Raw genomic sequence first — 57,671 nt, 5'->3', positions numbered from 1 at the left:
CTTGCCGGCCAGGTGCTGCACCGCCTCGGACTGCGCCGCGGCGACCTGGTCGAGCAAGTTCGCGTAGACCAGTTCCTCGTTGCGGCGCACCCCCGAGCTCACCATCAAGCGCTGCTTGAGCGCCACGGTCAGCAGCCGCAGCTCTGCCCCGATGCGGGCACAGATCTCGGCCACGTCGTCGAGCAGCTTCCAGGTGGCATCGTCGTCACGAAAGGCGAGTGTCACCCGGGTGACCTTTGAGCCGTCCGCGGGCTGGTAGCCGCGCGGGGCGATCGCCACCGGCACCTGCGAGCTGTGCAGCAGCCGGTCGGTCTTCGACGTGACGGTGAGCCGTCCCTCGGGGCCGTCGATGCCCGAGCCGACCACGATCAGGCTCGCCTCAAGGGTGGCCGCCTGGTCGAGAATCGCCGCCGGCACCGACCGTCCGGTCACCCAGACCGCGCTCGAGGTGACGTCGGGGTACGCGGCCAGCCGCCCTGCGGCTTCGGCAGCGCTTGCTTCACCCTCTTCGGCGGCCCACTGCTCGAAGTCGCCGTCGGTGGCGCTGCCGGCAACCGTCTCCCAACCGCGCGGCACCACGGTCACCGCGAGCACCGCCGCCGACTCCGATCGCGCGAACTGGCAGGCCAGGGCCAGTGCGCAGGAGTCCTCCTTGTGCGGGCTGTAACCGACCAGGTAGGTCATGCCTCGTCATCCTTGCGCTTGCGACCGCCCGGTTCGGCGATCTCTTCTTCTGAGGTGTAGTTGTTGAGGGTTGCGTGCTTACGGCCGTAGGCGAAATAGAAAGCCACCACCACGGCGATCCAGGCCAAGAAGATGACCCAAGTCACCAGCGCCAGCCCCCACATGATGTAGATGCACACCGCCACGGTCAGGATCGGCACCACCGGATAGCCCGGCACCTTGAACGGACGTTCCAGGTTTGGGTGGGTTCGGCGCAGCACGATGATCCCGATGGCCACCACCGAGAAGGCCATCAGAGTGCCGATCGACACCGTGTCCCACAGGTAGACGTCGGGCACGAAACCACCGATCAACGCCACGATGATCGACACCGTCACGGTGTTGAACACCGGCGTCATGGTCTTGGCGTCGACCTCGAGAAACCGCTTGGGGATCAGACCGTCGCGGCCGACGGCGAACAGAATGCGGGTCTGCCCGTACAGCGTGACCAGCGTGACCGAAAAGATCGAGATCACCGCGCCGGCGGCCAGCACGGTGCTCCAGACCTGATTGCCGGTGATGTCTTTGAGAATCAGCGCCAGGCCGGCCTCGCCCGCGGTCTCTTTGAAGAACTCGACCGGCTTGGCGGCCAGGCCGGCAGCCGCGACAGCGATGTAGATGCCCGACACGATGGTCAGCGCGCCGATGATGGCGCGCGGCAGGGCCTTCTGCGGGTTCTTCACCTCTTCACCGGCCGTCGCCACCGCGTCGAGCCCGATGAACGAGAAGAAGATCGTGCCGGCCGCCGCGCTGATGCCGCTCAGGCCGTACCCGAAGAAATCGGCGAAGTGATCGGCGTTGAACGCGCTGAAGCCGATAACGGTGAACAACACCAGCACGCCGAGCTTGATCATCACCATGATGGCGTTGATCGTCGCCGATTCGGACGCGCCGCGAATCAGCAGCAGCATGCAGAGCAGCACCAGGACCACCGCAGGCAGGTTGATCATGCCGCCGGTGGCCGGGTAGGTGATCTGGCCGAGCGCATCTTCGACCGGCACCGGAATGGGTGAGACCGACAGCGCCTCGGGCAACTGCCACCCGATGGTCTCTTGCAGCAGTTCGTTGAAGTAGCTGCTCCACCCGACCGCGACCGCACCGGTCGAGACGCCGTACTCCAGCAGCACACAACCGGCGATCACCACGGCCACGAACTCGCCCAGCGCGTGATAGGCGTAGGAGTACGTCGACCCGCTCACCGGAATCGCCGAAGCCAACTCGGCATAGCACAGGGCCGAAAGGCCGGCCGCGAAGCCTGCGATCAGAAACGAGACCAGCACCGCCGGGCCGGCTTTGGGTACCGCCTGACCCAGCACGAAGAAGATGCCGGTGCCGACGGTGGCGCCGACCCCGAACATCGTGAGCTGAAAGGTCGACAGGTTGCGGGCGAGTTCCTCGCCCTGGTGGTGCTGCTGCTGAAACACGATCGGCTTACGGCGCAGCAACTGCTCACGAAGCGACAGGGCCATCTGCGTTCTCCCAAGTGAAGACTGAAATCGGCTGGCCATAAGCTACGCCCGTAGCCCCGGTGTGGGAACCCCCGAGCCGCGGCAGTTGCACGGCTGAAACATTCGGGTCGGAATCGCGAACGAACAGCTCGACAGGCGGGGTCTCAGTCGTCCCTGCTGTAGATCAACAGGCTGTACGGGGCGATCGCGATGTCGGCGTGGGCCGCCATGCCGTCGTAGCCGCCCTGGTGGGCGGTCAGGTCGAACGAGTCGTAATCGCCGAAGACGGCGGAATAGATCGTCGCGTCACTGTTGAACCGCAGCTTCCACAGCCCCTCCTGCGGCATGCCGATGCGGTAATCGTGCTTGGCGCCCGCATCGAGGTTCGCGATCACCACCACGTCGTCGCCGGGGCCGTGGTGGTACCAACGCTGGAACGCCAGCAGGTTCGCGTCGTCGTTGCCGTGAATGATGTGCAGCCCCGACCCCTTCAGCCCCCGGGTGGTCGAGTGGTAGTCGCGGCGCAACTCGATCAGGTCGCGGTACAGCCGCACGATGCCCTGGAACTCGTCGTTGCGGTTCCAGTCCAGCGGAACGGTGTCGCGAAACCAGCCGCCCTCGAGAAACTCCTGGCCCTGAAAGATCATCGGAATGCCCGGCGCGGTGAACACCAGCCCGGCACCCAGGGTGGAACGCTTCTGCGCCCAGTAGCCGTCGGGGTCGCCCGGGTCGACCTCTTGCGGCACCCGCGCCTTGCCGTTGGCCACCTCATCGTGGCTCTCGGTGTAGATCACCCGCGCGAAGCTGTCGCCGTAGTTGTTCGACACCGCATCGGCTACTGCCGGCACCGACCGGTAGGCGTCGCTGGCCACGATGATCGCCTCCCGCACCGGATGCACGAATTTGGCCTCCCACTGGGCGTGATAGGCGGCGCCGTCCGGCCCGGTGCTGGTCACCGCCGGGTTGCCGTGCAGATCTTCGGCGATCGTGATGGCGTCGGAGAACTCCTGGCGAATGCTGCGGTTCAGCCAGCTCTGCAGACTCCACCCGTCTGGCAGGTCGACATCGGCGTCGGCGTCGACCGACCGCATGTACGGGGTCATGTCGAACCGCAGCCCGTCCACGTGGTAGTCGCGCAGCCACATGAACGCGTTGTCGCGAATGAACTGCCGCACCTCGCCGCGCCCGTAGTCGGGCCGGGTGTCGCCCCAGGGCGTGGCGGAGCGCCAGTCGTTGTAGAAGTAGATGCCGCCCTTGCCGTTCTCACTCCAGCCGTCGAACTGCCACAGGTCGAGGTCGGACGGCCCGAAGTGGTTGTACACCACGTCCATGATCACCGCGATGCCCGCCTTGTGCACCTCGCGAACCAGGGTCTTCAGGGCGTCCGGGCCACCGTAGGAGCTTTCGACGGCGAAGATGTGCGCCGGGTTGTAGCCCCACGAGAAGTCGCCGGCGAATTCGGCCGACGGCATCAACTGAATGGCGCTGACGCCCAGGTGCTGAAAGTGCTCGATGGCGGCCTGCACGGTGTCGAAGGTGCCCGCCACACCCTGGCGCTGCGGCGCGAACGAGCCGACGTGCAGCTCGTAGATCACCAGTTCGTTGTGCGGCGGGCAGGCGAACCCGTCGCCCTGCCAGTCGAACGCCGCGTGGTCGTAGACGATGCCGTTGCCCACCGAGTTGGTGACCTGAAAGGCGTAGGGGTCGATGCGATCGAGGCCTTGCTCGCCGTTGGTCAGCCGGAACTGGTACTCGTCGCCGGTCTTGGCCCCGGCTGCGAAGCCGTACCAGTAGCCGTTGCCTTCCCAGGCCAGCGGGTCGGCCTGCGCCGACCAGGCGTTGAAGCTGCCCCGCACGCTGACCGCTTGGGCGTTCGGCGCCCACACCCTGAACCCGACGCCGTCGCTGTGCACGATGGCGCCCATGCCGTCGAGCACCGGCGCACCGGACGCCGTGACGTCCGGATTCGTCGTGGACGAGTGCTCCGCGGGGGTCATGCGCCACAAGCTACTCGGGCAATGTTGGGAACACACCACCGCGGGCGCGTCGCTGCCGACAAAGCAGCAAGACTACGTACCTGTGGGTAGCCGTGAGCTATCTGGGCGGCCCGATCACCGGGGGGCGCGATGGGCTCGCCTATCGTTGGTGCATGGTCACGTCGATGCGCCCGCTGAGCGCACTGGGCGTCGTGCTGCTGCTCAGTGCCTGCGGCACCACGCCCCCTGCAACCACTTCGCCCACCGCGAGCACGGCCACCTCGCCGGCCAGCGAATCGCCGACCGCGGCCAGCGGGACGCCCCCGGTGAGTGCATCCGCCGCTGCGACGACCGGCGCGACGACCGCTGCGACGGCCACCACCTTGGCTACCCCGGCGGTCGACACCATCGTGCTGCAGCCCAAGGGCATCGACTCGCTCAGATTCGGCGCGACGGAGACCGAGGTGAGGGCCCGGCTGAGCGCCAAGGCGGGGAAGCCCGACGAGTCGTACCAGGGCAAGGTGTGTGAGTTCGACGACGCCACCCCCTACGGACGGCAACTGCTCTACGGCGGCGCGGCGTTCCTGTTTCAGAGCAAGGCCAAGGGCGACAAGAACTCCCCGCGCACCTTCACCAGTTGGGTGGTGAACCTCGACCAGCCGCTGGGCAAGTCCATGAAGCTGGCAGACGGCTACCCGGCCGAGACCACCTTCGCCAAGCTCAAGAAGGCCTTTCCCAAGGGCAAGCTGACCACGATCGCGTTGGGCGAGAGCGCGGTGTGGGTGTTCACCACCCCCTCGGGAATCTGGTACCGCGGTGACGACACCAAGAACCCCACTGATGTCGGTGCCGGAGCCATGGGCACCTGTGAATGACCGACCAACTGCTGGCGGGGCGGTACCGCCTCGAAGATGAGATCGGCGCCGGCGGCATGGGCCGGGTGTGGCGGGCGAGCGACGTGCGCCTCGACCGTGAGGTGGCGGTGAAAACCGTCGACCTGTCGGGGGTCAGCGACCCCTCGCTGGCCGGACGGTTTCAGCGCGAGATCGTGCTCACCGCCCGGCTGACCAGCCCCTACACGGTCACCGTCTTCGACGGCGGCCTGGACGGCCGCACCGCCTACCTGGTGATGGAGTTGCTCAAGGGCGAGTCGCTGGCCGAGGCGATCGCCCGGGGGGGCCCACTCGGCGTCGGCCGGGCCGTAGAGGTTGCGCGCGAGGTGACCCTGGGTCTGGCCGCCGCGCACGCCGTGGGGCTGGTGCACCGCGACATCAAGCCCGCCAACGTGATGCTCACCGTGGGCGGCCGGGTGAAGCTGCTCGATTTCGGCATCGCGCAATTGACCGGCCAGGCCGACCCGCACCTGACCCAGACGTCGATGACCATCGGCACCGCCGCCTACATGTCGCCCGAGCAGGCCGCCGGGCTGCGGGTGGACGCGGCCACCGACCTGTACGCCCTCGGCTGCCTGATCATGACGATGCTCACCGGACGCCCCCCGTTCGACGGCGACCAGCCCGTGGTGGTGGCCTCGCACCAGATCAACTCGGCGCCGCCGCGGCTGGCGCAGAGGCGTCCGGACGTTCCGCCGGCCCTCGACGCTCTGGTGGCCCGGTTGCTGGCCAAGAACCCGCTGGAACGGCCCGATACTGCCGCTACCCTGCGCGCCCTCGAGTACCTGCAGGCCGACCCCGCGGCGCCCACCGCGCCCGTGCCGACACCGTCGGTGCCCGCGCCAGCCCCACCCCCGGGAGCCCAGGCCACCCGGCCCTACACCCAGCCGCTGCAGCCGGAGGCGCAGCGTGCCCTGGCCGGCCTTCCGGCCCAACCCGGGTCGTGGTGGATCGCGGGGGTGCTGGTCAGCCTGATGGCCGCCATCGTGGTGGCCGGGGTGTCGGCGAACCTGACCGGGGTGGCGCTGACCAACCTGGGAAAGGCGTTCCCGGCATCCACCGCCTCGGCCAAGTCGAGCACCGCGAAGCCGAGCACGTCCAAACCCACCCGGACGCCCAGCAAGACCAAGACCACGACACCCGACCCGGGCACCACGGTTGCTCTGGCGGCGGCCTTACAGGGCGTCCGGCTGGCGCTGAGCTCGCTGCCCGACAGCACGGCCAAGACCGACCTGCTCGAGCGGTGGGACGCCACCAGCGCCTCGATCACGGCCGGGTCGAACCGCAAGCAGGCGTTGGCCGCCTTCGAATCGGCGGTGAAGGCCTCGAAGCTGGCCGGGTGGGAGCAGCAGGCGGTGCTGGCCGCCACCGGCCTGGTCAAGTCACAACTGTGACGCCTCGGCCAGCTTCGCCAGCAGCAATGCCTCGGCCAGGCAGGCCTTCTTGAAGTCGTCCAGGTGCAGCGACTCGTCGATGCCGTGCGGCCGCGAGTCCGGGTCGCTCACCGCGGTGACCAGCACGTCCGCGGCACCGAAGGCCTGCTGAAAGTCGGCCACCATCGGAATTGACCCGCCCTGGCCGATGAACGCCGGCTCCACCCCCCACGCCTCGACGAAGGCCGCCCGCGCCGCCCTGCCCACCGGGCCGTCGAACGCGATCGCAGTGCCCGACCCCGTGGAGCCGTCGGTCACCGTCACCTGCGCACCCCAGGGCGCGTGGCGGCGCAGGTGCTCGGTGAGGGCGGCGAGGGCCGCGGTGGGGTCGGCGTCCGGCGCGATGCGCACGCTCACCTTCGCCCGGGCGGTCGGCGCCAGTGTGTTGGACGCGTCCGCCACCGAGGTCGCGTCGATGCCCAGCACGGTGGCGGTCGGCTTGGCCCACAGGCGTCCGGCGATGGTTCCGGTACCGAGCAGCCGGACGCCGGGCAGCACCGCGGCCTCGGCGCGCAACTGGTCTTCGGGGTAGTCCAGCGCCGGGTCGGGCATGCCGCCGAGGCCCTCGATGGCCACATTGCCCGCGTCGTCGTGCAGTGTGGCCAGCAGCCGGCACAAGGTGGTGAGGGCGTCGGGAACGGGCCCGCCGAATTGGCCCGAGTGCAGCGCGTGGTCGAGCGTGGACACCTCGACCGTGCAGTCGACCAGGCCGCGCAGGGTGGTGGTGAAGGCCGGCTGGCCGACCCCCCAGTTGACCGAGTCGGCGATCACGTAGAGGTCGGCGGCCAGGTCGTCGTGGTGCCGGGCGATCAGGTCGGCCAGCGACGGCGAGCCGATCTCTTCCTCGCCCTCGACGAACACCACCACGCCCACCGGCGGACGGCCCCCGAACGCGCGTAGTGCCGCCAGGTGCACCAACACCCCGGCCTTGTCGTCGGCCACTCCGCGGGCGAACAGTCGTCCGTCGGCCTCACGAACCACGAACGGGTCTGAGCTCCACTCGGCGAGGGCACCGGTGGGCTGCACGTCATGATGGGCGTACAGGCAGACGGTGGGGGCGCCGGCGGGGGCGGGGAAGTGTCCGATCACCGCTGGCATGCCGCCCTCGGCGACGATGCGCACCTCGGGGCAGCCCAGCCCGGCCAGTTGGTCGCGCACCCATTCGGCCGACCGGGTGACGTCGGCGGCATGCTGCGGCAGGGCACTGACCGAGGGAATCGCGACCAGGGCCGCCAGGTCGTCCAGCACCGTGGGAAAGACCGCGTGGACGGCATCGGGGACGTTCATGACCGCAGCGTAGCGAGGCCCTGAACCGCCCCCAACCCGGCCTCGAACGACCGGCGTAGGTTGAACGGCCAGGCTGGACCGCAGGCGTGGTCACCCGCACGCCCCCGACCGAGGAGCAGACCGACGGCACCGACGACGAGCAGCCGCCCGCAGCCTGAGGCCCACGATCACTCGGCAGGCACGTGGCCATGGTGGTTTGATTGCGGCATGGAGATCTCTGAGGTTGCGGTCACCGCTCTGGCCGACCACGCCGTGCTGCTCGACGTACGACAGCCCGACGAATTTCATGGCCGGCCACGCCGTCGGGGCGGTCAACATTCCGCTCGATGTGCTGCCGGCGCTGCTCGAAGACCTGCCCACCACCGACGGCCCACTGCCGGTGATCTGCAAATCGGGCGGACGTTCCGCGCGTGCCGTGGCCTATCTGCAGGAGCGCGGCCACCTGGTGGTCAACGTGACCGGCGGTACCCAGGCCTGGGCGGCGGCGGGCAAACCGATGGACGCAGACTCGGGCAAGCCGGTCGTGTTGTAGCGCTTCTGGGGGGAAACGCTGGTCGACGCGACCCGCGCTGGTTGAGCCTGTCGAAACCCCTGGTGAGGGCACTGTATTCGAGGTCTCGACACGCTCGACCAGCGAGAAATCAGCGCTTCTCTCCAGGGTCGGTCGATCGAGTCTCGACCCGAACGATCCGCCCAGATTGCGATCGGCGAACAACCGTGCAACAGCCGATCGAATGCCGCCGAGACGCTGTGATGATGAATTAATGAACATCCGACAGACCTCGGTGCACGCCTTTCGTGACGACGCTGTGCTGCTCGATGTGCGGGAGCCGGTGGAATGGGCGGCAGGGCATGCGCCGAACGCGGTGCACCTCCCGCTGGGTCAGTTGCCACACCGGCTGACCGACCTTCCCGCGGTCGGCGGGGCGCTGCCCGTGGTGTGCCGCTCGGGCGTCCGGTCGGCCCAGGCGGTGGCCTACCTGCAGACCCGCGGCGTCGACGCCATCAACGTGGCCGGCGGCATGCAGGCCTGGGAAGAGGCCGGCAAGGCCCTGGTCTGCGACTCCGGACGCGGCCTGGTGCTGTAACAGCCCGACCGCGGTTTGGGCCGGCCGGCGCGGCTGGGCAAGATGGCGGCATGACGCTTGACGCCGACCACCCGTTCGCCAGCTCGTCCCCCTTGCCCTACCAGCTCACCCCGTGGGCGCAGGTGCGCGCGGAGCACTACCTGCCGGCGGTGCGCGCCGGCATCGCCGAACGGCTCGACGAGTTGCAGGCCATCGCCGAGGTCACCGAGCCGCCCACGGTCGAGAACGTGATCGAGGCATGGGAGTCGTCCGGGCAGTTGCTCAGCCGGGCGCTGGGTGCCTTCTGGACCGTGCAGCCGGCCGACACCACGCCCGAGCTGGACGCCGTCGACGAGACGATCGCGCCCGAACTGGCCCGGCTCAGCGATGCGATCTACCAGAACCGTGGGCTCTACGACCGGGTCAGGGCGCTGCAGGACCGCGTCGAGGCGGGCGAGCTCGACGTCGACGCGGCCGCTGGGTACTGGCTGGAGCAGCGCTTGCGCGACTTCGAACGGGCCGGCGTCGGTTTGCCCGAGGCCGACCAGGCCCGGCTGCGCGAGCTGAACGCGACCCTGGCCGAACTGCAGTCGGCGTTCGGCAGGCGGGCGTTGGCCGGTAGCAACGCCGCAGCGGTGCTGGTCACCGACGAGGCCGAGCTGGCCGGGCTGTCGGATGCCTCGAAGGCCGCCGCCCGGGTGGCCGCCGAGGGCCGAGGGTGGCACGGCTGGCTGCTCGAGCTCGACTCGTGCACCCCGCAGGCGGTGCTCGCCGAGCTGACCGACCGTGGGCTGCGGCAGCGGGTGCACGCCGCCTCGGTCGGCCGGGGCTGGTCGGGTGATTTCGACACCCGCCAACTGGTCGTCGACATCGCCCGCGCCCGGGCCGAGCGAGCGGTGCTGCTCGGGTACCCGCACCACTCCGCCTACGTGGCCGCCGATGCCTGCGCCAAGACCTCCGCTGCGGTGCACGCCATGCTCAACCGGCTGGCCCCCGCCGCGGTGCGCAACGCGCGGGCCGAGGCCGCCGACCTGCAACCGCTGCAGAGTGAGCCGCTGCAGCCCTGGGACTGGGAGTTTCGTGCCGAACAGTTGAAGGGCGCTCGCTACCACTTCGACGCCGCCTTGCTGCGCCCCTACCTCGAACTCGAACGGGTGCTGCACGAGGGAGTGTTCGCCGCGGCCACCGGCCTGTTCGGTATCACCTTCGCCGAGCGTGACGACCTGGCCGGCTACAACGACGAGGTGCGGATCTTCGAGGTGTTCGACGCCGACGGCACCGGCATCGGCCTGTTTCTGGCCGACTTCTACACCCGCGCCGGCAAGCAGGGCGGCGCCTGGATGAACAACATCGTCGACCAGAACCACCTGCTGCGACAGCAGCCCGTGGTGGTGAACAACCTCAACATCGCCCACCCACCCGCCGGGCAGCCGACGCTGCTCACCTGGGACGAGGTGAACACCCTGTTCCACGAGTTCGGGCATGCGCTGCACGGCCTGCTCTCCGACGTCCGCTACCCCTCCCAGTCGGGCACCGAGACGCCGCGCGACTTCGTGGAGTTTCCCTCGCAGGTGAATGAGATGTGGGCGCTCGACCCGGCGCTGCTGCGTCGTTACGCGGTGCACCACGAGACCGGGGAGCCGATTCCGCAGCAGTGGGTGAGCGACCTGCAGGCCGCCGAGCTGTTCAACCAGGGCTGGGCGACCACCGAGCTGCTGGCCGCCTCGATTCTCGACCAGGCCTGGCACTCGGCACCGATCGACGAACTGCCGTCGCAGGAGTCCGGGGTGGAGGGGTTCGAGACCGCGGCACTGGCGGCGGCGGGCCTCGACTATGCGCTGGTGCCCACCCGGTACCGCTCCACCTACTTCAAGCACATCTTCGAGGGCGGGTACTCGGCGGCCTACTACAGCTACATCTGGTCTGAGGTGCTGGACGCCGACACGGGTGCCTGGTTTCTGGCCAACGGTGGCCTGACCAGGGCGAACGGCCAGCGTTACCGCGAGAAGCTGCTGGCCGCCGGCGGGTCGGTCGACGTCATGACGACCTATCGCGCCTTTCGCGGCCAGGACCCCGACATCAGCCACCTGCTGAAGCGCCGGGGCCTGGACGCCTGACCGAGGCTGGGGCCACCGCCTACCGTTGCAGCGTGCTGCGTGACATCTGGCTGCGGGCGACCACCGTCCAGCCCCCATTGCCGTTCAACTCGGTGTTGCTGGTCGCGGCGGTGGCCCTGTTGGTGATCGGGTCGCCGGTGGGGTACCGACTGGTGCGGCACCTGATCACGCTGGTGCACGAGGCGGGCCATGCGCTGGTGGCGAAGCTGTGCGGACGCACGCTGCGCGGCATTCGGCTGCACTCCGACACCTCGGGGGTGACGCTGAGCAAGGGCCGTCCGACCGGGCCGGGCATGGTGGCCACGCTGGCCGCCGGTTACCCCGCACCCTCGGCGCTGGGGCTGGTCGGCGCGCTGGTGCTGGGGCACGGTTACGCGTCCGCGCTGTTGTGGACGCTGGTGGTCGCCTGTGCTGGGGTGCTGCTGCTGATGCGCAACCTGTACGGGCTGTGGGTGGTGCTGGCCGTCGGCGTCAGCGTGACCGCACTGTCGTGGCTGGCTCCCGCCGCGGTGCTGGTCTGGGTGGCGACGGCGCTGGTCTGGGCGCTGCTGCTGGCCGCGCCCCGCTCGGTGATCGAGTTGCAGCTTCAGCGCCGCCGGGGCCGGGGCGGGGGCTCCGACGTCGATCAACTCGCCCGGCTCACCCGGGTGCCGGCCCCGGTCTGGGTGGGGGTGTTCCTGGTGGTCGGGCTGGGTGCGCTGACCGGCGGCGGCTGGCTGCTGCTCGGGCTGTGACGCTGCTGGGCGAATGCGTCGAGCGCCTGGATCTCGACAAGCTCGATCAACGACCCGGCTCGATCAACGACCCGGCTCGATCAACGACCCGGGTTGGTCAACGACCAAGTTCGGCCAACCGCTCGTCGATGATGCCCTTGAGCAGTGCGGCATCGGCGGGAATGTCGGTGACGAACCGGGGTAGCCTCTCGATGCCCTCGAAGGCGGCCGGACGCTCCGGCTCGCGTCCCAGCGCCTCGACGATGGTGGCCGAGAACTTCACCGGCAGGGCCGTCTCGGTGACGATGATCGGCCCGTCGATCGAGCTGCGCAGGTCACCGGCCACTGTGACGGCGTCGGCGGTGTGCGGGTCGATCACCACGCCATCGGACGCCGCGACGGCGCGGATGGTGGCCAGCCGGTCGGCGTGGGTGGAACTGCCCGAGACGAAGCCGTAGCGCTTGCGCAGGGCGCCGAACTCAGGCGTGGCGTGCAGGTCGATCGCGCCGGTCTCGCGTAGCCCGGGGCCGAAAAGTGCTGCCACCCGGGCGCCGTCCCGGCCCAGCAGGTCGAACACGAAGCGCTCGAAATTGCTGGCCTTGCTGATGTCCATCGAGGGGCTGGAGGTTTCTGCCGCCCCGGCCCGCACCCGGTAGATGCCGGTGCGAAAGAACTCGTCGAGCACATTGTTCTCGTTGGTGGCCACAATCAATGCGTCGATCGGCAGGCCCATCTCGCGGGCCACGTGGGCGGCGCAGATGTTGCCGAAGTTGCCGGTCGGCACGGCGAACGAGACCCGCCGGGCCCCGGTCGAGGCCCGCACCCGAAGGTAGCTCACCACGTAGTACACGACCTGGGCCACCACCCGGCCCCAGTTGATCGAGTTGACCGCGCCGATGCTGTGCGCGGCCTTGAACCCGGCGTCGTTCATCACGGCCTTAACCAGGTCTTGGCAGTCGTCGAAGACGCCCTCGACGGCGAGGTTGACGATGCGCGGGTCGTCCAGGCTGAACATCTGGGCCTGCTGAAAGGGGCTCATCCGGCCCTGGGGCGACAACATGAACACCGTGATTCCGTGGCGCCCCCGCATGGCGTACTCGGCGGCCGAGCCGGTGTCGCCCGAGGTGGCCCCCAGAATCGTCAGGGTCTGGTTGCGCCGGGCCAGCTCGTACTCGAACAGGTGGCCGAGCAGTTGCATCGCCATGTCTTTGAAGGCGGCGGTCGGTCCTTGCGAAAGGTGGGCCAGCCACAGGTCGTTCGACAGCGCGGTGACCGGCACCACCGGGTCGCCGAACACCTCGGGTGCGTAGGCGCGCTCGCAGATCGCGCGCAGATCAGCGGCGGGAATGTCGTCGGCGAACAGGCTGAGCACCTCGAACGCCACCGCCGGGTAGCCCTGGGAGGCCAGTAGCGCGCCCCACTCGGTGAGGGTCTGCTCGGTGAGCTGCGGGTAGTGCTCGGGCAGATAGAGCCCGCCGTCGGGCGCCAGGCCCTCGAGCAGGATGTCGCAGAATGGCAGGCCGTGGCCCGGCTCGCTGCGGGTCGACAGGTAACGCACCCGCCGAGCCTATCGACTCAGCACGCAATTGCTGACCGAGCGAACCGCTGATCAACGCCAGCCCGGCTGGTTGCGCTCGAAACCCCTTGCCAAAGTCGGGTATCTGAGGTCTCGACAGGCTCCATCGGCGAAAATCAGCGCTTTCTCAGCGACGCACCAGCCCGGTCTCGTAGGCCAGCAGCACCAGACCCACCCGGTCGCGGCACTGCAGTTTGGCCAGCAGCCGGCCGATGTGGGTTTTCACCGTGCCCTCGGCCATGTACAGCGTGGTCGCGATCTCGGAGTTGGTCGCGCCGGCCGCGATCTCGACCAGCACTTCGCGTTCGCGCTCGGTGAGCACGTCGAGCCGCTGGTCCATGCCGGGGGACGCCGGCAGTGTCGGCACCACGTGGTCGAGCAGGCGCCGGGTTGCCGAGGGTGCCATCACCGCCTCACCGGCGGCCACGGTGCGAATCGCGCTCAGCAGGTCGGCGGGCCGGGCGTCCTTGAGCAGAAAGCCGGACGCCCCCGCCTTGAGTGCCGCGAACACGTACTCGTCGAGGTCGAAGGTGGTGAGCACCAGCACCCGGGTGCCGATGCCCGATTGCACGATGGTGCGGGTGGCCTCGACGCCGTCCATCACCGGCATGCGAATGTCCATCAGCACCACGTCGGCGGGCTGCGTGGCGAGCGCCCGGACGGCTGCCGCGCCGTCGGATGCCTCGCCCACCACCACCAGATCGTCCTCGGATTCGATCAGCATCCGGAAGCCGCTGCGCACCAGCGATTGGTCGTCGGCCAGAAAGACCCGAATCGGCGAGCTCATCGCTGCACTCCTCTGTCGATGGTGTTGATGGCGCGGTGGTGAACGGGCAGCACGGCGCGCACCACGAAGCCGCCGAGCGCCAGCGGATGGGCTTCGAGTCGTCCGCCCATCGAGGTGACCCGCTCGGCCATGCCGCGCAGCCCATGCCCCGGGGTGGTGGTCACCTGGCCGGGGCCGGGGCCGTTGTCGACGATCTCGACCATGATCTCGGTGGGTGAATAGGCCAGCGTGACCACGGCCGTCGCGGTGGGGCCGGCGTGCTTGAGAAAATTCGTCAGCGCTTCTTGCACCACCCGGTAGATGGTCAGTTCCAGGGCGGGGGACACCCGAGGCGGCTCGCCGTGCACCACCAGCGTGGCCCGGTCGGACGCCCGGTGCACCAGCTCACCGATGTCGGCCAGCGCCGGCGCTGGCTCCCACTCGGCACCCCGGCGCTCGGGTTCGCTGCGCAGTACGCCGACGATGCGGCGCATCTCGTTGAGCGCCTCGCGCCCGGTGTCGGCGATCGTATCGAGGGCGTTCACCGCGGCTTCGGGACGTTTCGCGGCAACCGCCCGCCCGCCCTCGGCCTGCACGATCATCACCGACAGCGAATGGGCCACGATGTCGTGCAATTCGCGGGCGATCGTGGCGCGGGCGCGCGACTCGGCCAGCCGGGCCTGCTGCTCGCGTTCGGCCAGCAGCAACTGGTAGCGCTCCTCGGCAGCCGCGATGCGGTCGGCGTGGGCGACCGACGACTCGCGCACCCGGCGTCCGATCGCGTACGGGGTGACGATCAGGCCCAGGCAGACGAACCCCGACAGCACGAACAGCACGATGCCGCGGGCGCTGATGCTGAACCCCTCGGTGGCGGTGGCCCAGCGCAGCGGCCCGATCACCGAGGCGAACCCGCCGATCACCACCACTGAGCGGGCCAGCACTCCCGGCACCCAGCGCGCCACCGAGTAGGCCACGATCGGCAACACCACCAGGGTCGCGGTGAAGGTGTTCACCACGATCACCTGCAGGATGCCTGCGAAGGTGCAGCCGGCCAGCATCAGCAGCGGCGAGTGCCGGCGCAGCACCAGCGGCGCAACCATCAGCGACAAGGTGACCAACAACAGCATGCGGGGGGTCGAATTCCATGCGGAGTAGCTCGCGTACGGCAGCACCGTGACCACGAACATGGCCAGTGCGAGCATGCCGTCGAGCACCCAGTCGTGCCGGGTGGCACCGGGCGGAAACAGCAACTCACGGTTGTTCATGTCGGGCCCAGCGTAGGCGTCCGCGGCGGGCGGTTGCGCGGGGACCCTAGCCTGGGGGCATGCGGAGCAGGAGCGATCGGTTGGTGGCGGTCGCAACCCTGGGTGCGTTCGTGGTGGTTGCCGGTGTGCTGGGCATGGTCTCGTTGTACCTGGGCGCGGTCACGCAGGCCATGTCGGGGGTGCAGCGCATCGGTTCGCTGCCCGACTACGAAGGACGCCCGCAGGCTCAGCAGACCGGCGTCCCCACCGCCATGCGCTACCTGGTGCTGGTCACCGACGACGCGGGCGGTCTGGCCAGTGCCTATCTGGCCCAATTGTCGTCGAACCGGGACGCCCTGTACCTGGTCGGCTTGCCCGCCAATTTGCTGGTCGCCGACGATCGGGGCCTCGACGCCACCTTGGCGGACCGGTTCGCCGCCGACCCGATGAACGCGGTGCGCGCCGTCGAGACCCTGCTCGGGGTGCGCGTCGACCATCTGGTGAAGGCCGATCTCGACGGCCTCACCTCGATCGTCGACGTGCTGGGCGGGGTGCGGGTCGTCAACCGGGTCGAGACGGCGGTCGAGGGCTGGCACTTTCCGGCCGGCGACCTGCGGCTGACCGGTGCCGAGGCGCAGGTCTACCTGGCGTCGTCCAAACATGCCATGACGCGGCTCGAGCGCACCGAGGCCGTGGTGGTCGAGATCGTCCGGGGCATGATCGGCGGCGATGCGTTGACCAACCCGGCCAAGGTCGAGAGCATCGGTCAGTTGCTGCACTCGGGTGTCACGGTCGACGCCGAACTGACCGCCGGCGAGATCCGCCGCATGGCCCTCGATCTGCATCTGTCGCCGGACTCGGTCACCGCCCGGCCGCTGCCACTGGCCGGCCGCAGCGAACTGGACCATGCCGAGGTGATCGTGCCCGATACCGATCAGGTCCGCGCGTTGTCCCAGGCCATGCGGTCGGACCAGTTGACCGGCTGGACGACCCCGCAGGCTGACCCCTGGGCGCCGCTGGCCGCGTTGCCGCCGCGGTGATCAATCGGTGGAACGTGGACCCAGCATCGGTCACCGCAGCGGTGAGCGGCACGCCCTGGGGAGACGTTGACTGTCGTTGGTCGAGCGTGTCGAGACCTGAACGTGCGCTCGCTGGTAAGGGGTTTCGAGGCAGCTCAACCGGCGGTAGGCGCGTTGCGCAGCGCTTCCCTAGACTCGGCGATGTGAAGCCCCTGATCGTTGCGCTGCTGCTGGCGGCGGCACTGCTGGTCACGACCGAGCCCGGGCGGCGTCGCCGCGCCCGGGTGGCGAGCGTCTGGGCCGCAGAGACCGACCAGTTGTGACCACGCCGCCGCCCACCGCGACCGAGCCCACCTTCGACGTGCTGGTGGCCGGCATGGTCTTCGTCGACGTGGTGTTCACCGACCTGCCGACTCCGCCGGCTCCCGGCACCGAGGTCTGGGCGGCGGGCATGGGTTCGTCGCCGGGTGGCATCGCCAATCTCGCTGTCGCACTGGCCCGTCTCGGCCTGCGCACCGGGCTGATCGCCGGCTTCGGCGACGACGGCTACGGCGAATGGTGCCGCCAGGTGCTCACCGGTCAGGAGGGCATCGACACCTCGATGTCGCCCAGCTTCGACAACTGGCACACACCGGTGACGGTCTCGATGGCGTACGCCGGCGACCGGGCGATGGTCACCCACGGTCACGACGCGCCGCTGTGCACCTCGCGGTTGCTGCGTGCCGACGCCACCGCCCGCGCCGTGATCGCCGAACTCGACGGCGACCCCTGGTGGCAGCCGCTGCGCGCGGCCGGTGCCCTGGTCTTCGCCGACGTCGGCTGGGACGGTACCGGGGCCTGGGATCCGTGCATTCTCGACCGGCTCGCGGGCTGCCACTGCTTCATGCCCAACCATCGTGAGGCCATGGCCTACACCCGCACCAGGACGCCGGAGGAGGCGTTGGAGCGGCTGGCCGATCGCGTGCCGTGCGCGGTGGTGACGCTGGGTGCCGAGGGTGCGATCGCCGTGGACGGCACCACCGGCGAGTGGGCCCGGGTGCCCGCCTTGCCGGTGCGGGCCATCGACCCGACCGGTGCCGGCGACTGTTTCGGAGCCGCGCTGGTGGCCGGCACCCTGGCCGGCTGGCCGCTGGACGTCCGGCTGAAGTTCGCCGCGCTCACCGCCGGGCTGGCCGTGCAGCAGTTCGGCGGCGCACTGGCGGCACCCGGCTGGGGCGATGTGGCCGACTGGTGGGCGCTACAGCGCCGGTTGGCCGCCGAGGGCGACCCCGAGGCCCGGCAGCATCTCGACGACTACGGGTTTCTGCCCCAGGTGTTGCCGGCCGGCGAGCCCGCCCGAGTGCGCCGGGCCGACGCGACGATCGCGAAATTCGCCCATCTGCCCGGGCCGCGCTGACCGTCTGGAGTTCCGCGCCGCCCCTGTATCGGGCGTGCGCCTGGCTGCTACTGGCCCGACACCGCGGTTGTGATTCCCGTGCCACCGACGCGTCGAAGCGAGGTCGTCATGGGATCCGGATCTGCTCGGGCGCCCTGGCCCGGCGACGATACGACTCGCCGAACCGGAATCTTCCGACCTCAGCGGTTCTGGGGAAACGCGGATCTTTCGCTGGTCGAGCGTGTCGAGACCCCAGAAGGAACGCTCTGGCTAGGGGTTTCGACAAGCTCAACCAGCGAGGGTTGCGTTGATCAGCGCTTTCTCTAGGGAAGCCGATTCTTCGCTGGTCGAGCGTGTCGAGACCTCGCTTGTAGTTCTCTGACTAGGGGTTTCGACAAGCTCAACCAGCGGTAGGCGCATTGATCAGCAATTCCCCAGTGCCGCCGAAATGGTGGACGCCGCCGGACTCAAACCGAACCGCTGGCAGCGTCTACAACGACTTGATTCTACGTGGTGTCAGGCCAGACGCGCTACTGAAAGCCACGCGACCGTGGCCGAGTCGCTAGAGCCGGGCGTGGTCAGAACCCCAAGCAGACGCACTAGAACCGCCCTGACGGCGAGTGAACTGGACTCGATCAGAACCGCCCGGCTGGACGGTGAAAGCGTTGTCTCGATCACCAAGCGGTTCGGCGTCCACCGGATGACGGTGTGGACGCACACGAAAGACCTAATCGTCTGAGCGCTCACGCGGCGCTCGCCTGGCGATACGCGCCCGGTGTCACGCCGACGTGTTCGCGGAACAGCTTCGTCGCGTGGCTCCGAGAGCGCCAGCCCACGCGCTGTATCGCCGATGTGACAGTCATGTCGCTGTCTCGCAGGTACTTCGCCATCTGTTCGGCGCGGATCATGGTCAGGAACGCCAGTGGGGTCTTGCCGTATGCCTCGACAAACACGCTACTCAACCGCGAGGGTGACAGGTGAACCTCAGCAGCAAGGTCGCCGAGCGACCACCGCTGCTCTGGCCGCTCGCGCAGCAACTGCGCGACGTGTAGAACCTCAGCCCGTAGCGGTGCGAAGTGTCGATCACGCGGGAGTGTGGGCCGGATGTGCGCGCGCTGCGACAGGGAAAGGCGCACAGGCGAGACCTTGATGAACGGAGCGATCACGTAGGCGACCTGGAACCACAGGGCCTGCATCCTCAAGTAGTGCCGCACCGGGTGCCCGTCGACGCTGAGCCGTACCATCTCATCGACCCAGGGCATCAGCGTCCCGGCGCGGTGGTCGCCGAGCCGCAGGATTTGCGCGGGTTCGGTGTACATGGTCTCAGCGAACCCTTGGGCGTCGAGGCGGTCGTGCAGGAACGCGGCGTATTGCCAGCGCAGCTGGTCGAGCAGGTAGTCGATGTCGGCGTAGATCGTCGTCACTGTGATCTGATCTTCTGGTTCACCACCGCAAAGGACATTCGCGCCAAGCATCACAACGTCCCCTGATTTGATCGGCTGTTGCCCAAACTCGCTAAACAGGAAGGCCGCGCCGTCCCGCACGACGATGAACTTCACGCAGTCGTGGGCCACCGGCGCGACGGGACGCCGCAAAGTCTGAGTGGAGGCCAGGATCGGCTGGTAAACCTGCATGGCATGCTTCGCATCAGTCGGTGGCGGGCTCAGCGACCGTCGGACTGGTGCCCGAACGTTCCCCCACGCGTAGCACGCCCCTGAGAGCAGGTGCTTCGTGGCGTTGGCGGAGCCTGTGACCTCGACAGAGGGTTGTCGAGGTCACAGGCTCCGCACCATCACACATCTCGCACGTTCAGCGATCAGCCGCGCTGTAGCTTGAGGCAGATCGCTGTGCCTACCCCTTGAACGTAGGCGAGCTGGATCAGCAACTCGGTGAGCGGTTCGATGTAACGAGCATTGGCCAAAGGTCCGGCAGGAACGGCGTCGAACCCGAGCGAAGAGACAAACGCGCTAGTGATCTGTACCGCGTCGCCGTCGTCTCCCGCGATAGGCACAAAAACCGACCCATCAGGGAACGTGGCGGGATCATGATTCGGGGCGAGAACGCCGTTGAGTGCCTTGACCACTCGCGCGCTGGACAGGTGCTCGGCGACTTGTTCGCCGCCGGAGGTCGTGTAGCCGACAGTGAGCGCGGTGAAATCTGGGGTGAGCGGGTTCGTGGCGTCGATGACGACCTTTCCCGCAAGCGCATCCACCCACTCACCCGGAAGCTCGAGCGCCGCCTGATACGGCAGTGCCAGCACCACGAGGTCCGCAGCCGCAAGACTCGTGCTTGCCCGCTCTGTGTCGGTACTGCTGGTCAGGGTAGTCACCTGGTGATTGGCCTGCTCTGCCCGGCGACCCAACGGGCCTCCCACGTTTCCTGCTCCGATGATGACAACATTTGACATCGCTGTACTCCTTCTCGTTCAAATATCAGAGCCCCGCGTCGTTGCTGCGGGGGTCATTCCACTCTCGTTCACGTTCCGTCTCTGATCGAGACTCAACCTCGGAAGACACTGATCGTGGACTACGATCAGTAGCGAAGTGTGGTCGGAACAAGGAGAGGGCGTGAGCGGTGGCAGAGTTCGAGTTGCGGCAAGTGCGGATCTTCGTCACGGTGGCCGACGAACTCCATTTTCGTCGCGCCGCTGAACGCCTTTTCCTTCCGCAATCTGTGGTCAGTGAGCAAGTGAAACGTCTCGAACGCTCTCTCGGGGTCGAGCTGTTCGACCGAACCCGCCGCTCGGTGACCCTCGCGCCCGCCGGGGCACGACTTCTACCGCTCGCTAGAAGACTCCTTGATGATGCGGCGGCGTTGAGTGAGGCGGCAAGCCGCGAACAGGCAACTCGGGTGCTGCGACTTGGGATCGGACGCGGCATGGGCAGACGTCTCCCACAGGTGCTGAAGGCACTCGCTCATGATGGGTACACCGTCCGCACCGTTGAGACCTCACCCGCGGAGCGCGCAACACGCGTGAGCAATGGGCAACTCGATGCAGCCTTCTTCCGAGGACGCATACGAGACACAGGGCTTCGTGCGGAGCATGTCTGGGATGACTGGATCATCGCTGCCATGCCCGAGCACCATCCACTCGCAGCGCGTCAAGTAGTGACCCTTTCGGAACTCGCAGAGACGCCAGTCGCGTTGTCTGCGTACGACGTCAATCCGGCGCTCCACGATCTCTTGATCGGTGCTCTTGCCGCTGAGGGGAAGCGAGTGACACCGGGGATTGCATTCACCACAGTAGAAGCGACTTTCGCTGATCTCGTGGTGACGCCACAGCCAATGTGGACACCGGTCTATGAGACCTACGAGGCGGAGCACTCCTACGAAGGCATCCGCGCCATCACAGTCGAGCCACCATTGACTCTGCCGACATTCATCGTCACAGCCCCGACCGCACCGGCCGCGTGGCATGATGACCTCGCCGATGCCTGCCGCCGCGTCGAGGCAACCCGCGCATAAGCCATCGCTTGCCGGAGCGCTCCTTGCTACAAGGTTCGACCAGGCAGATCTTGGCGGTTACCTCACTAGGCCGATCATTTCCCCACCCGTTCGGCACGGTCGTGCCCGAGTGGCTAGATTCGCCGGACTTGACCAACCGCCGCCCGCACCTCTCGTCGCACGTCTGCCGTCGCCTGACCGGCGACCTGTTTCGCTCGGGCGAGCGCGGCCTGTGCCACTCGGCGCTCTGCTGCTTGGTCGGCGGTGGTGACGGACTCGGCGTCGCCCAGCGGTGACGGGCCGCTGATGTCGTAGCGGTAGCGGTACAGCGCGACCGTGGCCGCGTGTGCCTCCCACCGCTCTCGCGCCTCGGGTCGTGGCCCTGGCTGTCCGAGCCGCGTGACCCATGCGGCTCCCGCTTCTTGGGCGTCGTGTAGGAGTTCGCGAGCGGCGTTTTCGATGAGCGCCCGCCGCTGTGTGAGCGCGGTCTGCATGTCGTCAGCGATCGGCTCGGCAGGCGTCGGGATGAGTCCAGCGACCCGTGCCCTGGCGCGTTTGCCGGGCCGGAGTTGCTGGGTGGCTTGATCGAGCATGGAGGCAAGCTGCGCTGCGGGATCAGCCTGGTCTTCGCCCGGCGTGAGCCTCGGCGCGAGCGCGGTGAGCGCGACCGTCGCAACATGCCCTACGGCTTCGTGGCGTGCCAGCGCGCCCTCCAAGTGCTCGTAGTAGGGGCTGGTGAACACGTCGTCGGCCACGTTCTCGGGGAATGGTGCGACATCGAGTAGCGCGGCCCAGCGGTCGATCTGCGCTTCGCGGGCGAGCACGTCGTACTCGGCGAGCAGCGTGGACAGCGAGGCGTGACGGTCTACCTCGAGCGTCAGCGTCTCGGTCGCGGACAGGTCGGCGTCGCTGCGGGCGAGCACCTTGGCAAGCCGATCGGTCAGGGTCAGCGGCTCGGGTTGGTCGAGATGCGGCTCGACCTCGTGCGGGTCGTGCACGATCACGTAGGCGTGGTTACGGTGCTTGCCGCGCGTCATCGCCACGTAGAACAACTCCCGCGACGCCGTTTCGGGATCGACCAGCGCGTGCGCGGTGTCCACACTGGCTCCTTGGGCGCGGTGGACGGTGGAGGCGTAGCCGAGTTCGAGTTCCTCGCGGACGTACTTCGCGGGCAACACGAGCGCCTTACCGTGAGGCTGGTCGCCGCGCCCCAATCGACGCACGGCCACGGAGCCGTCGTCGTATCGGTGCGTGACTTGCCAGCGGTCGCCGTTCTTGACCCACCCCCTGCCGGTGGATAGGCGGCGGTCGTTAAGCCGGGTGACGACGAGATCGCCGACGCCTGCGGTGGTGCCGTCGTGCAGACGCAGACCGTCGGCCTCAACCTGTTCGGCTTCGACCAGATCGGCGCGGGCGCGCTCGTTGAGTTGGGCGACCATCTCGCGGGTGCCCGCGATCATCAGCGTGCGCAGGCCCTCGTCGCGGTCAGTGCGCCATGCCTCGTAGATACTGTCGAGCATGGCCTCGGCGTCGCCATCGAGCAGCCTGCCCCGCTCCTGGTACTCGTCGAGCGCGGCCGTGTTCCCGTGCCGCAGACCGAGGCTCGCGGTCTTCTCCCAATCGTTGGCGAAGCGGCGAACATCGGTGAGTTCGGGAACGCTCTGCCGGTGGCGCACGAGCATCCCGAACGCCCCGCCCGTCTCCACCGCCGACAGTTGCGCCCAATCGCCGATGAGCACGACCTTGGCTCCGACCTTGGCGGCGTGCTCGGCGATGCGATCGAGCGCGAGGGTTCCGGCCAGGGAGGACTCGTCCACGAGCACGAGCTGCTCGGCTTCGAGGTTCCAGCGTCCTTTGGCGTGCTCGTAGAGGAACTTTGCGGTGTTCTCCGCCCGCACACCGAGCGAGTCGCCGAGCACTTCGGCGGCAGCCGCTGACGGCGCGAGGCCGATCACCGAATCGCGCCCATGCGCCGCCGTCCATGCACGGTGCAGGGCGCGCAGCGCGGTGGTCTTGCCGGAACCAGCGGGGCCGACCAGTAGATCGAGGGTAAGCCCGGAACGGGCGATGCGGGTGATAGCGACGGCCTGGTCGGGATCGAGCCGGACGCCCCTGATCTTGCGCGAGGTGTGCCGCGCGACGAGCCGCGCCGACAGTGCTGGCCCGCCGGTGTGCTGGCTGTGCGCGAGTAGGCGCTGCTCGGCGTCAAGGATGGCTTGGCTGGAGAAGGCGATCTGATCGACCGGCTGGAACCTGTTGCCCTCACCCTCGACGTAGTGAGCGGGCACGGCGCGGTCGTAGTCCGGCGTGAGGCGGATCGACTCGGCTTCGGCGTGCGCGACGATCTGATCGAGCACCTGGAGACGGTCGTTGGTGGTGGCGAACCGGACGCCCATGATCTGCCGCATCGCCTCGGCGTGCAGGTTGAAGCGCCCCCAGGTTGCGCGCCGGTTCGCCACCTCCATCAGCACCACGGCGGCGAGATCCTCGATCTGCTCCAGCCCAAGATCGTCCGCACGCAGCCGGGCTTCGGTCGCACCCCGGTCGAGCAGGTGCTGCGCCCAGGTGGGTGCGTCCTCGCCGAGCACGACCTCGGCACGCGCCCGCCAGTCGGCGGTCAGCTCCGCGAGTGAGTGCAGTTCCTTCTCGGGCCGCGTCTCCAAGGTCGCCTGCTGCCGCAGCCGCGCAATCGTCACCTTCGACGGCATCCGCCCATGCTCAGCCACATAGCTGTCGATCAGCCGCTGCGTCGCCTCAGCAATGCCCTCACCGTCGCCGGTCGTACCCCCGGTGGTGCGGCGAGAGAACTCCGCGATCAGCGCCGCCGGTACGCCCTCGATCTCCCACCCGATGTTGCGGTCTTTGCCCCGGTCGACGGGCACCCAAGTCACGCCGAGCAGCCGCGCAGTGTGATCGGTGAGAAAGGCGTTGTACGACGCCGAGAGCGCGACTGTCGCCCGGTGCAGGCGGCGCGAGTCGAGCGTGCGCCAGCGCCCGTCCTCGCCCTGCACCTTGTTCGACACCACGACGTGCGTATGCAGTTGCGGATCGGCGGCTCGGGAGTCGTAGTGGTCGAACGCGGTGGCGATCACGCCCACGATCGGCATCTGCGCGATACCGCCCGCGCCGACGCGGGTTGCAGCGACGCGCTCTTCCAGCAACGCGATCGTGTCGCGCATTGCGGCGTGATGCGCCTGCGCAATCAGGGCTTGCGTGCCCGCGTCAGCCACGCCCCAGATCGCGCTGACCGACTTGGGCGGGGAGAACGTCAGATCGAACCCCGCAACGGCGGTGCGCGGCTTCTTCGCAACCTCTTCCTCACGGATGCGCTCGACCGTCTGCTCTCGCGCCTCGCCATGCAAGCCGGGCTCGAGTCGTGCAATGCGTGCCGCAATCCGCTCGCGCGGGGGTTGCAACGAGGGGAACCTTTTGCCGAGCTTCTCGCCGGTGACCGGGTGAACTCCGTCGCCGAGCAGTCGGGCCAGGTGTTCCTCGGTCACGGTGTCGCCCTCGGCCAGCGCTGGGGTGCGCCCGTCGTCGAGACTCATCAGGCCGGTGCCAACCCACGTTCCGGGCGGGCTGCCGGACTCGGTGTAGTACCGGGTCAGCGGGCTGCTCATCTCCCGGTCGCCGTCGCCGACGACGACCGACTTCAGCAGGTACTCGTACCCCTTGCCGGACGACATGACCCGGATGGTCATCACCACGACGGCCCCTCCCCGAGACCGTCACTGGAGGGGCGATCTCGGGGGTCAGGTGCGCGCGCAGCGCGCGGCTCGCACTCTTAGTGCCAACAGTGTGGGGGGATTCTCGCGGCTCGGAACGGTCAGCTGGAAATGGACGGCTTCGCGCTGCCACTGAGAGCGCAGGTGCACCATTCGGGGCCGCGGTGACGGCTGACCAGATAGTTGAGAGTCACGCCAAGAACGGGGTTCCGAGTTCGGCGTAGTACGTTGTCGGCAGTGAGTTGTGGCGGATTTTACCGAGCCTGATCATTAGGCTGAAGCGATCCGGATCGAGATTTCCTACCTGAAGGGTTCGGTAGGGAAAGGCGGCGATACCGCCACCACGTACGATCCCACGGAGAGTGTGCGGAGAGGTGAGAAGGCTGCTTCGAGGGCGCAAGCGATGCTCTCGACATCAATCGGAGTCGTTCTCCGGGATGTCGACGGTGATGAGCGTGAGACCCAGGATTCTTGCTTCGGCGATTACGTCACGGGGGGCGTCGCTCGTGGTGACGATGGTGTCGAGGTCGGCTAGGTCGCCGAAGTGGTTGGCCGCGGTGCGGGAGAACTTGTCCCCGGCGGCGACAAGCACTGTGCGGTGCGCCGCGGTAAGGGCAGCACGCTTGACCTGCGCCTCGCCCCAGTCGGCCACCGTCAGGCCTGTGCCGAGTCGGGCGGCGCAGGAGCCGACGAAGGCGTAGTCGAAACGCATGTCCCGGATGGCGCGCTCGGCGCTGGCAGGCGTGAACGAGAGGTCGTCGTGACGGACGGTGCCGCCGGGGACGATCACCTGATTGCCCGGCTTGGACGCCAGTGCGGCTGCGGCATGGAGGGATAGGGCGAGTGCGGTCACGCCCCGGCCTGCCAGTTCCCGGGCGACAGCCAGAGCGGTGGTGCCGTTGTCGATCAGCACGCAGTCCCCGGGCTCCACGAGGCCCGCCGCAGCGCCCGCGAGTGCTCGTTTGGTGGGGGCGCGTTCTGCCTGCCGTAGCTCGAAGGGATACCTGGCACCGCGCGATGGCACGGGAGCCGCGCCTCCTCGCACCCGCTGCACGGAACCGCGCTCGGACAGCTCCGCGAGGTCGCGGCGCACGGTGATCGCCGACGCTCCCGTCAGGGTCACGAGGTCCTCGACGCTGCGGAAACCCGAATCCACCGAGGTAATGATCAATTTCTGTCGTTGTGATCGTTGCACGCGATCATTATAGATCGTACGGTCGTTGGATGGTGAACAGTTCGAGAGCTGATCGGCGCAGCACGGTCGGGGTGGGGGTGCTGTTCGCGAGCAACGGGGCGCTGTTCGCGGCGCTGCTGCCCTGGTACCCGCTGCTGACCGGGCGCATGGGGCTGACCGCGACCGAGTTCGGGCTGGTCGTAGCCTCCTTCGCGGTCGGTGCGATCATCTCCTCTGGCCTGCCGCCCCGACTGATCGCCCGCCTTGGCCCGGTGCGGGTGTCGCTGCTGGGAACCGCGGTGCTCGCGGCAGCGGTTGCGGCCGTGGCCTGGGCGCCCACCGGCGGGGCCTTCGCGCTCGCGCTGTTCGTCGCGGGGTTCGTGGACGCGATCGTCGACGTGGCCCAGAACGTGGCCGGGGTGCGGGTGCAGGACGCGGTCGGCCGCCCGATCCTGTCCTCGATGCACGCCCTGTGGAGCCTGGGTGGGGTAGCGAGCGGGGCGCTGTCTACCATGAGTGCGGCCAGCGGTGCCGACGCCCGCCTTCACCTCGCTATCCTCGCCGTCTCGGGAACCGCGCTCGTGGCCCTGGGTGGCTGGCTGATCGGGCCCCTTGCCGACAACTCTCCGTCCGACACCGCCGACGCGGGCCCGTCCGAGGCGGGGCGTCGGCGCTGGCGCTCCGTCGCAGTGCTCGCGCTGCCGCTGGTGGTCGTGGCGATCTGCGGGACGACGGTCGAGGACGTGGCCAACAACTGGGCGGCCCTCTCCGGCGTCCGGCTCGCCGGGCTCGACGCCGCCGTCGCCGGGACCGCGTTCACGGTGACCATCGGGAGCCAGTGCGTCGGACGATTCACCGGCGATCTCATGATCGGACGGTTCGGTGCCGGGCGGGTAGCGCGGATCGGCGGCGGCCTGATCGCACTCGGGGGCGTGCTGATCGTCTCGGCCACGAGCCCGCTGCCGCTGATCGCAGGACTCATCCTAGCCGGGTACGGCTCGGCGACCCTGGTACCGAGCGCCTTCAATGCCGCTGCGCGTCTCCCGGGCATCGGGCAGGGTGGCGGGGTCACCCTCATCAGTTGGCTAATGCGCCTCGGCTTCCTCGCCACCAGCCCGATCATTGGCGTGATCACCGACTCCGCGGGTCTCCGCTGGGGTATGGGGATCCTCATCCTGATCGGAATCACCACCGTGGCGCTGGGCGGAGTCCTCGACCGGCACGGCGCACGATGAGCCAGGATATGCGACTTCCGACGCGTCAGATCCGGCTCGTTGCGGTCGACATGGACGGCACCTTCCTCGACTCGGCCGGCGACTATGACCGGGAGCGGTTCGCCGCCCTTCATGCCAGGCTTCGGCAGCACGGCGTCACGTTCGTCGTGGCCAGCGGAAACCAGTACTGGGCGCTACGCCGCTACTTCACCGACTATCCGGACGTGCTCTACATCGCCGAGAACGGCGCTCTGACCGGCACCACGGACAGGCTGCTGCGCAGCTGTCCGTTCTCGCCCGCCGACGCCGTCGGAGCTGTCGCGGTCGCCGCAAGCCTGCCCTCGGTGTTCACCCTGGTCTGCACGTCGGAGGCGGCGTACGCCCTGCGGTCCAGCCACTCGTGGCACATCGACCGCCTGCGCCGCTACTATGCCCGGATCCGCCTCCTCGACGGCTTCGATGAGGTCCACGAGCCTGTTCTCAAGCTCGCCATCACCTGTCCCCGCGATGCCACCGAGGTCGTGCAAGCGCAGCTCGCCGAGGCCCTGCCGCCGGGCTGCACGCCGACTTCCAGCGGGCACGGGTCGATCGACGTCATCCCGACCGGCGTGAACAAGGGCATAGCGCTGGGCCAGCTCGGAGACCTTCTCGGGGTTCGCCTGGGCGACATGGTCGCATTCGGGGACGGAGGCAACGACCTCGAGATGCTCACGTGCGCGGGCATCGGGGTCTCCATGGCCAATGCGCCCGCTCACGTCCACGAGGCATCGGACCAGACCACCGGCAGCAACGACGAGGCGGGAGTCTTCGCCTGGCTCGAGCGTCATCGACACCTATGGGAAGTGCCGGAACCCCGCGTGTTTCCGACGACCACACGACAGGAGATGCCATGACAGACCGACGCAGCGACGACGAGACCGGCTGGTTCGACCGCTTCCTTCGACGGGCCCTCGAAAAGATCGAGGCAGACGGCCAGTGGTGGCTGCTCGACGACCCGGATGCAGATCGTACGGGAACTTGCCGATGACGCCGAACATCGATGGGGCGTAATCATTGAGGGAGTCTCCAAATCCACTCTCACGCACCATCGGAAAGTGCTCCGCGACGGCGGAGTCATCAACCGGCGGCCCTCGGGCCGAGAGAACCTGCTCTCGCTACGCCGCACGGACCTCGACCAGCGTTTCCCTGGACCGCTCAATAGCATCCTCGCTTGACCCGAACCTCGGTCTTGCGCGTGGGGAGGCAAGCGACGCACTGACCGCCACGACTGCCGTTGGACGAGGCAGCCTTGAGAACGGTCAGTAGACAGCGCGGAATGAGTTGTGCGCGAGTTTCAGCCACTGGTGGCCAGCACACGAACCGTGCATCGTCCGGTGGGGCCGGTGGCATATGACTGCGTGAAGTTCATCATCGTGCGCGACGGCTCTGCGTTCCTGTTCTCCGAATTCGGGCAACAGGTCGTCAAGCCCGGCGATGTCGTGATGCTTGGCGCGAACGTGCTCTGCGGGTCAGAACCCGAGGGCCACATCACGGTGACGACGATCTATGCCGACACGGACTTCTTGCTCGATCAGTTGCGTTGGCAGTACGCGGCGTTCCTCGAAGACCGTCTTGATGCCCAGGGGTTTGCCGAGACGATCTACACCGAGCCCGCGCAGATCCTGCGCCTGGGCGAGGACAGGGCCGGGATGCTGATGCCGTGGCTGGATGAGATGGTCGCGCTGAGCCTCGAGGAGAATCCGGTGCGGCACTATCTGCGGATGCAGGCGCTCTGGTTCCAGGTCGTCTACGTGCTCGCGCCGTTCATCAAGGTGTCGCCTGTCCGTCTTTCACGATCGCAACGCGCGCGCATCCGGCCCACGCTGCCACGCGACCGACGGTTCGCGCCGCTCCGGGCCGAGGTTCGCCACGTCGCTCAACTCCTGCGCGAGCGACCGGAACATCGGTGGTCACTCGATGAACTCGCCGCTGAGGTTCATCTGTCTCCCTCGCGGTTGAGCAGCGTGTTCGTTGAGGCGTATGGGAAGACGCCGCTCGCGTTTCTGACGATGATTCGGGCGGAGAACCTGGCAAGATACTTGCGAGAGACTGACCTCACCGTCGATGCCGCGATGCAGCGGGTGGGCTGGCACTCGCGGAGTCACGCGACCCGGTTGTTCCGTGAGTATGTGGGTGTCACGCCGGGTTATTATCGGCAGATGCGGCGCACCCTCAGCGAGTGAGGGGTGTGCTCGATCTTCCAATTCTGAGCCGCATCATCGAGAACATCGGTGTCCGCTCCCACTGCGTCGGGTTGTGCTGGTAGTCCGGTAGGGACTCGTCGGGTGCTTCGTGAAGCCTGACGGTCACCGTCTCCTTCCCTTGTCCGTCTCGTCTTCTCGTTCCTCCCGACGCACCTCACGGTCGTAGGGTCGCCCCGCTGCGGGGTGACCTCCGGTGGAAAGGAGGTCGGCGATGAATGAGGTACGCGACGCCCGCGCGGCGCACGACCTGATCGCGCAGCGCGCTTCGTCGGTCGCGGCGGTCTTCGCGCGGCTCGACATGGGTCTGCCGTTGCCACTCGTCGCGTCCGAGTTGGCTCGGCTGGGTGTGCCGGTGTTCCCGTGCGTGCCGGGCGGGAAGCGTCCTATCCCTCAGCGCGGCTTCCACGACGCGACCACCGACACCGAGCGGGTGGCGGCGTGGTGGCGGCAGCGGCCTGACGCGAATCTTGCGATCCCGACCGGCGCGGCCTCGGGTGTGGTCGTCGTCGATGTCGACGTGCATGGCGTGAACGGCTATGCCGCGCTCGAACGCGCCTCGGTCTCTGGGTTGCTGTCTGAGCCGTTGGCGGTCGTGACCACGCCGACGGGCGGCAGGCATCTGTACTACCCAGCAGACGTTGAGGGTGAGCAGCGGTCGTGGCAGGCGGGTCGGGTGGGGATCGACTTCCGGGGCGATGGCGGCTACATCATCGCCCCGCCGTCTCTGCGCACGCTCGACGGCCACCGGGTGCCGTACCACGTGGAGACGGTTGCTGATGGCCCGGCGGGGTCGTTGGCGGCGCAGCGGTTGCGGGACTTTCTCGACCCACGCCCGATCTACGCGCCCGTGCCTGCGCCGTCGGGTGGTTGGCCTTTGGATGTTGCTCGTTTGGCGTCGCAGGTCGCGCGCAGGCCGGAGGGTGAACGCAATCTCGGGTTGTTCAAGGCCGCGTGCCGGATGGCCGAGCACGGCCACTCGCCTCACGAGGCGCTTGATGCGCTCGGCCCGGCGGCGGGCCAGTCGGGGCTGGGTGAGCGCGAGATCACCCGAACAGTCACTTCGGCGTATCGGCATGTCAGCACCTACGGGCCGCGCCGCCTCGCCCCGGTACGCGGGGTGGATGCCGGGTTCGCCCGCGACGAACGAATCGTCTCGGTGTCGGCGAGTGGGCGGGGGCTGTGATGAGTGTCCGGCGACCTGCGTGGGGTTGGGCGGTGGTGACCGCTGCGACCGGCACCGTGCTGATCGGGGTCGGCGCGTTCTGGCTCTCGTTCATGGCCCTTGCTGATCTCGCTGGGCGTTCGGGGATCACGGCGAGGCAGGCGTGGATCTGGCCGCTGCTGGTCGACGGGCTGATCGTGGTCTCCACGATCGCAGTCGTCGCCCTCGATGGACGCGCTGGTGCGTGGTATCCGTGGGCGCTGCTGATCTGCGGGGCGCTGGTGTCGGTGGCTGCGAACGCGCTGCACGCGATCGTCGCAGCCGATGCCAGTGTGCCCGCGATGCTCGCTGCGACGGTCGCGGCGGTTCCGCCGCTGGTGCTGCTGGCCAGCACGCATCTCACGGTCGTCCTCACCCGCTCGACCACGACACCGCCTCGCGTGCCGCACCCAGCGGGCGAGCTGATGACCGTGACCGCACTCGCTCCTACAGGCGTGTCCGACACCGAACCAGATGCCGCACCGGATGCCGAAGCGGTGGTGGGTCGGCGTGAGCGGGCGGTGCGGCTGCGGGAGGCCGGCTGGTCGAACAAGGCCATCGCCGACGAGCTCGGCGTGCACTCCTCGACGGTGGGCCGCTGGTTCACCCCGCCGGTCGAGGAACCGGAAACCACCACAGGAATGGAGACGACATCATGAACACCGACCGAGACGAGCAGACGCAAGGGTACGACGACTGGCGCGTCGAGCAGGTGCCCGAACCGGACATGCCCGAAGACCGCAGCGAGGTTCGACAGGTTCCCGAGGCGGTCGCCGCTGCCGACGTGACCCAACGCAAGAACACCACGGTCGAGGCCGTCGCGTCTGACGAGATCACCGAAGCCACGGGAGCGGAGGCAGCCGAGGTCGAGCGGAAACTTCAGGGGCATCGGGCGCGAGGTATCGAGTGGGTGCGGCCCACCGATCTGATCGCCCGCAACTCCGCGTCGCTTGCCGGGCGCGGCATCGACCTCGAGGTCGAGATGGCCCGCCGCTCACGGGCACAGGTGGTGGGTGGGCTGCGGAACGTCGGCGACCGGGCGAGGCGGTTGTCGCCGGTATCGGCGTTCGGGCATGGTGCGCGGCATCACGCGCCGACGAGGGCTGCGGTCGGGAAGTCGTGAAGCGGTGAACCGCCATGCTGACACCTCTCGGAACCTCCGACCTCCGCCACCAGGTTGGTGCGCGGTGTGCACCTTTCCGCCAGGAGGTGCCCACCATGACCAACCACACGCCGCACGATGCGGCAGAGGATTTCACTCGCAGCGAGGGCTTGCGTGCCCTGCTGAACCGGCTGCACGAGAGCGGCCCCGGCGCGTGGCAGTCCGATCCGGTTGCCGCCGACCTGATGGCCTATGCCGCCGAGAAGTACGGGGCGCTGGCCCGCAAACACGGCCTCGACCCCTGGGAAGCAGCCAGTGCCGCGTTTGATGTGATGCGCAGCAAGGCTGCGCGCACCGCGCACGATCCGTGGGGTGTAGTGACGCACGCGGTGCGGATCACCTGCATCGCTGAGGAACGCGGGCAGGGCCTGTTGTGCTCGGTACATCAGGCCCGCCGCCCGCACTACTCCGCGTTCCACGACGCAGAACGGCTGTCGGATCGTGAGAACCCGCTGACCGACTATCACTCGGCGTTCCACGTCACCGACCCCGACCCGACCAGCGCCGACGAACCAGCCAGCGCGACGGCGTGCTGCACCGCAGGCTCGGCGACCGAAGACGCCATCGCACTGTTCACCCTGCTGGGCTGGCCTGCGCACATTGCCCGCGCCGGGGTGGAGCACATCTGTCAGGCCCTCGCCCGGTCGGGCAGTCGCCACAGCGCATTCGAGGCGCTGCGTCGCGACAAGCACGCCCGCGCCCTCCTCGATGTCGATGCGACGGCGTGGCAGGCGTTGCTGAAAGCGTTGCTCGGGCATCCCAGCCCGGCGTACGCCGCGACCGCTGCCGGGCGCGGCATCCTGCTCCGGTTGCTGATCGGTGAGAGCCTGCGCGCGCTGCTACGCGACGACGACCTCGTGTTGATGATCTCGCTCGCGGCCCCGCAGGCTGGGGGCCGGTCATGAGCAGGAACACCGGGCACATCGAACTGGACCGCACCGTCGACTCGATCATCGTCGGCAACCGGCACCGCGCCGACTTGGGCGACCTGGCCCCGTTGGCGGAGTCGATCGGCCGTGATGGTCTGCTGCAACCGTTGACGGTCACGATCGACGGGGTGCTGGTGTGCGGGGCGCGACGGTTGGCGGCGATCAAGCTGCTCGGCTGGCGCACGGTGAGCGTGTGGGTGCGGTCGGGGATCTCGGGAAGGCTCGGGCACCTGTTGGCTGAGCAAGACGACAACGTGCTCCACAAAGAACTCACCCCAGTCGAAGCCGCTGCGCTCTATCGGGAACTGCGAACCCTGATGGCCGAGGATGCTTCCCGCAGGCAGGCCGCGACACGCTTCAGCACACGGAATCAGCCCGGGAACGACGGTGTGGGAAATTTTCCCGCACCGTCAGAATCCGCAGGAGCCGAACCGGCAGGAACTGAACCGGTGGGTCGGGCCAGTGAGCAGGCCGCCGCGATGATTCCCGGCGGGGTGTCGTACAAGACGCTCGACAAGATCGACTACCTGCGGCAGGTCGCCGAGAACCCCGCCTGGCCCGAGGGCGTGCGTGGTGATGCTGCTGCCGAACTGGAACGCATCGACTCGGGTGCCCCGGTGCATCCCGGCTTCGAACGCATCCGCGCCGCCGTCACCGAAGCCACCGCCGAGGGCGAGAACCTGGAGACGCTCGCGCAGCAGGCCATCACCCGCGCACAGACCGCACAGACCGCACAGACCAAGCCCACTCCCACCGATTCACCGCGTGAGGCGGAGCCTGCCCGGTGGCCGGTGCGCGCGTTCGTCGCGACCTGGGGCGAGTTGGCCGACTGGTGGACCCACTACGACGCCGAGGCGCTGGCGGGCGATCTCACCGATGAGCAGATCGACTCGTTCTTCGCCACCGTCGACGGCACCGGCACCTTCGCGGACGAGCTGCGCACCGCCCGGCAGGAACTCGCCCACCCGCGCAGGCATCTGCGGGCGCTCTGAACCCCTCCGCAGGGTGCATGGTGCCGGGCGGTGCACCTGGGGTCATGAAGACAACCGATGATCCTGCCCGTGCCCGCCGTCGACTGATCGCTCTGGTCGGTGCCGGGGTCGTGTTCCTGATCCTGGCCGGGATCGGCGTCTACGGCCTGGCGACCGGCCCGAACGACGCCACTCCGCGACCCGACGGCCCGACGTCGCCGAGCACCCTCGACCCGGTGCGGCCGGCAACGCCGCGCCTGCCGCACATCACAGCATCGACCGACCCGGAAGTGTTCGCACGCGAGGTCGCAGATGCGCTGTTCACCTGGGACACGACCACCGGGTTCCTGCCGTTGGATTACACCGCCGTGCTGCTGGATGCGGGAGACCCGACCGGGACCGAACTGGCGGGGCTGGCCTCCGATGTCGCCACCTACCTCCCGTCGCGTGCCGCGTGGATCGAGCTGCGTCACTACAGCACCACTCAGCACCTGACCATCACCGATGCGTCGGTGCCCGAGCAGTGGGCGCAAGCGGTCGAGCAGGCGAGGCCCTGTCAACTCCCGGTCGGAGCGACCGCGATCACGATCGACGGCACCCGGCACCGCACCGGCCTCTGGAACGACGAACCCGTGACTTCTGAGCATCCGGTGGCGTTCACGATCTTCCTCGTCTGCCCACCCGACGATTCGTCCACCAACACCGCGACGGGCCAGCCCACACCAACGGCAGCGGCGCCGTCGTGTTACCTGCTGCGCCTGTCGATGCTCGACCAGCCACTGCGCTGAAACAGGAGGACACGACCGTGAAGAAGACTGTCATCGCGCTCTCACTGCTGCTCCTGCTCGGCCCATTCATGGGCCTGCTAGCCATCGGAGTGCTGATGAACCCCGCCGCGAACGCCGCCTGCACCATCGGCAGCACCAGTATCACCGTCGGGAACGTCCCCGACTCGTTGACCGCGACCACCGTCAACGGCGAGACGATCACGCTGAACCGGCAGCAACTCACCCATGCCGCCACCATCATCGACGTGGGTTCCGGCATCGACGGGGTGGGCCGCGATGGCATCCAGATCGCGCTCATGGCCGCGCTGACTGAATCCACCCTGCGAATGCTGTCGAACACGTCGGCCTACCCCGAGTCCGCCGACTATCCGAACGATGGTGACGGCGGCGACCATGACTCGCTGGGGTTGTTCCAGATGCGCCCGCAGTCGGGGTGGGGAACGGTCGCCGACCTGATGGACTCCACCTATCAGGCCCGCGCGTTCTACGGCGGGCCGGACGGCCCCAACTACCCGAGCCCCAGGGGTCTGCTCGACATTCCCGGCTGGCAGCAGATGGGCAAAGGCGAGGCCGCGCAAGCCGTCGAAGTGTCGGCCTACCCCGACCGGTACAACAACTACGAGCCGGTCGCGCTGACCATCCTGGACGCTCTCACCGGCTCCGGCGGTCCTGCCACGGTTGCCTCCGGCGTGGTGCCGGTCGCGGTCATCTCGGAGATGTCGGAGACCTCGCGGGTGGTGTTCCCGCTGCCGGAGGGCACCTGGGTCGCGACCGACCCGTTCGGGCCACGCACTCACCCGATCACCGGGGAGCAGAGCTTCCACACCGGCGCGGACTTCGCCGCCCCGGACGGCACCCCGATCCTCGCCGCCGCCGACGGCACGGTCACCGTCGCGGAGTTCTCCGGCGGCTACGGCGGGCTGGTCGTCATCGAGCACACGATCGGCGGGCGCACGGTCGCCACCGCGTACGCGCACAGTTGGCAAAACGGTATCCACGTCTCCGTGGGCGACCAAGTGCGCGCCGGGCAGCACATCGCCGATGTCGGCTCCAGCGGCATGTCCACCGGCCCGCACCTGCACTTCGAGGTCCGAGACGGCGGCACCAACGGCGAACAGATCGACCCCGCCGCGTGGCTGAACGAGCACGATGCCGCCGACCTTGCCGAGGCCACCAGCGGTGGCCCGTCGCAAGGCTGCACGAGCGCGGATGCCGTGTTCTTCCCGAACACCGGGATCGACCCGCCCGTCAAGAACCCGGACGGGACATGGCCGCCCGAGTCGTGCACCGAGCCCGACCCGACCCAGCCCGGCAGGCAGGGCGCGTGCGTCACCCCGCGTACCGAGCGCCTGGTGCAGCAGATCGAGGCCATGCAGGTCGGACACAACGGGATCTCCTGCTGGGACCCGCACGCCTGGAACCCGACCAGCGATCACCCGAAAGGCAAAGCCTGCGATGTGACGTTCGGGGCTATCGGCCAGTTCGCCACCGGTGCCGACAAAGAGAACGGCGACCGGCTCGCCGAGTGGCTGGTCAGCAACGCCGACACCTGGGGTGTCTCCTACGTCATCTGGCAGGGCCGCATCTGGACGGCATCCCGCGCCGACGAGGGCTGGCGAACCTACACCGGCGGCGGAATCTACGACGTCACCGACGCGACGGGCGGTCACTTCGACCACGCCCATATTTCGGTCGAATAGCGGGGTGGATGTCATGGATGTGTTTCCCGACTTCGACGGCCTGGCGGGCATCGGCGACCTGAAAGAGGTCGTCGGGGCGCTGCTGATGTTCGCGCTCGCGATCGCGGTGCTGATGCTGGTCGTCTCGGCGATCATCTGGGCTGTCGCGGCATCCCACGGCAACTACGCCACCGCCTCCAAAGGCCGTGTCGGGGTACTGGTCGCCCTCGGCGGCGCAGTCCTGGCCGGGGCCGGGGTCGCGTGGATGAACTGGCTCATCGGCATCGGCCAGCACCTCTGACCCGGCCCCGCTCTGAAGCGCCCACCCCCGCCGCACGGGGTGGGCGCTTTTTCGTGTGTGGCGCGGGGTGCACCTGAGGGCAGAACCATCCGCCATCAAGTGAAGGAGAACTGCCGTGATCGACATCGACCCCAACTCCAGCGGCTTGCCGGGCATCGAGCAGCTGCGCATCATCGTCGGCGCAGTGATGACCGTCGGCCTGATCCTCAGCGTGCTGGCCCTGATCGTCTCGGCGATCATCTGGGCCTACGGCTCCAACTCGTCCAACCCCCACCTGGCCAGTCGCGGGAAGATCGGCGTTCTCGTGTCCTGCGGTGCCGCCATCGTCTGTGGCGCGTCGGTGACGCTCATCAACTTCTTCTGGGGCGTCGGCCAAGCCGTCTGACCCCACCCGTCAACAACTCCGATCTGCAAGGAGGCTCGTGATGGGCGTGTGTGATGTCCCCGTCATCTCTACTGTCTGCGACACCGCCGGTGAAGCCGCCGCGTCGCTGATCTCGGCACCATTCGACTGGCTCGCATCAGCGATGGGTGCAGCCGCCGGCTGGATGTTCGAGGCCGTGTGGACGGTGTTCGACACCACCACGATGGTCGACGTCACCGGCGGCGAGTACGTCGGCGTCTACAACCTGATCTTCGGCATCGCCGTGTTCGTGATGCTGGTGTTCTTCTGCCTGCAACTGATCACCGGCATGATCCGCCGAGAACCCGCCGCGCTCTCCCGCGCAGCCCTCGGGCTGGCCAAGAGCGTGCTCGGCTCCTTCGTGGTCATCACCCTCACCGCCCTGCTGCTGGAAATCACCGACCAACTCTCGGTCGGCATCATCCAAGCCGGAGGCGAAACCACCGCCACGATGGGCGACAAGATCGCTCTCCTGGTTGCAGGGCTGACCGCGTTGAACATCGGCGCGCCCGGTGTCGGTGCGATCCTCACCATCTTCCTCGCCTCCCTGGCGATTGCGGCGGCTGCGATCGTGTGGCTGTCGCTGCTGATCCGCAAAGCGCTGCTGCTGGTCGCGGTGGTGCTGGCACCGTTCGCGTTCTCCGGCGCGTCGTGGGATGCCACACGCGGCTGGATCTCCAAGTGGGCGATGTTCGTGATCGCGCTCGTGCTGTCCAAGCTGGTGCTCGTCGTGATCTTGCTGGTCGCGGTCACCCAGGTGTCGGCCCCGATCGACGCCGACCTGTCGAACATCGCCGACCCCCTCGCCGGGGTCGTGCTGATGGCACTGGCCGGGTTCGCCCCCTACATGACCTACCGGTTCTTGTCGTTCATCGGGTTCGACCTCTACAACTCGATGGGCACCGAACAGGAAGCCAAGAACGCACTCAACCGACCCATCCCCACCCCGGGCAAACCACAAGGCGGCGACCCGAAGAAAGTCCTCGACGCAGGCACCGGGGGCAACAACACCTCCGGCAGTGGCGGTGCGGGCGGCGGCTCGAACGTCAAGCCCGCCCCTTCGGCATCATCGGCAGGCAGCGCAGGCGCGGGCGGTGCTGGCAGCGGCGGATCTACCACCGGGGCCGGGGCCGGTGCGGGTGGTGCGGCAGTGGCTGGGCCGGTCGCCGCCGGAGTCGTCGCAGGGGCAACCGTGGTCACAGCCGCCGCGACCGCCGGACCGAAAGCGGGCCACGCGCTCGCCGACCAAGCCGACCACGCCGCGAGCGGTGCCGACCAGTCCGGGTCTGCCCCGCCCGCTCCGCACGCACCGCCACCCTCACAGCCACTGCCGAGAACCCCGAACAGCACCCCGAGTGCACCGTCCCAGCCGAGCAAGGAGTGACCCGTCATGCCCAGCACTGACACAGCCCACGAGCACGGCGGCGAGCTGGTGCCCGTGAAGTTCTCCCGCCTCACCAGGCGCGGCATCCTGCTCGGCTTGTCGCTGTCGCAACTGATCACCCTTGGTGTCGGCGGGGCGAGCCTGGTGTTCGCGTTCTACGGCGGCGGCGGTGCCCTGTTCCTCATCACCGCACCCGTCTGGGTGATCGCTGCCGCGATCACCTGGATACCCATCGGGGGTCGCCCGATGGTGGATTGGCTGCCGGTGGCGTGCTGGTGGCTGTGGCGCGGCACCGGTGGGCAACTGGCCTACCGGCGCAGGATCGTCACCCCACGCCCGGCGGGAACCCTTGCACTGCCCGGCGACATGGCCAGGTTGCGTGAATACACCGACCCCGAGACCGGGGCCGGGATGGTGCACGACCCGACCGGGGCGACCCTCACCGTCGTCACCGAGATCACCCATCCCGCGTTCGTGCTGCTCGACCCCGGCGAACAGGAACGCCGCGTGACCGCCTGGGGCCGCGTGCTGGCGACCGTGTGCCGCTCCGGCAGGATCGCGACTCTGCAAGTGCTGGAGCGCACCCTGCCGGACTCCGGGCAAGGGCTGGCGGAGTGGTGGGCCGCGCACGGCACCGCTGACGGCTCGTGGGCCGCGACGACCTATCAGGAGCTGATCGACCGGGCCGGGCCTGCCGGGGAACGCCACGCGACCACGCTGAGCCTGTCATTGGACATGCGTGCAGCGGCACGGCAGATTCGCACCGCTGGCGGCGGCATCAAGGGCGCAGCGAACGTGCTGCGCCAAGAGATGGGCACCCTGTCGGCGGCGCTACGGTCGGCAGACCTGACCAGCAAGGGCTGGCTCACCCCTGGACAGATCGCGGTCATCCTGCGCTCGGCGTATGACCCCGCAATCGCCGCGACGCTGGAACGCCACGGCGACCTCGGGCACGACCTCGCCACCGCAGGCCCGGTCGCGGTCACCGAGTCGTGGGGGCATCTGCGCAGCGACTCCGCCTACCACTGTGTGGTGTGGATTTCGGAGTGGCCGCGCTCGATGGTGCATCCAGGGTTCCTGTCACCGGTGCTGCTGTCCAGCGGTATCCACCGCAGTTTCTCGTTGATCTGCACGCCGCTGCGCACCGATCAGGCCGCCCGCGACATTCGCCGCAAGAAGACCGAGTACATCAGCGACGCCGCCCAGCGTGCCCGCATCGGTCAGATCGAAGACGCCTCACAGACCGCCGAATACCACGACGTGCTCCAACAGGAAGCCGACCTGACCGCCGGACACGGAGTGCTGCGCTACACCGGCCTGATCTCCATCTCAGCCGACTCCCTACCCGAACTGGAAGCGGCGGTCGCGGCGATCGAGCAGGCCGCCATCCAAGCCTCCTGCGAGACCCGCACCCTCGTCGGCCAGCAAGCACAAGCGTTCACCGCCGCCGCACTGCCCCTGTGCCGAAAAGTGTGAAAGCTGGGGCAGAGTCCGGCCCGGTGCCGCAGCGAGTGTGTGCTACAGGAGGAAAGCGCCGGTCAGGCTCACGAGCGCGAGTACGAGCATTCCCAGGCAGTTGATCCAGAACGACTGCCGGAGGAATCGTGCCCTGATATGAGCTGCGCAAGCGCACAGGAAGTAGACGACGACGCCGACGTTCGCCGCAAGGCCGACGCCTGGAACCCACATCCCGACAATGAGCCCAGCGACCGCGAGGGTCTTGATGACGATGAGGGTCCACCACCAGTCGCGGGGGAACCGGACTCCGTCAAGGCAGTCGCGGATGAACATTGGGGGCCGGATCGACGCGACTGCGTCGAAGAGCAGAGCCCCGGCGAGAAGGGCTGGTAGCCACCAGGGGTCTGGGATCAGGTTCACGGGCGAATCTCCTGTCTCGTGCAGATCGCTTCGACGACTTTGCGAATGCTCTGTTTGAGTGAGTCCGGATCGGTGTCGTTGCTCGGGGACCAGCTGAAGAGTCGACCGATGTAGGCGAAGTAGACAGCGCGCGCCGAAGCTGAAACGCCACTGCTGTTGCCGTGGTCGAGCACCGCTTCTATCTCCGCGATCAGCGTCTGTGACAGCTCGGTGAAGGCGGTCGGCTCGTTCTCACCTGCGACGAGGATCGAAGCGTAGGAACGCGCGAGGCGTGGGTTGCGCGTGAAGAGGTCAACGAACGGATCAAGGAGGGCCGCGATCTGATCAACGACTCCGACTGCGAGGACCGGTGTGTCGGCGCGGCGCTCGTGAATCTCGTTGATTTGGTGATCCAAGGTGGCGAGCAAAAGTCCGTTCTTGTCCCCGACGGACATGACGGTTCCGATGCTCAGACCGCAGGCGGTGGCGATGTCACGGATGGTCGTCTCAGTGAACCCCTTCGCCTCGAACAGTTCAGCAGCTGTGTGGAGCACGGTCGCCACTGTCTCTTGCCGCTGCTGGTCGCGTATCGTCACCACAGTCACCTCCTGAACATGTTCGGTGAACATGTTCATTATAGCAGGAGTGTGGTCGTGCCCGCCCGACGGACAAACCCGGACCAGTGCCATGAGATCGCTGTTCCGCGAAGCGCTCCGCTCGGTTCTTGCGAGCGCACCTCCCTGACACACGATGCCAGGAGGCCGACCATGCCCACGTTCAACGACCCGACCGCCGACGCTGCCGAAGCCCGTCAAGCGTTGCGGGGTCTCGCACACGCCACCCGCCGCATCACCGACCCCGACCTGCTGTACGGCATCGTCGGGGAACTGCTCGCCGCGACCCGCTCCCTGGAACAGTCGCTCATCCAACTCGGCGGAACCAGCCTCACCCACCAAGACCGCGCCGCGCACGACGACGGCGACCGGAACCTCGGCGCTGCCGACGCTTGGGCCGCAGCCGACGCACTCCAGCAGGCCGCACGGCACGTCAGTGCGGCCGAGACGTTCCTGGATCAGACCTCCCAGCATCTGGGCCGGATCGCCTGGCATCCCTCACCACGGCAATGGGTGAGCGTCGTGTTCTTGCAGGGCGAGAACGCCGACCGGGTGCTCGACCTGATCGACCGTGACGGCACCGACACTGCGATCGAGCATCTGCGCGGCTTCGACGACGGCGAGGACACCACCAGCACGGCGCTCGCTGACGGCCACGTCTACGACACGCTGCCCACCGGCGCGAACGACCGGCAGGCCACGGCAGGCGAGTACGCACTGATCTACAGTCACACGCTCGGGCACGTCGCCCTCTACCGCGCCCACACCCCACCGGGCGGCACCCCGACCGATGCCGAGGCGGTGCGGCGGGCGCTGGAGGCGCGCCGTGACCGGGTGCGTGGCGACGGGTCATGGTTCACCCCTGACCGGATCACCGATATCAAACGCAACCGGGGGCTGGGACGATGAGCCGCACCGAGGAGGAGAAACTGCACGCCTCGGTGCTCGTCGCACCCGCGAAAGAGCGGCGACGCTACCGCAAACAGCGCCGCCAGGCCGCCACCCAGCTGCACCGCGAACAACGTCAGCAGCGGATGGATCAGGCCAAAGCCCACGCCGATGCAGACAAGGCCGAGCGCGCCGCACGCCAGTACCTGCCCGGTTCTGGGGAGCCTGGCCCGTCGATGCTGCGCACACCGGGCCGTCTGCATCTGCCGCGCCACCAGGACACGAGCGCCACCTTGTCGGGGGCGTACCCGTTCATCGCCGAGGGCGGACTCGGCAGCCGTGGCGTGTTCGTCGGCCAAGATCTCTACTCCGGCGGCTCGTTCGTGTACGACCCGTGGGTGCTGTACGCCAACGGGGTCATCACCGCACCGAACGTCGTCCTGGCAGGGATCGTCGGCTCCGGCAAATCCTCCCTCGCCAAGAGCCTCTACACCCGCAGCCTGCCGTTCGGGCGGCGCGTGTACGTGCCGGGCGACCCGAAAGGCGAACACACCGCCGTCGCCGAAGCCGTCGGCGGGCGCGCCATCGCGCTCGGACACGGCATGACCAACCGGCTCAACCCGCTCGATGAGGGCTACCGGCCCTCCCACTTCACCGACACCGAATGGGACAGCACCGTCACCGCGCGTCGCCGCGACCTCATCGGCGCACTGGCCGAAGTCGTCCTGGGCCGTGCCCTCACCCCGCTGGAACACACCGCGATCGACACCGCACTAGGCGCAACCGTGCGGGAGAACACGGTGCCGATCCTGCCGATGGTCGTCGACCACATCCTCGCCCCCACAGACGACCCCGACGGGCGACTCACCGAAGACGGGCGCATCGTCGGACACGCCCTGCGGCGGCTGGTCGCCGGAGACCTCGCCGGACTGTTCGACGGCCCCTCGACCGTGCAGTTCGACCCGACACTGCCGATGATCAGCCTCGACCTGTCACGGGTGACAGAGAACTCCACCCTCATCAGCGCGCTCATGACGTGCTGCTCGGCATGGATGGAATCGGCGCTGCTCGACCCGGCAGGCGGGCAACGCTGGGTCGTGTACGACGAAGCGTGGCGGCTCATGTCGCACCCGTCGCTACTGAAACGGATGGACGCGCACTGGCGACTCGCCCGCCATTACGGCATCGCGAACATGCTGATCTTCCACAAGCTCACCGACCTGGAAAACGTCGGAGATCAAGGATCAGCGATGCGCTCACTCGCCCACAGCCTGCTCGCCAACGCAGAAACCCGGATCATCTACCGGCAGGAATCCGACCAGCTCGGCGTCACCGCCAAAGCCCTCGGCCTGACCAGCACCGAACGCACACTGTTGCCCTCACTCGGCGTCGGGCAAGGCCTGTGGCGCATCAAAGAACGCAGCTTCGTCGTCCAGGCACAACTGCACCCCGCCGAAATGGGACTCTTCGAAACAGGGTTCCGGGCACGGGGTCTGGCTCCCGGCACCCCCTGAGCCACGGGTGCGCCCGGCGGTGCACCTGGTGGGCATGACACAACACTCAGCATCCGCGTTCACCCGTCCTTCGGCTCCGCCCTACGAGATCGAAGGGCGCATGTTCGAGCCTGGCGAGACCGTCGGTGTCGCCATCCTGCTTCGTAGCGTCGAGGCCGACCGGTACGGCGAGGTTCACGCAACCATCACTGCCGCCGACCTCCCGTCGCGTTGGGAAGCCGTGGTGCTCGTCGGATACGACACCGGAACACTCAACTACGAAGACCCCCGCTGAAGCGCCGGGCGTGGTGGTGGTGGGCGCACCTGATGGCATGAGAAAGCCACCAGACCATGTTCCTGTTCTCTCGCCGGTGTCGATGCCGGTGATCCGCTTCGACGTGCATGACGACGGCACGATGAGCGTCACCGTCGACGGGGAACCCCTCGCCCCGCCGGTCGCCGAGGGTGCGTGGCGGCGTGGGTCGTTCTCTCGGATCGTCGATCAGGTCACCGGTGAGCGGATGATCCCGGCACGGGTCGAAGTCACCGAGGCCGATGGCACCATCTTCACCGACATCATCCCCGCCCGCCCCCGCACCACTATCCCTGCACCGGTGGCGTTGGAGGCGGCACCTGCCGTGACGCCACGATTCGTGGAGGTGAGCGGGGAGGGATTCGTGCCCGGTGAGGACGTCGCGGTGTGCCGCATCATCCGACACACCGACGCCGCCCACACGGGCACCGCCCGCGCGCTGATCGACCTGGCCCGCGACCATCTCGACCTCGGCGGCGAGGTGGTGCTCGTGGGCCGGGTGTCGGGCACGTTCGTCGTAAGGGGCCTGTCGTGAGCAGTCCGGCACCGGGCAGGCAGACCGGTGCTCTCGGTGACGAGCTGACCAACGCCGCCATGATCGGCCTGATCGGGGTGTTCGCGCTCGCACTCCTGCTGCGCGGTGCCGGGTCGGTGGCGGCGTTCCTCACCGGCACCGCCCAGCCCGAAGCAGGCCCCGCCGCCGGTGTGGGCGTGTTGTTCAATCCCGGCGACCCCGGGGCTGCGCTGGAGGCCGAAGGGTTGAGCGTCGTCGCCTACTGGATCGTTGTCGTCGTTCTGATCGCTGCGCTGGGGGCGGCGATCACCGGGGTGTGGATGTTGCTGCGCCGTCAGTCACACCGCAGTGCCCGTGACCCGCACCGGCTCGTCGGCATCGCCACGAAACAGGATGTCACTCAGGCTGCGTCGACCAAGGCGCTGCTGGGGCGGGCTGCGAACCTGCGTCCCTCGCTGGAACGTCCGGCACCTGCCGATGTGGGCTACCGGCTCGGTGCTTCTCAGGGGCGGGAGGTGTGGGCTTCGGTGGAGGACTCGATTCTGCTGATCGGCCCACCACGCTCGGGTAAGGGCCTGCACATTGTGATCCCGTCGATTCTGGATGCGCCCGGCTCGGTCGTGGTGACCTCGACCCGCCCCGACAACCTGACCGCGACGCTGCGCGCCCGGCAGCGGATCGGCCCGGCGGCAGTGTTCGACCCGCAGCATCTGGCCGAGGGCATCCCCGCCGGGCTGCGCTGGTCACCGATCCGGGGGTGTGAAGACCCGTTGACGGCGATGATCCGCGCGACCGGTCTCGCCAGTGCGACCGGTTTGACCTCGGGCGGGGTGGAGGGCGGCGGGTTCTGGGAGGGCAAGACCCGCTCCGCCCTGCAAGCCCTGCTGCACGCGGCCGCGATCGACCACCGGCCACCATCGGAGTTGTTCCGGTGGACGCTCGACCCGACCGCCGCCGCCGATGCGGTGGCGATCTTGACCAACAGTCCGCTCGCTGCGGGCGGCTGGGCTGAGTCGTTGGAGGCGATGATCGACTCCGACCCCCGTACCCGTGATTCGATCTGGCAGGGCGTGTCGCTGTCGCTGTCGGCGCTGGCCGATCCGCGCGTGCTCGATGCGGTCTCACCGGGTGAGGGTGAAGACTTCGACCCGGAGAGATTCATCCGATCGCGCGGCACCCTGTACCTGCTCGCCACCGGTGCAGGCGCGGGCGCGAGTGCCGCGCTCGTGGCGGCGTTCGTGGAAGACCTCGTCGAAGCCGCCCGGCGGATCGCGGCGCGCTCACCGGGCGCACGCCTGGACCCGCCCCTGCTGCTCGCTCTGGATGAGATCGCGAACCTCAGCCCGCTGCCGAGCCTGCCGACCCTGATGGCTGAAGGCGGTGGCACCGGGATCACGACGATGCCGGTGCTCCAGTCGCTCGCCCAAGCGCGGGATCGGTGGAGCGAGAACCAAGCGAACGCGATCTGGGATGCGGCGATCACCAAGATCATCCTCGGCGGCGCATCCAACTCCCGCGACCTGCAAGACCTCTCCGCGTTGATCGGGGAACGCGACGAGTTCACCGACAGTGTGACCCTCGGCGATCACGGCACCCGCTCGAATCAACGCTCGATCCGCCGGGTGCCGATCATGCCGCCCGACCGCATCCGCACCCTCCCGTTCGGCACCGCCGTCACCCTGCTGCGCTCCGCGCCGCCGATCATCACCGACCTGCGCGCATGGCCGACAAGACCCGACGGTGACCGGCTGGGGGCCGACCGGGCCGAGATCGAGGGACTGCTGGAACGAGGCACGCATGGCACCTGAACCGCACCTTCCTCCAGCCCCCGACGGCACCGTGGCGTCGTGGGCAGCAACGACGGCACGAGTGTGGTGGAGGTGATCGCTGATGGCCAGACGCAGGAGCCGGACAGCACCGCCCGGTCAGCTCGAGTTCGACCTGTGGGGGCTGGCCGAGCAGACCGCCGACGAGCAGATCACCACAACCACCGAAACAGCAACGACACCGGGGGTGGAGGGAGAAGAACGTGAACAAGTACGGGGCGCAGGCGATGCGGCATTGGAAGACCCACGCGCCACAGAGGTACCAGAGCCTCGACGACCCGATCCGGTTCTTCACCGATCTGGGCCGGGAGGCGCAGGGCCAGATCACCGAGCTGGCACGGCAGATCGAGACGAACCGCGCCGGGGTGCTGGCCAGGACGTCCTCTTCGAGGGAGACTTATCTCACGGACGTGGCACGCCGGATGACGGCGCTACGGATAGCGGAGGAGGTCGTGATGCAGCAACTCGCCTGGGTCACCGATCCGAGCCTGCCGCTGGACGAGGCCCGTCAGGAGTGGAACCAGACCTCCCCGAACGACGAGAACCTGATCATGTGGGCCGAGCGGATGCAGGACGCCCCCGACCTGATGCCCTCGACGGTCGATCTGGAGCAGAAAGCGAAAGACTGGGCCGTGCCGACCTGGTTCTTGGAGGGCCTGGTCGACGCGGAGATCCCGCGCCAGTACCTGAACGAGCACCAGCCTCTGCTGGCGGAGGCGGCGACGATCCGCTTCCTGCGCGAAGTCCACTAACACCCACCAATGACGACACTGCCACCGGCCCGGAGTCGGAGCCTGCCTCTACGCCGGTGGTGCGGTTCGTGCCCGCGACGCACGACGACCTGGCCCCGTCGGGTGCGAAGGCCCGCTTCCGGGCGAATATCGCCGCGATCGAGACCGCCCGCCTGCTGATCGCGCACGAACGCCCGGCGACGGTCGAGGAGCAGCAGAAGCTTGCGCGCTGGTCGAGCTGGGGCGCGGTGCCGGACGTGTTCGATAAGTCCAAGACCGACTGGGTAACCGAGCGGGAGCAGCTGCGGAGTCTGCTGGCCCCGGTCGAGTGGGATGCTGCCGCGCGTACGACGATCAACGCGCACTACACCGACCCGTTGATCGTCCGGCAGATGTGGCGGGCCGTGACCGCGCTCGGCTTCGACGGCGGGCAGGTGCTCGAACCTGGCTCCGGGTTGGGCACGTTCCTCGGCATGGCCCCCGAGGCCGCGCGGATGACAGGGGTGGAACTCGACCCGGTGACCGCGCAGATCAGCCGTGCCCTGTATCCGCACGCCGAGGTGCGGGCAGAGTCGTTCGCCGACACCCGCCTACCCGAAGGCATGTTTGATGCGGCGATCGGGAATGTGCCGTTCTCGGATGTGACCTTGCACGACCCGGTGCACAACCCGACCCGGCAGTCGATGCACAACCACTTCATCCTCAAATCGCTGCGCCTTGTCCGGCCTGGCGGGATGGTCGCGGTGCTGACCTCGCAGTACACGATGGATGCGCAGAACCCCGGCGCGCGCCGCGAGATGGCGATGCTCGCCGACCTCGTGGGCGCGATCCGGCTGCCCGCCGGGGCACACCGGCGCACGGCAGGCACTGATGTGGTGACCGATCTGCTGATCCTGCGCCGCCGCGACGACGACCAACCCCCGACCAGTGATGACCTGTGGGAGATGGTCACCCCGATCAGCTCGGACGGACACCACGCGAAGATCAACGCCTACTTCGACCACCACCCCGAGCATGTCCTGGGCACCCTGGGCATCCGGCAGAACATGTACGGCACGCCCACGGTCACCGTCGACGGGAACCTCGACCGGCTGGAGGCAGACCTGGCTGATGTGCTCGACCAGATCACCTTCACGGCCCGCCGCACCGGGCTAACGTTCACCGCGCCCACGGCGGAACATCACGCCAGGCAGGCCGCGCGGGTGCCGTCACCGCCGCAGTTATGGGACGGCAGCATCATCGCCACCGATGCCGGGTTCGGCACCGTCGTCCAGGGTGCTGTCGAGCCGTTGGAGGTGCCGAAGTCGGCGGGGCCGGAGTTGCGTGCCCTGCTGGGGTTGCGCGACGGCGCGCACCGGCTGCTCGACCTGGAGGCCGCGACCGTTGATGACACCGACGAGATCAACCAGGCGCGCGAGGGCCTGTACCGCGACTACCGTCGCTATGTCGGCAGGTATGGGCCGCTGAACCGGTACACGCTGCGACGCACCGGACGCACCAACGATGCCGGGGAAGACACCTACGCCCGCACCGTGCCGACCCCGATCCGGTTGCTGCGCACGGACCCTTTTGGGGCGCTCGTGCTCGCCCTGGAGCAGTTCGACGACACCGACCAGACCGCGACCCCGGCGGCGATCATGACGCGCCGGGTCGTGTCCCCGCGCACCGAACCCCAAGGCGTCGACACTCCGGCTGATGCGATCGCGGTCAGCCTGGACCGCACCGGCAGGATTGACCTGCCGCTGATCGCCGACATGCTCGGCATGGATCAGACCGAAGCCCGTCACGCGCTCGGTGGGCTGGTGTTCACCGACCCGCTCACCGGAGACCTCATCCACGCCCCCGCCTATCTCTCCGGTGATGTGCGCGTGAAACTGGAACAGGCCACCACCCGCGCCGAGACCGACTCAGCGTTTCAGGTCAACGTGGACGCGCTCACCGAGGTCGTACCCGAAACGCTCGGGGTGGAAGAGATCAGCGCCCGCCTGGGTGCGGTGTGGATCAGCTCTGAGGTGCATGCACTGTTCTTGAATGAGCTGCTGCGCACCCGCGATGTGAAGGTGGAGAACCCTCTGCCGGGGATGTGGGAAGTGCGCGGCGGGCGGGCCGGGCTGCTGGCGACCAGTGAGTGGGGCACTGAGCGTCGCCCCGCACCCGATATCGCCCAGGCGCTCATGGAGCAGAAGACCCTGCTCGTCTACGACGAGATCGAGGAACTCGACGGCAAGAAACGTCGCGTGCTCAACCCCTTGGAGACCACCGCGGCGCAGGAGAAAGCCGACGCCCTACAGGAGCGGTTCGCCGAGTGGGTGTTCGAAGACCCCGAGCGTGCCCGCACGCTGGTGGCCGAGTACAACCGGCGCTTCAACTCCATCGTGCTACGTGACTACACCGACGCGGGCGAATATCTGAGCCTGCCGGGGCTGGCGGGGAACTTCACCCCGCGTCCGCACCAGCGCTCCGCGGTCGCCCGCATGATCGCCGAACCCTCTGCCGGGCTGTTCCACGAGGTCGGGGCAGGGAAGACCGCCGAGATGATCATGGGTGTGATGGAGATGCGCCGCATGGGACTGATCGACAAACCAGTGCTCGTGATCCCGAACCACATGCTGGAACAGTTCAGTCGCGAGTGGCTGCAAATCTATCCGCAGGCCAAGGTTCTCGCCGCCTCATCCAAGGACCTCACCGCCGACAAACGTCGCCTGTTCGTCGCCCGCGCCTCAGCGAACGAATGGGACGGCGTGCTCATGACCCAAGGCGCGTTCGAGAAGATCCCGCTGCGCGAGAAGACCCAGCAGGCATACATCCAAACCCAGGTCGACCAGATGCGCGACGTGCTCGCCACCGCGACAGGCGAGAACGCGATGAGCGTCAAACGCATCCAACGCAAACTGCTCCAACTGGAGAACAAGGTCAAAGCCCGCATCGACACCAGCCGGGATGCCGGGGTGTGCTTCGAAGACACCGGCATCGACTACGTCGTCGTGGACGAGATGCACATGTACAAGAACCTCGCCACCGACTCCAACATCGCCGATGCCGCGATCGACGGTTCCGGCCGTGCCAGCGACCTGCACATGAAACTCGAATATCTGCGCACCCAAGGCCGCGAACGAGTCGTCACCGGAGCAACCGCGACACCGATCTCCAACAGCGTCACCGAGGCGTTCGTGATGCAGAAGTACCTCCGCCCGGACCTGCTCGACGCCGCCGGGATCGGCGCGTTCGATGCGTGGGCGGCGACGTTCGGGCAGGCAGTCACACAGATGGAGATGGCCCCCACCGGCAACAACACGTTCCGTATGAAGACCCGGTTCGCGAAGTTCCAGAACGTGCCCGAGATGCTGAAACTCTGGTCGATCTTCGCTGATGTGAAGACCGCCGAGGATCTGCACCTGCCCATCCCCGCGATCACCGAACGCGACGATGGCCGGCGGGCACCGGCCACGGTCGCGGTGCAGCCCACCGTCGAGCTGGAGCAGTTCATCGAAACCCTCGGCACCCGCGCCGAAAAGGTCGCAGCCAAAGCGGTCTCGCCGAGCGAAGACAACATGCTCACCATCTCCACCGATGGACGTAAAGCCGCGCTCGACATTCGCATGATCGTGCCCCGCGACCCCTCCGGCCCCACCAAGGTCGACCTGGCTGCCGACAGCATCCACCGGGTCTGGGAGCAGACGAAAGACAACACCTACCTCGACCCGATCACCGGAAACGAGTCGCCGGTGCGGGGTGCTCTGCAACTGGTGTTCTCCGACATCGGCACCCCGAACCCGACCCGGTGGAACGCCTACGACGAACTGCGCGCCGGGCTCATCGCACGCGGGATGCCGCCCGAGTCGATCCGGTACATGCACGAAGCGAAAACCGATGTGGACAAGGCGCGTCTGTTCGCTGCTGCCCGTGCCGGGCATGTCGCGGTGCTGATGGGATCGACCGAGAAGATGGGTGTCGGCACCAACGTGCAAAACCGCGCCATCGCCCTGTATCACCTGGACTGTCCGTGGCGACCCAGCGACATCGCCCAACGCGAGGGCCGCATCCTCCGCCAGGGCAACCAGAACGCTGAGGTCGGGATCGTCCGGTTCGTCACCGAGCGATCCTTCGACTCCTACATGTGGCAAGGCGTCGAACGCAAAGCCACGTTCATCGCGCAACTCATGCGCGGAAACCTCGACTCCCGCGAGATCGAGGAAATCGACTCATCCGCCCTGTCCGCAGCCGAAGCCAAAGCCATCTCCTCGGGGAACCCGCTGCTGCTGGAACACTCCACCGTGCACACCGAAGTCAGTAGGCTCCGCCGCCTCGAACGTGCCTACCACCGCAACGAGTCGATGCTCGCCCACGCCCGCGACCGCGCCAACGACGACGCACGCCGCGCTACAGCCGACATCGAAGCCCTCGAAACGGTGCTGCCGCGCGTCACCGATACCTCCGGCGACAGATTCCGCATCAACCTGCGCGGCCACACCTACACCTCCCGAGCCGACGCCGCGCACGCGCTCGCGACCTGGGCGCACGACTCCGACCTGAAATGGGCACCGCGCTACGCCTCCCGCGACTACGGGACCATCGGCCAGATCAGCGGCTTCAACATCACCGTGTCCACCAGCCCAGCACTCGGGAATGAACCCGTGGTGAACATCCGGCTCGACGGGGTGCCGCGCAGCGGGTTCATCATGACCCGCCAAGCGTTCCTCGACGGCGGTGTCGGACTCATCCAACGCATCGAGAACCGCGCCTCCGGCATCCCCGCACTGCTCGACCAGGCCCGCAGCGACCTCGCCAACGCAGAGACCGAACGTGCCGACGCCGCCGGGCGCATCGGCCAACCCTTCCGCCACGCCGTCGCTCTCGCCGACGCAGAGAAAGACCTCGCCAGAATCGAGACCCAACTGGCCGCGATGCAGGCAGACATCGACCACGAGGCACAACCCGAACCCGCGCCGGAACAACTGCCCAGCGGCCTGAGCATTGAAACCGTCCGCGCCTACCGGCCCGCGCTCGGCGTACGGGCAGATCCCGCGCGCACCCCGGCGGCACCAGTCGTCCGCTCGTTGAACGACAAGCCGGGCTACGACATCCGCGCACGGGGGCTGTGAACGCACCTGTCTGCCACACCGACCGCACGATCGCGGTCGGGCAGAAAGACAGGAGGATGCGCGATGGGTATCAAGAACGGCATCATCATGACCGGCCACTTCGCCGGTGACCCGAGGTTGACGTACAGCGAGAAGACCGGAACGCCGAGGTTCTATGCGCGCGTCGGTGTCGATCACTGGCGGCGGGAAGAGGACGGCACGTTCACCAAGACGGAGCGAACATTCCACGACCTCGTTGCGCGCTACAAAGCAGCCGAAGTCGCGATGGAACTCTTCAAGAATGGTGACGACTTCGTCGCCACCGGACGGTTCCGCAAGTTCCCCGACCCGGCCACCGGTGCCGAGCGGGAAGAGTTCCAAGCCGACACAGTCGCCCCGAATCCTGTGACAACGCGCATCTCAATCGACCGTGGACCGCGAAGCGGCGCCGCTCGCGAGACTCCAGGGGTGAATCGCAGCCAAGCGTTCGACCACCCTGAGCAGTCCACCGGGCGCACACGCGAGCCAGCGGCGCTGGGTCTCTGATCGGGGTACGCGATGAACGACGACTACGCTCCCGATCCAGACGAGGAAGCAGAAGGCAGGCCAGACCCAGACCTCGACCCGGACTCGGCACCCGAGCCGCGCAGCACTGCCGGGCCGGTGCTCAATGAGCCGCCCGGGCCGATCAACTGGAACCTGCTGAGCGCCCACGACACCGAGGGCGCGTGGCTGGAACTGAACCAGTGGGTCAACTGGCTCCGCACCACCTACGGGCTGGCATCATCGGTGATCCCTCCGATGTGGCACCGGCACCCCGAGCTGCACTGGGAACTCTCCGCCCTCCACACGCACTGGCTCTCCGCGTACGACCCGCAGCAGAACGGCAGCGCTCCAATCGGCTGGCATCGGGACTTCGCCGAAGCCCGGCAGCGGCTGCGCGATTGGGTCGCCGCGTGCGGCACCCGCCTCGACCGCGACCGGCCCACCCGGCAAACCGTCTGGCCCGGCGAAGACGAGGCCGACCCCATCGAAGACACCCCGATCATCAACCGCGACGAGGACTTCGTGGCCTACGTCATCGCCGACGTCGAACGTCGCCGCCAGGTCGAACACGACTACTACGCCAACCTCAACCTCAACCCCGATACCGGCGAGATCAACTGACAGCCGCCCTCCCGCGCGGGGCCGAAGCCACCAAGGCTCCGGCCCCGCACCCCTTGGAGCACGACCCGGCCTGTACGACTGCCCTTCCCGACAGCGGGCGAAGCGCGTAGAATCGAGGCAGGCGACATCACATCAGCTAGGCCGTGCGCCCTTCGGGTCACGGCATGACGAGCCGGGGAATCAGCCCAGGTGAGTCCATCCCACACAAGCGTCGCCGCTTGGGAGGACTTGACCATGCTCCGTTTCATCTGGAACACCAGCATCCGTATCCGCACGTTCATGCGCGTCTGGATGCCCACCAACATCCTGCTCGACACCCTGCGCAGCAGGCGCGGCCTCAAATGGGGCGTGCCCGCGATGCTGCTCGCTGGCGTCTACTTCGCCATCGCCTACTGGTGCACCACCCTCATCGCGTCGGGTGCGCCCGGCTGGCTGCACCTGGTCGTGCTGGTGTGCATCTACAACGCCTTCAAGTTCCTGATCTTCGGCCCCATCAGCCTCGCCCGCCTCATCAAGGTCCGCCGTCAAGAGCGTCGGGCACGGCGAACCGAGACGCTGCCCAGTGACGGTACGTCCGGTTCACCTACCGGGCATGAGGCACTACCGGGTGACGAGCACGGGCCGACGTATCTCGGCCGAACCTCGGGCGCGCGCCAAGCCTGACACCAAGCAACTGATCGCGCTGGTGCTGCACCTCGCAGACACTCTCCACGCCCAAGAGCTTGACGAACAGCAGCGACGCATCGGTGACCAACACACCACTGACCACCCGAGGTCCGCCCACCCGACGGCGGGCAGGCAAGGAGAACCACCATGACCATGACAATGCCCCTCCCGGAGACCAACACGACTCCGTCGCCCACTGCTGTGACCTACCAGCGGGTCTCGACCAAGGAACAGGCGACCAAAGGAGGCCGTGACGAAGGATTCTCGATCCCCGCGCAACGCCAAGCCAACGCCCGCAAAGCCGAAGACCTCAGGGCGCGGATCGTCGCCGAGTTCGTAGACGCGGGCGAGTCGGCGCGCTCGGCGAATCGCCCCGACCTGCAACGGATGCTGGAGTACGTCGAAACCCATCAAGTGACCTACTGCATCGTCCACAAAGTCGACCGGCTCGCCCGCAACCGTCTCGATGATGTCGAGATCCACCGCCGTCTCGTCGAAGCCGGGGTCACCCTCGTCTCCGCAACCGAGAACATCGACGAAACACCGTCGGGGACCCTGCTGCACGGCATCATGTCTTCCATTGCCGAGTTCTACTCCAAGAACCTCGCCTCCGAGGTCAGCAAAGGGCTGAACCAGAAGTTCGCCACCGGCGGCACCCCGATGCGCGCCCCGATCGGGTACCTCAACGTCCGTAAGCGTGACGAACAAGGCCGCGAGTACCGCACCGTCGAACTCGACCCCGAACGCAGCCTCCTGATCCGGTGGGTGTTCGAGCAGTACGCCGCCGGGGAACGCACCGTCGTTGACCTACACACCGAGGTCACCGCACGCGGCCTGACCACCGTGCCCACCCCGAAACGACCCTCCGGGCCGGTCGGACGGTCCACGTTCTTCGATCTGCTGCGCAACCCGTACTACATCGGCATCGTCCGATACAAAGGCGCGGAACAGACCGGCACCCACGAACCCCTGGTCGATGTCGACACCTGGCATCAGGTGCAGCGGCTCCTCGATTCCCGTAAGCAGGCTTCCGAACGACGCCGAGACCACGACCACTACCTGAAGGGCACCCTGTTCTGCGGGGCGTGTGGGTCACGGATGCAACTGGACTACCCCGCGAACCGGCAAGGCATCCGCTACGCCTACTACGTCTGCTCCGGCCGCGCCTCCAAACGCAAGAACTGCACCCGTCGCGCCGTCCCCGTCGGGATCGCTGAACAGTTGGTCGAGGACTGCTACCGCGACATCGCGATCACCGAGACCGAGTACGCCGATCTCGCCGCCCAGGTTGATGCGGCGTTCGATGAACGCCTCGCGTCCCGCTCCGAGGAACTGGCTGAACTGACCGCGAACCGCAAACGCCTCCAGACCGAGAGCGACAAGCTGCTGGCCGCGCACTTCGCCGACGCGATCGACTTGGAAACCCTCAAGCGCCACCAAGATCGCATCCGCACCGGACTGGCTGACATCGACCGCCGACTTACCACCGAGCACGACCACCACGAAGGATCACGCAAACAACTCGCCACCGCCCTCAGCCTGCTCGTTGACTGCGCCACCCTCTACGCCCGCACCGACGACCAAGGCAGACGACTCGCCAACCAAGCACTCACCGACGGCATCGACATCAGCGAAGACGAAAAAGCGACGATCCGACTCGCCGAGCCGTTCGCCGCCCTCGCACCAACACCCGAATCCACCGATGTCAGCGGTTCTAGTACGTCTGAAATTGTGGAGACGAAGGGACTCGAACCCTCAACCTCGACCTTGCAAAGGTCTTGCGCTGCCAGTTGCGCCACGTCCCCGTGCCCGGGCAGCCCGAGCCTACCGGCTTCCCCCGCCCCCCGCACGTCCCCCGCCCCCCGTCCCCCGCCCCCGTCCCACGTTGCTCAGCTTTGGCTTCGTTGCACAGGTTCAAACCCAAGCAACGAACCCAAACCTGAGCAACGTCGCCCTGAGGACGGGCGGGACGGCCGGGACGGCCGGGGGAGGCCGGGGGAGGCCGGGGGCTGTGGGGGTGGCCGGACGGGCGCGTCGACCGGGTCGGGGGCGTCCAACTACCCTGGGTGCCATGTGGTCCAAGCGCGAGGTGGTCGACTACGCGCTGCAACGCCGAAACACCCTGCAGGCGTTGCGGCGCTCACCGCGCACCTTGTCGCGCTCGGACGCCTGCGATGCAGACCCAATGCTGATTCGGGCTGCCCTGCATCACGGTGAGGACGCGACCGAGCGCTGCCCGATCTGCGAGGCCCGCATGGTGAACCTGCAGTACGTGTTCGGAGAACAGCTCGGGCAGTACTCGGGGCGGATCAAGTCCACCGCCGAACTCGACGCGATGCAGTCGGAGTTCGGTGAGTTCAAGGTGTGCGTGGTCGAGGTCTGTACCGACTGCGGCTGGAACCACATGACCAGTTCGTTCCTGCTCGGCGACGGCGTGAAGCGTCGTCCGCCGCGCCGGCAGAAAACCGTCGAGGACATCTATGGCTGACCCCAAGCGCGCCCCGAAACCACAGCAGAAGAAGAGCGGCTGGCGCCGGTTCTTCACCTGGCTCGGCGTAACCGTTCTGGCGTTGCTGCTCGCCGGTGCCGGCCTGGTCGGTTTCGCCTACGCGACCGTCAAGCTGCCCGACCCCAACGCCGACTTTCAGACCAACACCTCGTTCGTCTATTTCGCCGACGGCAAAGAAAAGCTCGGCAGCTACCAGATTCAGAACCGCCAAACCCTGCCGCTGAACGAGATTCCGCAGAACGTGCAGGACGCCATCGTCGCCGGCGAGAACCGAACCTTCTGGACCGACCCCGGCATTTCGGTGTCCGGCCTGGTGCGGGCGGTGATCTCGGTGGCCCGCGGCGAAGACCTGGTGGGTGGCTCGACGATCACCCAGCAGTACATCAAGGTGCTGTACCTGAACCAGGAGAAGAGCTTCACCCGCAAATTCACCGAGATTCTGCTGGCGGCCAAAATGGGCAACGAGCTGAGCAAGGAGCAGATTCTCGAGGGTTACCTCAACACCGTGTATTTCGGGCGCGGCGCCTACGGCATCGAGGCCGCCGCCCAGGCGTTCTTCGGCAAGCCGGCCGCCAAGCTCACCGATGCCCAAGCCATCGCGCTGACCGCGCTGGTGAACAACCCGGGCAACCTCGACCCGGCCAAGGGCGATAAGCAGGCCGCCGACCTGCTGGAGCGCTACCAGTACACGATCAACGGCCTGGTCGAGATGGGCACGATGACCGAGGAGCAGAAGAATGAGATCTACTCGCACCTGCCGAAGTTTCCCGAGGTCGAGCGCGATTCGCAGTTCGGGGGGCCCAAGGGCTTTCTGCTCAACCTGGTGCAGGACGAGCTGAAGGCCAAGGGCTTCACCGAGGAACAGATCAACGGCGGCGGGCTTGCGATCACCACCACCTTCGACGTCACGGCCCAAGAGGCTGCGGTGAAGGCCGCCCAGAAGATCACCGCTCAGACCGCGGCCACCGGGGGCAAGAAGGCCAAGAACCTGCACGCGGGGCTGGCGTCGGTCGACGTCGAGACCGGCGGGGTGATCGCCCTCTACGGCGGGCCGGACTTCGTCAAAGACAGCCGCAACTGGGCGACCACGGCCCGTCCGACCGGTTCGACGTTCAAGCCGTACGCGCTGGGGGCGGCGCTCGATCAGGGCTTCACCCTCAACGACAAGCTGAACGGCTCGCAATTCACCCCGCCCGGCGAGAGCACGCCGGTGCGCAACGCCGGCGACCGCAACTACGGCACCGTCACCCTGCTGCAGGCCACCACCCACTCGATCAACACTGCGTTCGTCGACCTGGAGGGGCAGATGGAGGACGGGCCAGAGAGCACGCTTGAGTTCGCGCAGGCTGCCGGACTGCCGAAGGCGGCCGGCTGGAACCCGATCAGCCGGGTGCCGCTCGGCATTCCCGAGGTGAGTCCGCTGAGCCAGGCCACCGGTTACGCCACGTTCGCGCGCGGTGGCGAGCACATCGAGACCCACGTTGTGGCCACCGTCAAGGACTCCGCCGGTCGCACCCTATACACCGCCGACACCACGGCAGAGCGGGCCATCGATGCCGACGTGGCCAACGACGTCGCCTACGCCCTCACCAACGTGGTGCAGGACGGCACCGCCGCGCGAGCCGGCAGCATGGGCTTCCCGATCGCGGGCAAGACCGGAACCTACTACATTCGCGACGCCGCCGGCGGATCGAAGACCACCGCATGCTGGTTCGTCGGCATGAGCAAGCAGATCGCCACCGCCGTCATGTATGTGG

49 protein-coding genes, 1 tRNA gene and 1 pseudogene (2 of these 51 running past the window's edge) are annotated in these 57,671 nt (G+C 67.9%); 36 read left to right on the top strand and 15 right to left on the bottom strand.

The window, feature by feature from the left end; translation table 11 throughout:
• The 3 genes from QM721_RS01605 to QM721_RS01595 form a co-directional block, all read right to left on the bottom strand.
• Positions 1 to 684, bottom strand: the 5' portion of a protein-coding gene (locus QM721_RS01605; RefSeq protein ID WP_415118321.1) for a universal stress protein. Its footprint begins 192 nt before the window's first position; only the first 684 of its 876 coding nucleotides appear in the window; its start codon is at positions 682 to 684; its stop codon lies off the left edge, out of view.
• Complete coding sequence (locus QM721_RS01600; RefSeq protein WP_415118319.1) at positions 681 to 2,192, bottom strand: amino acid permease; 1,512 nt, start codon at positions 2,190 to 2,192, stop codon at positions 681 to 683. The genes QM721_RS01605 and QM721_RS01600 overlap by 4 nt, the downstream gene beginning before the upstream one ends.
• Before the next feature lie 143 nt (positions 2,193 to 2,335).
• Positions 2,336 to 4,168, bottom strand: a complete 1,833-nt coding sequence (locus QM721_RS01595) for an alpha-amylase family glycosyl hydrolase (protein WP_415118317.1) — start codon at positions 4,166 to 4,168, stop codon at positions 2,336 to 2,338.
• A gap of 152 nt (positions 4,169 to 4,320) precedes the next feature.
• Here QM721_RS01595 and QM721_RS01590 point away from each other — a divergent pair, with 152 nt between their 5' ends.
• Both QM721_RS01590 and QM721_RS01585 read left to right on the top strand, forming a co-directional pair.
• Positions 4,321 to 5,022, top strand: coding sequence for a hypothetical protein (locus QM721_RS01590; protein ID WP_415118315.1), 702 nt, complete (start codon positions 4,321 to 4,323; stop codon positions 5,020 to 5,022).
• Complete coding sequence (locus tag QM721_RS01585; protein WP_415118313.1) at positions 5,019 to 6,434, top strand: serine/threonine-protein kinase; 1,416 nt, start codon at positions 5,019 to 5,021, stop codon at positions 6,432 to 6,434. The genes QM721_RS01590 and QM721_RS01585 overlap by 4 nt, the downstream gene beginning before the upstream one ends.
• Here QM721_RS01585 and QM721_RS01580 read toward each other — a convergent pair.
• Positions 6,423 to 7,760 carry a M20/M25/M40 family metallo-hydrolase gene (locus QM721_RS01580; protein ID WP_415118311.1) on the bottom strand — a complete coding sequence of 446 codons (1,338 nt, stop codon included), beginning with the start codon at positions 7,758 to 7,760 and terminating at the stop codon, positions 6,423 to 6,425. The genes QM721_RS01585 and QM721_RS01580 overlap by 12 nt on opposite strands.
• Before the next feature lie 286 nt (positions 7,761 to 8,046).
• On the opposite strand from QM721_RS01580, the gene QM721_RS01575 reads away from it, so the two are divergent.
• The 4 genes from QM721_RS01575 (at position 8,047) to QM721_RS01560 (ending at position 11,678) form a co-directional block, all read left to right on the top strand.
• Positions 8,047 to 8,292, top strand: coding sequence for a rhodanese-like domain-containing protein (locus tag QM721_RS01575; RefSeq protein WP_415118309.1), 246 nt, complete (start codon positions 8,047 to 8,049; stop codon positions 8,290 to 8,292).
• 232 nt (positions 8,293 to 8,524) lie between these two features.
• A complete protein-coding gene (locus QM721_RS01570) occupies positions 8,525 to 8,848 on the top strand; it encodes a rhodanese-like domain-containing protein (RefSeq protein WP_415118307.1) in 324 nt (107 codons plus the stop codon).
• 50 nt (positions 8,849 to 8,898) lie between these two features.
• On the top strand, positions 8,899 to 10,944 hold the full coding sequence (locus QM721_RS01565; protein WP_415118305.1) for a M3 family metallopeptidase: 2,046 nt from the start codon (positions 8,899 to 8,901) through the stop codon (positions 10,942 to 10,944).
• A gap of 32 nt (positions 10,945 to 10,976) precedes the next feature.
• A complete protein-coding gene (locus QM721_RS01560) occupies positions 10,977 to 11,678 on the top strand; it encodes a M50 family metallopeptidase (protein ID WP_415118303.1) in 702 nt (233 codons plus the stop codon).
• Between the two features lie 97 nt (positions 11,679 to 11,775).
• Here the strand turns inward: QM721_RS01560 and thrC are convergent, their stop codons facing one another.
• The 3 genes from thrC to QM721_RS01545 form a co-directional block, all read right to left on the bottom strand.
• The gene (thrC, locus tag QM721_RS01555) at positions 11,776 to 13,215 is read right to left on the bottom strand and encodes a threonine synthase (RefSeq protein ID WP_415118301.1); all 1,440 of its coding nucleotides are present in this window, start codon (positions 13,213 to 13,215) and stop codon (positions 11,776 to 11,778) included.
• Between the two features lie 145 nt (positions 13,216 to 13,360).
• Entirely contained in the window at positions 13,361 to 14,020 is a 660-nt protein-coding gene (locus QM721_RS01550; protein WP_415118299.1) for a response regulator, read from the bottom strand.
• A complete protein-coding gene (locus QM721_RS01545; protein WP_415118297.1) occupies positions 14,017 to 15,264 on the bottom strand; it encodes a sensor histidine kinase in 1,248 nt (415 codons plus the stop codon). Before QM721_RS01545 ends, QM721_RS01550 begins: the two co-directional genes overlap by 4 nt.
• 59 nt (positions 15,265 to 15,323) lie before the next feature.
• Here QM721_RS01545 and QM721_RS01540 point away from each other — a divergent pair, with 59 nt between their 5' ends.
• Positions 15,324 to 16,283, top strand: coding sequence for an LCP family protein (locus QM721_RS01540; protein ID WP_415118295.1), 960 nt, complete (start codon positions 15,324 to 15,326; stop codon positions 16,281 to 16,283).
• A 298-nt stretch (positions 16,284 to 16,581) separates the two neighbouring features.
• Positions 16,582 to 17,658 (top strand): PfkB family carbohydrate kinase, encoded by a 1,077-nt coding sequence (locus QM721_RS01535; protein WP_415118293.1) that lies wholly within the window; start codon positions 16,582 to 16,584, stop codon positions 17,656 to 17,658.
• Between the two features lie 722 nt (positions 17,659 to 18,380).
• Here the strand turns inward: QM721_RS01535 and QM721_RS01530 are convergent.
• Together QM721_RS01530 and QM721_RS01525 are read right to left on the bottom strand one after the other, a co-directional pair.
• A complete protein-coding gene (locus tag QM721_RS01530; protein ID WP_415118291.1) occupies positions 18,381 to 19,271 on the bottom strand; it encodes a helix-turn-helix transcriptional regulator in 891 nt (296 codons plus the stop codon).
• Positions 19,272 to 19,453: 182 nt separating this feature from the next.
• Positions 19,454 to 20,044 (bottom strand): NADPH-dependent F420 reductase, encoded by a 591-nt coding sequence (locus QM721_RS01525; protein WP_415118289.1) that lies wholly within the window; start codon positions 20,042 to 20,044, stop codon positions 19,454 to 19,456.
• A gap of 167 nt (positions 20,045 to 20,211) precedes the next feature.
• On the opposite strand from QM721_RS01525, the gene QM721_RS01520 reads away from it, so the two are divergent.
• The gene (locus tag QM721_RS01520) at positions 20,212 to 21,102 is read left to right on the top strand and encodes a LysR family transcriptional regulator (protein ID WP_415118287.1); all 891 of its coding nucleotides are present in this window, start codon (positions 20,212 to 20,214) and stop codon (positions 21,100 to 21,102) included.
• A gap of 113 nt (positions 21,103 to 21,215) precedes the next feature.
• Here QM721_RS01520 and mobF read toward each other — a convergent pair whose 3' ends face one another.
• Together mobF and QM721_RS01510 are read right to left on the bottom strand one after the other, a co-directional pair.
• Complete coding sequence (gene mobF, locus QM721_RS01515; RefSeq protein ID WP_415120082.1) at positions 21,216 to 24,767, bottom strand: MobF family relaxase; 3,552 nt, start codon at positions 24,765 to 24,767, stop codon at positions 21,216 to 21,218.
• 454 nt (positions 24,768 to 25,221) lie between these two features.
• The gene (locus QM721_RS01510) at positions 25,222 to 26,001 is read right to left on the bottom strand and encodes a DeoR/GlpR family DNA-binding transcription regulator (RefSeq protein WP_415118285.1); all 780 of its coding nucleotides are present in this window, start codon (positions 25,999 to 26,001) and stop codon (positions 25,222 to 25,224) included.
• Positions 26,002 to 26,030: 29 nt separating this feature from the next.
• Here QM721_RS01510 and QM721_RS01505 point away from each other — a divergent pair, with 29 nt between their 5' ends.
• From QM721_RS01505 to QM721_RS01440, 14 genes are all read left to right on the top strand, one after another.
• Positions 26,031 to 27,215, top strand: a complete 1,185-nt coding sequence (locus tag QM721_RS01505; RefSeq protein WP_415118283.1) for an MFS transporter — start codon at positions 26,031 to 26,033, stop codon at positions 27,213 to 27,215.
• Between the two features lie 8 nt (positions 27,216 to 27,223).
• On the top strand, positions 27,224 to 28,087 hold the full coding sequence (locus tag QM721_RS01500) for a Cof-type HAD-IIB family hydrolase (RefSeq protein WP_415118280.1): 864 nt from the start codon (positions 27,224 to 27,226) through the stop codon (positions 28,085 to 28,087).
• Between the two features lie 504 nt (positions 28,088 to 28,591).
• Positions 28,592 to 29,416 carry a helix-turn-helix transcriptional regulator gene (locus QM721_RS01495; RefSeq protein ID WP_415118278.1) on the top strand — a complete coding sequence of 275 codons (825 nt, stop codon included), beginning with the start codon at positions 28,592 to 28,594 and terminating at the stop codon, positions 29,414 to 29,416.
• A gap of 232 nt (positions 29,417 to 29,648) precedes the next feature.
• Positions 29,649 to 30,620, top strand: coding sequence for a bifunctional DNA primase/polymerase (locus QM721_RS01490; RefSeq protein WP_415118276.1), 972 nt, complete (start codon positions 29,649 to 29,651; stop codon positions 30,618 to 30,620).
• A 32-nt stretch (positions 30,621 to 30,652) separates the two neighbouring features.
• A complete protein-coding gene (locus QM721_RS01485) occupies positions 30,653 to 31,297 on the top strand; it encodes a DUF2637 domain-containing protein (RefSeq protein ID WP_415118274.1) in 645 nt (214 codons plus the stop codon).
• Positions 31,294 to 31,761: a hypothetical protein gene (locus tag QM721_RS01480; protein ID WP_415118272.1), complete on the top strand. Its 468-nt coding sequence runs from the start codon at positions 31,294 to 31,296 to the stop codon at positions 31,759 to 31,761. Before QM721_RS01485 ends, QM721_RS01480 begins: the two co-directional genes overlap by 4 nt.
• Positions 31,762 to 31,856: 95 nt before the next feature.
• Positions 31,857 to 32,705, top strand: a complete 849-nt coding sequence (locus QM721_RS01475; protein WP_415118270.1) for a hypothetical protein — start codon at positions 31,857 to 31,859, stop codon at positions 32,703 to 32,705.
• The gene (locus tag QM721_RS01470; protein ID WP_415118268.1) at positions 32,702 to 33,721 is read left to right on the top strand and encodes a ParB N-terminal domain-containing protein; all 1,020 of its coding nucleotides are present in this window, start codon (positions 32,702 to 32,704) and stop codon (positions 33,719 to 33,721) included. The genes QM721_RS01475 and QM721_RS01470 overlap by 4 nt, the downstream gene beginning before the upstream one ends.
• 44 nt (positions 33,722 to 33,765) lie before the next feature.
• A complete protein-coding gene (locus QM721_RS01465; RefSeq protein WP_415118266.1) occupies positions 33,766 to 34,488 on the top strand; it encodes a hypothetical protein in 723 nt (240 codons plus the stop codon).
• A 17-nt stretch (positions 34,489 to 34,505) separates the two neighbouring features.
• Entirely contained in the window at positions 34,506 to 36,188 is a 1,683-nt protein-coding gene (locus QM721_RS01460; protein ID WP_415118264.1) for a M23 family metallopeptidase, read from the top strand.
• A 13-nt stretch (positions 36,189 to 36,201) separates the two neighbouring features.
• Positions 36,202 to 36,468 carry a DUF6112 family protein gene (locus QM721_RS01455; RefSeq protein ID WP_415118262.1) on the top strand — a complete coding sequence of 89 codons (267 nt, stop codon included), beginning with the start codon at positions 36,202 to 36,204 and terminating at the stop codon, positions 36,466 to 36,468.
• 115 nt (positions 36,469 to 36,583) lie between these two features.
• Positions 36,584 to 36,853, top strand: a complete 270-nt coding sequence (locus tag QM721_RS01450; RefSeq protein WP_415118260.1) for a DUF6112 family protein — start codon at positions 36,584 to 36,586, stop codon at positions 36,851 to 36,853.
• A gap of 40 nt (positions 36,854 to 36,893) precedes the next feature.
• On the top strand, positions 36,894 to 38,255 hold the full coding sequence (locus tag QM721_RS01445; protein ID WP_415118258.1) for a conjugal transfer protein TrbL: 1,362 nt from the start codon (positions 36,894 to 36,896) through the stop codon (positions 38,253 to 38,255).
• A gap of 6 nt (positions 38,256 to 38,261) precedes the next feature.
• Positions 38,262 to 39,731, top strand: a complete 1,470-nt coding sequence (locus tag QM721_RS01440; RefSeq protein WP_415118256.1) for an SCO6880 family protein — start codon at positions 38,262 to 38,264, stop codon at positions 39,729 to 39,731.
• A 42-nt stretch (positions 39,732 to 39,773) separates the two neighbouring features.
• Here QM721_RS01440 and QM721_RS01435 read toward each other — a convergent pair whose 3' ends face one another.
• Together QM721_RS01435 and QM721_RS01430 are read right to left on the bottom strand one after the other, a co-directional pair.
• Positions 39,774 to 40,133, bottom strand: a complete 360-nt coding sequence (locus QM721_RS01435; protein ID WP_415118254.1) for a DoxX family protein — start codon at positions 40,131 to 40,133, stop codon at positions 39,774 to 39,776.
• Positions 40,130 to 40,747: a TetR/AcrR family transcriptional regulator gene (locus QM721_RS01430; RefSeq protein ID WP_415118252.1), complete on the bottom strand. Its 618-nt coding sequence runs from the start codon at positions 40,745 to 40,747 to the stop codon at positions 40,130 to 40,132. The genes QM721_RS01435 and QM721_RS01430 overlap by 4 nt, the downstream gene beginning before the upstream one ends.
• A 132-nt stretch (positions 40,748 to 40,879) precedes the next feature.
• Here QM721_RS01430 and QM721_RS01425 point away from each other — a divergent pair, with 132 nt between their 5' ends.
• From QM721_RS01425 to QM721_RS01375, 11 genes and pseudogenes are all read left to right on the top strand, one after another.
• A complete protein-coding gene (locus QM721_RS01425) occupies positions 40,880 to 41,635 on the top strand; it encodes a hypothetical protein (RefSeq protein ID WP_415118250.1) in 756 nt (251 codons plus the stop codon).
• Positions 41,632 to 43,128 carry an ATP-binding protein gene (locus tag QM721_RS01420; RefSeq protein WP_415118248.1) on the top strand — a complete coding sequence of 499 codons (1,497 nt, stop codon included), beginning with the start codon at positions 41,632 to 41,634 and terminating at the stop codon, positions 43,126 to 43,128. Before QM721_RS01425 ends, QM721_RS01420 begins: the two co-directional genes overlap by 4 nt.
• A gap of 28 nt (positions 43,129 to 43,156) precedes the next feature.
• Positions 43,157 to 43,402, top strand: coding sequence for a hypothetical protein (locus tag QM721_RS01415; protein WP_415118246.1), 246 nt, complete (start codon positions 43,157 to 43,159; stop codon positions 43,400 to 43,402).
• Between the two features lie 37 nt (positions 43,403 to 43,439).
• A complete protein-coding gene (locus tag QM721_RS01410) occupies positions 43,440 to 43,955 on the top strand; it encodes a hypothetical protein (protein WP_415118244.1) in 516 nt (171 codons plus the stop codon).
• A gap of 59 nt (positions 43,956 to 44,014) precedes the next feature.
• Positions 44,015 to 45,742, top strand: coding sequence for a TraM recognition domain-containing protein (locus tag QM721_RS01405; protein WP_415120080.1), 1,728 nt, complete (start codon positions 44,015 to 44,017; stop codon positions 45,740 to 45,742).
• A 221-nt stretch (positions 45,743 to 45,963) separates the two neighbouring features.
• Positions 45,964 to 46,512, top strand: a complete 549-nt coding sequence (locus QM721_RS01400) for a hypothetical protein (protein WP_415118242.1) — start codon at positions 45,964 to 45,966, stop codon at positions 46,510 to 46,512.
• A gap of 68 nt (positions 46,513 to 46,580) precedes the next feature.
• On the top strand, positions 46,581 to 51,593 hold the full coding sequence (locus tag QM721_RS01395; RefSeq protein WP_415118240.1) for a helicase: 5,013 nt from the start codon (positions 46,581 to 46,583) through the stop codon (positions 51,591 to 51,593).
• A gap of 63 nt (positions 51,594 to 51,656) precedes the next feature.
• The gene (locus QM721_RS01390; RefSeq protein ID WP_415118238.1) at positions 51,657 to 52,118 is read left to right on the top strand and encodes a single-stranded DNA-binding protein; all 462 of its coding nucleotides are present in this window, start codon (positions 51,657 to 51,659) and stop codon (positions 52,116 to 52,118) included.
• Between the two features lie 12 nt (positions 52,119 to 52,130).
• Positions 52,131 to 52,739: a hypothetical protein gene (locus QM721_RS01385; protein WP_415118236.1), complete on the top strand. Its 609-nt coding sequence runs from the start codon at positions 52,131 to 52,133 to the stop codon at positions 52,737 to 52,739.
• A gap of 234 nt (positions 52,740 to 52,973) precedes the next feature.
• Positions 52,974 to 53,402 carry a sulfate permease gene (locus QM721_RS01380; RefSeq protein WP_415118234.1) on the top strand — a complete coding sequence of 143 codons (429 nt, stop codon included), beginning with the start codon at positions 52,974 to 52,976 and terminating at the stop codon, positions 53,400 to 53,402.
• A 150-nt stretch (positions 53,403 to 53,552) separates the two neighbouring features.
• Positions 53,553 to 54,578 (top strand): annotated as a pseudogene (locus QM721_RS01375) (recombinase family protein); the annotation flags it as partial.
• Here QM721_RS01375 and QM721_RS01370 read toward each other — a convergent pair.
• Both QM721_RS01370 and QM721_RS01365 read right to left on the bottom strand, forming a co-directional pair.
• On the bottom strand, positions 54,498 to 54,908 hold the full coding sequence (locus QM721_RS01370; RefSeq protein ID WP_415118232.1) for a hypothetical protein: 411 nt from the start codon (positions 54,906 to 54,908) through the stop codon (positions 54,498 to 54,500). The pseudogene QM721_RS01375 and the gene QM721_RS01370 overlap by 81 nt on opposite strands.
• A gap of 229 nt (positions 54,909 to 55,137) precedes the next feature.
• A tRNA-Ala gene (locus QM721_RS01365) sits at positions 55,138 to 55,210 on the bottom strand.
• A gap of 266 nt (positions 55,211 to 55,476) precedes the next feature.
• Here QM721_RS01365 and QM721_RS01360 point away from each other — a divergent pair.
• Entirely contained in the window at positions 55,477 to 55,893 is a 417-nt protein-coding gene (locus QM721_RS01360; RefSeq protein WP_415118230.1) for a DUF5318 family protein, read from the top strand.
• Positions 55,886 to 57,671, top strand: partial view of a transglycosylase domain-containing protein gene (locus tag QM721_RS01355; RefSeq protein WP_415118228.1) — the 5' portion only. It continues 335 nt past the right edge of the window; only the first 1,786 of its 2,121 coding nucleotides appear in the window; the start codon lies at positions 55,886 to 55,888; its stop codon lies off the right edge, out of view. Before QM721_RS01360 ends, QM721_RS01355 begins: the two co-directional genes overlap by 8 nt.

The organism is Micropruina sp., from assembly GCF_047602085.1.
Classification (GTDB): Bacteria; Actinomycetota; Actinomycetes; order Propionibacteriales; family Propionibacteriaceae; genus Micropruina.
The sequence above is the reverse complement of the archived record's forward strand: the minus strand, read 5'-3'. Positions and strand labels throughout refer to the sequence as shown.

What these genes read in the sequence shown, in the direction of transcription:
- QM721_RS01540 (WP_415118295.1), top strand. Translation starts at nt 15,324, where the DNA reads ATGCGGAGCAGGAGCGATCGGTTGGTGGCGGTCGCAACCCTGGGTGCG.
- QM721_RS01530 (WP_415118291.1), bottom strand. Translation starts at nt 19,271, where the DNA reads ATGCAGGTTTACCAGCCGATCCTGGCCTCCACTCAGACTTTGCGGCGT.
- QM721_RS01490 (WP_415118276.1), top strand. Translation starts at nt 29,649, where the DNA reads ATGAATGAGGTACGCGACGCCCGCGCGGCGCACGACCTGATCGCGCAG.
- QM721_RS01570 (WP_415118307.1), top strand. Translation starts at nt 8,525, where the DNA reads ATGAACATCCGACAGACCTCGGTGCACGCCTTTCGTGACGACGCTGTG.
- QM721_RS01505 (WP_415118283.1), top strand. Translation starts at nt 26,031, where the DNA reads ATGGTGAACAGTTCGAGAGCTGATCGGCGCAGCACGGTCGGGGTGGGG.
- QM721_RS01425 (WP_415118250.1), top strand. Translation starts at nt 40,880, where the DNA reads ATGCCCACGTTCAACGACCCGACCGCCGACGCTGCCGAAGCCCGTCAA.
- QM721_RS01465 (WP_415118266.1), top strand. Translation starts at nt 33,766, where the DNA reads ATGAAGACAACCGATGATCCTGCCCGTGCCCGCCGTCGACTGATCGCT.
- QM721_RS01385 (WP_415118236.1), top strand. Translation starts at nt 52,131, where the DNA reads ATGAACGACGACTACGCTCCCGATCCAGACGAGGAAGCAGAAGGCAGG.
- QM721_RS01550 (WP_415118299.1), bottom strand. Translation starts at nt 14,020, where the DNA reads ATGAGCTCGCCGATTCGGGTCTTTCTGGCCGACGACCAATCGCTGGTG.
- QM721_RS01440 (WP_415118256.1), top strand. Translation starts at nt 38,262, where the DNA reads ATGCCCAGCACTGACACAGCCCACGAGCACGGCGGCGAGCTGGTGCCC.
- QM721_RS01475 (WP_415118270.1), top strand. Translation starts at nt 31,857, where the DNA reads ATGACCAACCACACGCCGCACGATGCGGCAGAGGATTTCACTCGCAGC.
- QM721_RS01575 (WP_415118309.1), top strand. Translation starts at nt 8,047, where the DNA reads ATGGCCGGCCACGCCGTCGGGGCGGTCAACATTCCGCTCGATGTGCTG.
- mobF (WP_415120082.1), bottom strand. Translation starts at nt 24,767, where the DNA reads ATGTCGTCCGGCAAGGGGTACGAGTACCTGCTGAAGTCGGTCGTCGTC.
- QM721_RS01600 (WP_415118319.1), bottom strand. Translation starts at nt 2,192, where the DNA reads ATGGCCCTGTCGCTTCGTGAGCAGTTGCTGCGCCGTAAGCCGATCGTG.
- QM721_RS01380 (WP_415118234.1), top strand. Translation starts at nt 52,974, where the DNA reads ATGCTCCGTTTCATCTGGAACACCAGCATCCGTATCCGCACGTTCATG.
- QM721_RS01565 (WP_415118305.1), top strand. Translation starts at nt 8,899, where the DNA reads ATGACGCTTGACGCCGACCACCCGTTCGCCAGCTCGTCCCCCTTGCCC.
- QM721_RS01360 (WP_415118230.1), top strand. Translation starts at nt 55,477, where the DNA reads ATGTGGTCCAAGCGCGAGGTGGTCGACTACGCGCTGCAACGCCGAAAC.
- QM721_RS01525 (WP_415118289.1), bottom strand. Translation starts at nt 20,044, where the DNA reads ATGTCAAATGTTGTCATCATCGGAGCAGGAAACGTGGGAGGCCCGTTG.
- QM721_RS01430 (WP_415118252.1), bottom strand. Translation starts at nt 40,747, where the DNA reads ATGAACATGTTCACCGAACATGTTCAGGAGGTGACTGTGGTGACGATA.
- QM721_RS01500 (WP_415118280.1), top strand. Translation starts at nt 27,224, where the DNA reads ATGCGACTTCCGACGCGTCAGATCCGGCTCGTTGCGGTCGACATGGAC.
- QM721_RS01455 (WP_415118262.1), top strand. Translation starts at nt 36,202, where the DNA reads ATGGATGTGTTTCCCGACTTCGACGGCCTGGCGGGCATCGGCGACCTG.
- QM721_RS01420 (WP_415118248.1), top strand. Translation starts at nt 41,632, where the DNA reads ATGAGCCGCACCGAGGAGGAGAAACTGCACGCCTCGGTGCTCGTCGCA.
- QM721_RS01480 (WP_415118272.1), top strand. Translation starts at nt 31,294, where the DNA reads ATGAACACCGACCGAGACGAGCAGACGCAAGGGTACGACGACTGGCGC.
- QM721_RS01410 (WP_415118244.1), top strand. Translation starts at nt 43,440, where the DNA reads ATGAGAAAGCCACCAGACCATGTTCCTGTTCTCTCGCCGGTGTCGATG.
- QM721_RS01545 (WP_415118297.1), bottom strand. Translation starts at nt 15,264, where the DNA reads ATGAACAACCGTGAGTTGCTGTTTCCGCCCGGTGCCACCCGGCACGAC.
- QM721_RS01445 (WP_415118258.1), top strand. Translation starts at nt 36,894, where the DNA reads ATGGGCGTGTGTGATGTCCCCGTCATCTCTACTGTCTGCGACACCGCC.
- QM721_RS01585 (WP_415118313.1), top strand. Translation starts at nt 5,019, where the DNA reads ATGACCGACCAACTGCTGGCGGGGCGGTACCGCCTCGAAGATGAGATC.
- QM721_RS01405 (WP_415120080.1), top strand. Translation starts at nt 44,015, where the DNA reads ATGATCGGCCTGATCGGGGTGTTCGCGCTCGCACTCCTGCTGCGCGGT.
- QM721_RS01595 (WP_415118317.1), bottom strand. Translation starts at nt 4,168, where the DNA reads ATGACCCCCGCGGAGCACTCGTCCACGACGAATCCGGACGTCACGGCG.
- QM721_RS01470 (WP_415118268.1), top strand. Translation starts at nt 32,702, where the DNA reads ATGAGCAGGAACACCGGGCACATCGAACTGGACCGCACCGTCGACTCG.
- QM721_RS01390 (WP_415118238.1), top strand. Translation starts at nt 51,657, where the DNA reads ATGGGTATCAAGAACGGCATCATCATGACCGGCCACTTCGCCGGTGAC.
- QM721_RS01590 (WP_415118315.1), top strand. Translation starts at nt 4,321, where the DNA reads ATGGTCACGTCGATGCGCCCGCTGAGCGCACTGGGCGTCGTGCTGCTG.
- QM721_RS01580 (WP_415118311.1), bottom strand. Translation starts at nt 7,760, where the DNA reads ATGAACGTCCCCGATGCCGTCCACGCGGTCTTTCCCACGGTGCTGGAC.